Below are 57,671 nucleotides of genomic sequence, written 5' to 3'. Positions count from 1 at the left end.
ACGCAAAAAAGAAGTAAGAAGAGATTTCTAGGATATTAAAGGAAAGCGCCGATGATGCTACTTTTGAACATCATCGGCGCTTTCCTTTAACTATATTCGGGGCTGTATCAATACATTCTTGGTACGCACATCCACAGGGTTGTTGGCATTGACTATCGGAGTGCTATACTGTTAGAAACTTCTGTACTTTATCGTGTCAAGTTTGGATTTCATTTCTTTATCCTATTTATAGGAACTGCAATACTAGAATTAGCTGCTTATTAATAGCCGAATTTTCCTTTTTTAGATTACTTTTGCGCTATTGATACAAGTGCTTTCCGTGATGTGATGATTTCGTTATTAGAAGTAAAGATGATAATTTTTGGTATTCTGGGGTGAGATAAAAGGTTTAATTAAAATATATAAATAGGTATTGTGTGATGGAAAAACACAGAATTTACACTTTTCTCGAAGAGATTCGAGTAAATATTGCTAAAGATGTAAATCCTTTGGCCGTCAAAGAGGCTTACGAAATGGTTGATGCTGTTATTAAAGAGCAGGATTTTTACCATCACACGCCTTATTTTCTTTCTGAGTGGATCGTACTCAAAGGACAGGTCTTACGAAATGATTCCGAATCACTAGGTTATTTCGATCGCTTTTTGGATAATATTATGTATGATAGCGCCACCGGAGTTTACGAAGCTTTTGTTTTTCAAAAAGCAAAAGTTTAAAATATTATGATTTATAGGTGTAGGCAATCTAAAGGCGACTAATCCCCAGCACCTCTTAATTTGTGTTAAATTGAACTCATTTACTGAATTAAGAGGTTCACAAATAGGTTGATGAATACGTTGTTTATAAGGTCTACAAAAAATGCTCCTACCATAGGAACGATTAAGAAAGCTTTGTGCGATGGACCATATCTATCCGTAATAGCTTGCATGTTGGCTATTGCAGTAGGTGTAGCTCCCAATCCGAATCCACAGTGCCCCGCAGCGAGTACAATAGCATCATAATCTTTTCCCATCACCCGATATGTTACAAATATTGCAAAGAAAATCATCATCAATGTTTGCAAGAGTAATATAATTAGTACCTGTGTCGCTAAGCCTGAAAGTTGCCAGAGTTGCAGCGACATCAACGCTATGGTCAAAAACAAATATAAACCTGTATTACCTAAGACATCGACAGCATGATCGTTGACGATATATGTTGTTGTACGGGATAGAATATTGCGGATAATAACACCAATTAATAGGCTCCATACAAAGTTTGGAAGTTCAAAAGAAGTTCCCTTCATAATAGTATACAATATTTGACCTATTGTTACGCAGGTAGCAAGCATAGTCAACGTTTCAATTACGTTCCGTACATTCATGCGACGTTTCGATTCGGGGTATTCAAAGGCTTCTTTTGGTGGAGCAATATTTGACTTGATCTGAGCAGAAGGAAATATGTTACTCTTTCGAAGTAAAAACTTAGCAACTGGACCACCAATTATTCCTCCCATCACTAATCCGTAAGTTGCGCAAGCTAGAGCTAATTCCATTGCTCCTTCTGTTCCAAAGGTGCTGGTTAGGTTTTCTGCCCACGCAGCGCCTGTACCATGCCCACCTGTAAGTGTGATCGATCCGGCGATAAGGCCATAGCTAGGGTCTAATCCCACTAATTTGGCGACGGATATGCCAAAGGCATTTTGAAGAAAAATAAAGGTGCCCGTGATACCTATAAATACTAGTAAGGGTTTTCCACCTTTTTTTAGCTTCGCAAAGTCAGCGCTTAAACCAATAGACGAAAAGAAAATCAACATCATTGAGGTCTGTAATGATCCATCAAATTGAAAGCTTATTCCATAAAAGTGATACGCTAAATAAAGCAAGATAGCAACTAAAAAGCCACCGACGACAGGCTCAGGTATATTATAATTTTGAAAGAACTTTACTTTTTTTACGACATAAAAACCCAAAAGAAGTACTAAACAAGCAGAAGTGAGTGTCTCAAATAATCCGAAAACCATATAATTTTTTTTACTTGCGTTGAAAAATAAGTGGAATGTAAAAGTACTAATTAATTGTCACTTCATCCTTTTGTCTTAAATTTGAATTTTATTATACGTTGTTTTATAATTATATATGCCGAATATTAGTAAGGAAGGTCAGAGGATGTGGGAGACAAAGGGGGACCATTGGGCTATTTGTCCTGGATGTCAGGGACGTGGTAAGAAAAGTAGACGTCTCACAAAAAAGGCCAAGCTCCGCTATCAATCAGAATTGGCTCAATACGAAAAGATGAAAGGCGGGCGAGTAGAACCTTTGCGCCCCAAAGGGCATCTATATACATGTCCAGATTGTAGTGGTTCTGGATTGATACCTTCCATTCATCCAAGTTTAGCTTATGAAGAAAAATATCCGCATGTGGCAATTATAGGTGGTGGTATAGGCGGTGTTGCGCTTGCGGTAGCTTGTCTGCACAGGGGAATTCCCTTTACTTTATATGAACGTGACAATAATTTTGATGCACGTTCGCAGGGATATGGATTGACGTTGCAGCAAGCTAGCAAGGTGATTGATGGATTTGGGATCTCGTATTTGGATAAAGGAGTCGTATCAACAAGGCATGTTGTTCATACGACAACTGGAAAAGTGATTGGTGAATGGGGGGTCCGAAAGTGGAAGAGCTCAGCCTCAGGATATTCTCCGAAGCGCAGTAATGTGCACATTGCACGTCAATCTTTGCGGTTGGCGCTCCTAAAGCAATTAGGAGGACCTGAATCGGTAAAATGGGGGCATCAGTTAATTGATTTTAAACAAACAGAAAATAAGGAAATAGAATTACACTTTCTTGTGAATGGAAGTAAAAAGCAGGCAACTGCGGACATGTTAGTTGGCGCTGATGGCATCCGTAGTATAGTAAGGAGGTTGTTGATCGGAGATAAAATCAAACCACTGCGTTATCTTGGGTGTATTGTGATATTGGGGATATGTCCCTTGTCTGCTATCGAATCAGTAGAAAGTCCGCTTTTGGATTCAGCAACAGTATTCCAGACGGCCAATGGCAATGAACGTATTTATATGATGCCATATACATCCGATTCGGTTATGTGGCAACTTAGTTTTCCTATGTTAGAAAGCGATGCAAAGGAACTAAGTGGGCGGGGTCCAAAAGCTCTCAAAGAAGAAGCCTGTCGTAGGACACCATGGCACGATCCTGTTCCTCAGATTATAAATAATACTCCCGAAGAACAGATTTCAGGTTATCCTGTTTATGACCGGGAGTTATTAGATCTAGGCTCATTACAAAACTCGGGCATAGCGACGCTGATTGGGGATGCAGCTCATCCGATGAGTCCATTCAAAGGCCAGGGCGCCAATCAGGCTTTATTAGATGCGCTCGCATTGGCTAGGGCAATCTACAGCGGATGTCAATATCTATCTTGGAAAAATATAGATGTCAGGGCTCATATTTTAGCCGAATTCGAAGAAAAAATGCTTGAGCGCAGTGCTCCTAAGGTTAAAGATTCGGCAGATGCAGCCCAATTTCTTCATTCCGAGTTGGTATTGCAGGAAGGAGATCGGCCCAGAGGAACATGTTTTAAGAATGCCTGTCATACCCTGGAACAGCATGGCTAAAAAGTATAGATCCGATAGAAATAACATCGGTTAGATTTTCCCAATGTTCAGATTAAGGCATCATCTTTTTAGATTTCATTTTGTTGAATATATGGGAGCGTTAAGGGGATTTGTTGTGGTAAGCAATCTTTTTCGTTAATTTGCGCTTATGTCAGCGCAAACAAACCCTTATAGAATATTTTCCAAAGAGATTTTAGCTGTCTGGAAGCTTCAAGAGGTATCTTATGTCAAAGTTGAAGAGTTGTCATCCGTAGATGGGGTTACTTTTTATGAGTTGATTCCAGACTCCGAACTTTTAGATGCCGGAGCAAACGAGACGCTTTATCCGATAGATTCGGAAGATGTGGATGATATGTTACTATCTAGTGCCCCTATTAGATTTGTCGTACATCAAGTTTATTTGGAGGAGTAATAGATGTCCGATTTCTAGTCCACTTTATTTAAAAATAAGTACAGCTATTTGGTTTCGCAAATTTGAGGGAATTACTTGTTTAGGACAGGAGAAGAGGCTTCATTTATTGGGTTTTACGGTGATCTCGAGCCTCGGTATAGGAATTGTTGTGCAGGTCATCGAACGGTGCTGGTAAACCGGGGTAACCACGGAGGTCACAACAGATGAAAATAATATCATTCCAAGCATCCAATACTAATGCCGAATATTTTAGGTTAGGATTTAAAGTGTCGTTTTCCGAAAATTTCCATGCCATAGTTATTACCTATCGTGATGGCGAGCATGAACTTATTACCACTTTAGTTACATTAGATAAGAGTGGATATATTATTGATCAGCTAGATATTGCCAATAATGAAGTTGCTGAATCCGGTTCTTTGTTTGCTTTTTATTAACAGATCCATGAATGTCGATTACCACAAGAACGCTGCGATAGCATTTACGGCTACCGGTAATTATTTTGAATTAGCGATTGCAGTAGCAATAGCCGTTTTTGGGGTGCATTCTCCACAAGCATTTTTTTGGGTAATAGGACCGCTGATTGAAGTACCAGTCTTAATTCTTTTAGTAAGAACCAGCCTTTGGTTCCGACGTAGGTACCATGGCTAACAAGAGTTTTCTCAAAAGTATGGATTAGCCATACCACAGGTCGATAAATATCTGGTAAGTCAGCAATTCATTAATTTTTTTGGTGATATTTCGGATCAATCGATTTTAATCCTATTATTTTTCTAAAAAAAAATTATGTAGTTTGGTAACTTTAGTTACAAAAGAGAGGTTCTAGTATACTTATGTTTGTTTAAACATGTTATGAAGTTATGGAAGAATTACTAATAAAGACATATGGAGACATATTTGAGGAAAATCTTATAGAAGAGATTCTTCAGGTGTCTAAGGCAATGGAGTTCAAAGAAGGAGATGTGTTGATAGATTACAATCAGTATATTAAAACTATGCCCTTGCTGTTGTCTGGCGCGATAAAAGTAATGCGTGAAGACTATGATAGCGGCGAATTGTTACTTTATTACTTAGAACGTGGTGATACATGTGCGATGACAATGACTTGTTGTTTGGGAGGAAAGAAAAGTGAAATACGTGCAATAGGTGAAGTGCCAGGTGTTATTTTGATGATTCCTGTCCAAAAGATATCGGAATGGATCGGTAAATACAAAAGTTGGATGGCTTTTGTATTTGAAAGCTATAATAATCGCTTCAACGAACTACTTAATGCAATAGATACCATTGCTTTTATGGATATGAATGATCGACTTTTAAATTACCTATTCGAAAAGAGCAAAATAGAAAATAGTACGATAGTATATAAGACACATCAAGATATTGCCAAAGAATTGAATACTTCGCGGGTAGTTGTATCTAGGCTATTGAAAGTCCTGGAAAAAGAAGGCCGGATAAAGCTTAACCGGAATAGTATCGAGATTCTTCTCAAATAATTTTAAAGCCTTATAAATTTGTAAGGCTTTAATCATAAGTGTATAGTTATTTCATGATCCACAAGCTCTCGGATCCAAACTATATTATGCATATTTTTGATCTTAAATGGCGCACATGCTGCTTTGTGATCAATCGTGTTTATGCAGCCTGTGGAGCATGGATATTTCTTATGTAACAAAAGTAACTGATAGTATAAAAAAAGTTCAAGACCTTTGTCTAAAATTAATTGATGATGGAAATAATTTTGTCACCCTGGCCTTGGTATGTAAGTGGGCCCCTTATAGCGATCACGATGTTTATATTGCTGTATCTAGGAAAGAGCTTTGGTATGTCGTCAAACCTGCGTACTATTTGTACGATGTGTGGAGCGGATAAGACGGCGTCATTTTTTAAGTTTGATTGGCGAAGCCAAAAGTGGAATCTATTGGTTGTATTAGGGGCCGTTGTTGGTGGGTTTATCGCTTCAAATTATTTGGGAGCAGGTCAATCACCAGAGCTCAACCCTAAAACAATCACACAGCTGGAGGCCATGGGGATTCAAAGTGCTGGAAAAGATTATGTGCCTACCGAGATTTTTGGCGATGAAGCTTTTAGTGATCCAAAAATACTGGCATTACTGATTATCGGTGGCCTTTTAGTAGGTTTTGGTGCTCGTTATGCAGGAGGATGTACATCTGGTCATTCTATTTCAGGGATTAGTAATTTACAGTTACCCTCATTGATTGCAACAATCGGTTTCTTCGTTGGTGGTATCATTATGATTCACCTTATTTTTCCACTTTTATTCTAATTTTTAACATGAGAAATATATTATTTTTACTTGTTGGGGTATTCTTCGGGATATTAATGTTCAAATCTGAAGCCGCATCATGGTTTAGAATCTATGAAATGTTTAATTTTCAATCTTTTCATATGTTTGGACTGATGGGGACTGCCTTAGCAACAGGTATGGTATTGGTACAAATTATAAAGAGAAAGAAAGTAAAAGATATAGATAATAAAGTTATTGTAATAGCGGATAAAGAAAAGTCGATTACTCGCTATTGGGTAGGAGGTACGATTTTTGGGTTAGGTTGGGCATTAGCTGGTGCATGTCCAGGTCCAATATTTGTCTTAACAGGAGCTGGTTATTCACCTATATTAGTCGTATTGGCAAGCGCTTTATTAGGGACATGGATTTATGGATTATTAAAAGATAAATTGCCTCATTAAGACTTTATTCACGGCAGTTTTAATATAATCAGAAGGCGGACTAATCAATTTAGTTCGCCTTTTTGTTATAATATTAACGTCTTGGGATGTGAAAACAGGGTAGATTTGAATAATGTGTGGTTATATTTATATTATTTTAGTGCATCCGAAGTTCATCCAGTATATTTGAACTTAATCTAAACCACCGTGAAAAAAGCACATTTTATATTTGCCTTTCTATTCAGTTTTATGTATGCTTCCGCTCAAGACATTAGCTTGTCCGGAACAATTAAAGAGTCCGCTTCAAAGGCGCGTATCGCAGACGCCAGTATTTCATTATTTGATGAAAATAAAAAATTAATTGTTGGGGCGATGAGTAATGATGCGGGTGAATTTGATCTTAAAAAATTAAAATCCGGTTCCTATGTATTAAGCATTAAATTTATTGGGTATACTCAAAAGGACACAACAGTACAACTATTAAAAAACAGAAAGCACGATTTAGGCGATATATTTCTCATTTCTGGACATCAACAGATTAATGAAGTGAATGTCATAGCTTCAAATAGTGGTCAACAGCATCAAAGTGATAAACAGGTTTATCAAGCAAATCAGTACAAATCTGCGGTAGGAGGTACTGCTTTAGATATTATTAAAAACTTGCCATCCATAACCTTAGATGGTAACGGTGAATTATTGGTAAGAGGTAATAAAGGTTTAATAGTCCTTATTAATGGTACACCGACGCTGTTAGATGCACAGACTATCTTGAACCAGGTATCGGCAAATGATGTAAAGGAAGTCGAATTTATCAGCAGTCCCCGTGCTCAATACGACCCCGATGGAAAGGGAGGAATGATTAACATCAAAACAAATAAGCCATCAAGTGATGGTTTCGCCTGGTTGATGAATCTTCAATATGGCTTACCAAGTATAGACGATTACGACAATTTAGAAAGGCAGAAGCGATTTGGTTCGGATATATCGTTCCAGTACAAAAGGAATAAACTAGATATTCAGGGCTCGTTAAATTATTTGCGAAATGACAATGCCGGTTTTCGTGATGGGTATGTGTATACTATTATTGGAGACAAAAAGACAATGTTTCCTTCACAAGGAGAACGAAGTTTTGATAAATATAACTATGGCGCACGGCTAAATACGACTTATCAGTTTGCCGACAATCAAAAAATCCAACTTGGTTTTTTAGCGTCGAAGAAATTTCAAGATAGAGTAGCTGATATTTACTATAATAATCAATCTATATCTACAATCGATGGATCTACCATTCATCGGCTACGATACTTCAATCCAAACTTACAGAACAAACAGGGAAAATTTTATCTAGTGGATTTGAATTATCAATTGTCTCTAAATAAAAAGCACAGTCTTGATATTGGTTTGGTATATGAACACGCAGACATATATGGCTCCACCAATAATGGAAATATTGAGAATGGAAATGATACTATCCAATGGACTCGAAATACATACACCAATCCACTGAACGGTGTAAGAGCCTCAGCACAGCATCAGGTTAAATTAAGTGACAATTCCGAGCTGATCTCCGGCTACCAAATTCGTAGAGATGGTCAGCGAGGGGATTTCAGATATCTCGGCAGGGAATACGGACAGCGAGATTTTGAACTTATCCCGGAGTTTTCCGGTAAGATGAATGCAGAAAATATCGTTCATGCTTTATTCTCTCAGTTTAATCGTTCATACACTAATACCAATATTGCCTTGGGGCTTCGTTATGAATTCTACAAGCGTGACGTATTATTGGTAGATGCTAAAGAAGAATACCCTTATCAGACGCATCAACTTTATCCTAGTTTTGATATCAAACACAAGCTAGATAAAGGTTGGGAGTTGAAAATGTCTGCGTCAAGAAGGGTGCAGCGAAATAATAATTTCGAGTTAAATCCCATTCCGGAACGAGAGCATTCAGAGACATTGGAACGTGGCGATGCCGAGTTACTGCCTGAGTTTGTTACTAATTTTGAAACTGGAGTTATTAAAAAGTTTATGCAGGGTCTTCTATTCTCTAATGTGTACTATCAACATAGTAAAAACCCTATCCAACGTATTAATTCGGTGTATGCGGATACCATTCTTCATCGTGTATTTACCAATGCTGATTATGCAAGACGTTATGGGTTAGAAGTGGGTGGAGAGTGGAAACCTACTTCATCACTTAAACTACTATTGGGTGCAAATACCTATAATTATAAGATAGAAGGAGCGGTGTTGGACTATGTAAACGCCTACAAAAATTCGGATTGGGTTTACGCTATTAATGCTTCGGGTATGCTAAACTTACCTCGTCAATGGACTGCTGCAGTTGATGTCAATTATTTGAGTGATCGGCCTACTTTACAGGGCATAGACAGTCGATTTATAACCCCCAATTTTAGCTTGTCAAAATCTTTTTATCAAGGAGCCGTAACAGCGCAAGTCCAATGGAAGAATATAGAGTTGGGAAATTGGGGTGTTAATGAACAACGCATTACAACCTATGCAAATGATTTTTTCACCACTACAAACTATGTGTACGAAAAGAATATCATTTTGCTCAATCTGAATTTCAACATCAAGAAACTAAATAATATACTCCGATTGCCGAAAAGTGAATTCGGTGAAAAAGAGTTTTAATTGCTTTATCCAAAGATCCTATGTCACATCCCCTGTCGGATAGGTTTTTTTGTGTCAAACCGATCCGCCAACTGGCGGATCATGAAATTACTTTTCGACCGAAATAGTGATTTTTTGACTGCACAATATCTTGCTATGTAACAAATGTGACTGTAGTCCCGCTCACTCTTCCTGACCTTTGTATCAGCAAATTAAAATAGTCATGGAAATTGTTGGATATATAGCATCCATTTTGATCGGAGTTTTATTGGGATTGATCGGTGGTGGAGGTAGCATTCTTACCGTACCCGTTTTGGTCTATCTTTTTAGTATTTTACCCGTTACCGCTACTGCCTATTCCTTATTTATCGTGGGTACGACCAGTATTGTGGGCTCCGTTACCTACTTCAAGAAAGGTTTAGTGAATATAAAGACTGCAGTAGTTTTTGGAATACCTTCCATAGTTGCGGTCTTTTTGACGCGAAAATACATCTTAACCACGATTCCTGACAGTTTATTTACGCTCGCTGGATTCGAAGTCACCAAGGATATTTTCCTGATGGTTCTTTTTGCTGTATTAATGGTCGTGGCGGCCTATACGATGCTGAAAGAGAAGAAGTCCGAGGTCAAGAAGTCTATAGAGCCACAAAAATTTAATTACCCTATGATTCTGTTGGAAGGATCATTTGTAGGCGTATTGACCGGGCTTGTAGGTGCCGGAGGAGGATTTTTGATTATTCCAGCTTTGGTTTTATTTTCCAAGTTACCGATGAAAGAAGCTGTTGGAACGTCTCTAGTAATCATAGCCGCCAAATCACTAATAGGATTTACAGGAGAATTGGGGCACACGCAATTAAACTGGACATTTCTTTTACTACTGACATCATTGTCTATCGTTGGGATTTTTATCGGTTCGTACCTTACAAAATTCATCAATAGCGATAAGTTAAAGCCCGCTTTTGGTGTGTTCGTCTTGATTATGGGGATATATATTCTTGTTAAAGAAATCTGGTTTTAACACCTATTCCCTTGTGTAACAAAAGTAGCTGATAGGTCATCACCCAATTCCGAAATTTGTATCAATAAATAATAGAATAGTAAACCATTAAAATTTAAATAGTATGTTTTTTCAACACGTATACGACAAGACATTAGCACAAGCAAGTTATATTATCGGATGTCAGGCGAAAGGAGAGGCTATCGTAATCGATCCTAAACGCGATATAGATACTTACTTAGAAATTGCTGCTCAAAATGATTTAAAAATCACCAAAGTAACTGAAACGCATATTCATGCAGATTTCTTGAGTGGATCTCGCGAATTGGTAGCCTTGACAGGCGCTGAGTTATTGCTTTCTGATGAAGGTGGTGCTGATTGGCAATATGAGTTTGCGCACACCGGCCTAAAACATGGTGACGTGATTACCTTAGGAAATCTGACGTTAGAAGTCTTACATACACCAGGTCATACTCCTGAAAGTATCAGCTTCTTGCTGACGGATCATCCGGCAACTTCTGAGCCTATCATGTTGTTCACAGGAGACTTTGTTTTTGTGGGTGATGTAGGTAGACCTGATTTGCTAGAGAAAGCCGCAGGTATGATCGGAACACAAGAGAAAGGAGCAAAGCAATTGTTTGATTCGATCAAATACTTTATGAGTTTACCGGACCATGTACAAGTATGGCCAGGTCACGGTGCAGGTTCTGCTTGTGGTAAGGCATTGGGTGCTGTGCCTAGTTCCACTGTAGGTTATGAAAAAATAAGGAACTGGGCTTTGCAATACAGCGACAACGAAGCGTCATTTACAAAAGATCTGTTGGATGGTCAGCCAGAGGCACCTAAATACTTTGCGATGATGAAAAAGTTGAATAAAGTGGATAGACCCTTGTTGACCAGCGTACCTCAGCATAAGAAGTTGTCAAGAGAAGAGTTCTTGAAAGTTTATCAAGAAGGCATGTTGATTATTGACACACGGAATAAAGTAGCGTTTGCTAAAGGCTATTTACCGAATACATTGAATATCCAAGGAAACAATTCATTTGCCAACTGGATGGGGTGGATAGTAAGTTATGATGTTCCTTTTGTGCTTATTGCCGAAGCGTCAGCAATGGAAGATCTCACGCGCAAACTGATGCGCATTGGATTGGACAACATCTATGGCTTTATAGATGTCGGTGAAAATTTAGGAATCGATCTACAAACTGTGGATGTCATCGATATGGATCAATTTGAGTCGGCGATCCGAGAAGACAATGTACTGGTCGTGGATGTGCGTAATGAGAAAGAATTTGAGGCTGGACATATTGAGGGCGCTATGCATGCATTTGTCGGGAATTTAGTTTCTAACTTGGATAAAATAGATCAATCTAAGGATATAGTTGTCCACTGTCAGGCAGGAGACCGCTCTACAATAGCCTATTCATTGTTGAAAAAATATGGTTTCAAATCGGTAAGAAATTATGCAGGAGGTATGAAAGAGTGGACAACTAACGGAAAATCTATAGTAAAGCACTAGGTGCGAAATGATATATAGATTGAGATTTATCCAGGTGCTTTAGCGAGGCTAGAGCACCTACAGGTCATTAAATTTTAGATACAAATAGTAGTTTCATTTTAAGAGTAATAGTTATGTTATCCATATTCAAATCAATATTTTCAAATGATGATACAGTATTAAAAGAGGTTTTATTGCATGATCATCCACGATTAATAGATGTACGCACACCATCGGAGTTTGCAGGAGGAACAGTACAAGGAGCGAAGAACATTCCGCTTAATGAGTTAGAAAGTAAATTGGGGTCGTTGGACAGATCGAAAGCCATTGTGGTGTTCTGTCAAAGCGGAAATAGAAGCAGCCAGGCGATGCGCATACTTCAACGCAATGGTTTTGAAAAGGTACATAATGGTGGCGGCTGGCGTACATTGAAATCACTGGTCGAGTGTGTATAATTAGCATGATGTCTGTAGAAAGCCATCATTTTGCCCCAGACAATCGACATGTAGTACGCGTACACAATTGTATAGACCTAAAATCAAAAATTACAGAAAGGTATACTTTAGCACTTTCAGAAGAACTCTTAGTTAATCCAATCGGAAAAGTCGGCAAGAGCATCGTTGGTCATAATCGGGCGCAATTGATGAATGAAATAAAGATTTCGTCACATCTAAAATCTGAAATTGGTTATATCTGGATAGAGCGTTATCAAGCTAAGAAAGATTTGTTTAACACAGAGCATGTTGCTGTTGTCAATCTTTATTATCAGCTTAATTAGTGTAACTTTTGTTACTGACTCAGGCAGAACACTTTCTTATTTTAGCATATATAAGTAAATATAAAATGGAATTATTTATCAAACAGTATGGCATAACCATTATCGGTGTTTTATTAGGCGCTTTAGGTGGCTTCCTATATTACAAGTATGTAGGTTGTGTAAATGGGACATGTGCTATTACCGCAAACCCCTATATCAGTACTATTTATGGTGCTGTAGTAGGAGGGCTATTATTTTCAAACTTTAAATAAACATATTATGAGTAAATCGTTTAAAGATATTATCAATCAAGATAAACCCGTGTTAGTAGATTTCTTTGCTACTTGGTGTGGCCCATGTCAGATGCAAGGCCCCATTTTAGGAAAAGTTAAGGATATTGTTGGCGAATCAGCTGATATCATCAAAATTGATATTGATAAAAACAATGCTTTAGGTGTTCAATACGCTATTCGCTCGGTACCTACGCTTGTACTTTTTAAGAATGGTAAAGTCCTTTGGCGTAAATCGGGAGTTGGTCAACAAGAAGAGTTAACAGCTCTTATCAATCAACACATTTAATAATATATTAGGTATGCAAGGCAAATTAAATAATATCAAGCGTTATATTTGGTGTATTTTCGTTAATATTTCTTTTTGCATCAGGATTGGTTTCTCAGTATTCTTGAGAGATAATTCCAGAAATAACAGTTTTCAATAAAACAGCCCCTGTAACCTACAAAACCTGTATTTTGCTTATAGACTTCTGTACTCTTACCCATGAATTCTCAAAATGCCTTATGGATAATTCGACAATATTACTACACGTAGAACTCAATAGCTGTGTATTTTAAATATATAAAAGAAGAGATTTTTTAAAATGCTAGACTTCAGAGGCTCACGATAAAATAGGCTGAACCGATGTCATTGCGATAGATTTGTTACAGCTCTACTTGCAAAGCAGGTTTAACAGTAGCTTTTTTCATTTATGTTTTTAAAATTAATTCTTAACTTCTACTAAGTCGCTTGTTTATCTTGGCTATTTGTCTCCAATGATAAATAACTAAAAGCATTCCCAATAGTCCCGCTATTTGTCCAACAATATTTGGTATAAATGATAAAATTTGCGCAATACTCCATCCTATGCCCGAAACCATTCCGAAGTCTGAAATACCTTTTATTTTACTGTTTTCTTTCTTTTCCGCCTCAATAGAATTTGCCAGGTTGATTACTATAAAAAAGTCTTCCACAAAGTTAAATGGTATAGCGAACATATACCAAACTGATTTTGGTTTCGCTCTTCTGTTTTCAGGTTTTATTAGAGTCAGACAATGTTGCAATGTACGGCAATAAAAAGCAACCATAATAAAGAATCCACCGATTATTAGAATACTAGGTACTATACCAACTTTAAATATCTCGCCCAGTACACTTTCATTTGTCGAACCGTCAATGTAAGGTAGAACTGCCCAAGCAACTAAAAGTGTCGTCAATATAAGCCGGATGGCAAAATTTATTGTCTTTGTCATTTTTAATCTGTTATATATTTATTTTTTGGTGTGTTGGTTTTAACCTGCCCCCTACATTTCGGACTTTGCTATAGTGAGTTTTTTTCGCGAAACATCAATCGATGCATTTATCTCAAAGATAAGACAAAAATTTTAATTGATACGTTTTTTTCCTATGTAAATACCTTGTTATAAGTTATTTTAGTCCTTCTGGATTGATTTTTATCTCTTGTTGGGCATCATGTCCAAGAATTTTACCTATGCGTTTTTGTCGGATTTCATGTCGTTTAGCACGGACAAGAGCAGCCATTAATAATGAAAATGGCGATAACTATTGGCTCATGAAAAGTAGTCAATAGGTGAATGTTAAACAGACGTTTTAGGATACTAGTGGTTGAAATGTCTCCTCTCTAATTTATTCCCAACAATTTTTCAGAACCTTAGCGATTCCTTTGTTTATGTTATTTGGTGATCAAACTATTTGAATCAACGATGTTTGGAAAACTAAAACAAATGAATCAGATAAGGCAATTCATCAGATAGCACCGTAGTGTCCAGGGAATAAGAACGATTGTGCCTATTTATGTACATTATTTATGGTGTAAATGCTAAGTGAAAATAAAAAATAACAATAATAATATAATAACTTCATAAAGGCTTCATAATTAAGTTCTACCTTGACCAGAAAGATGATACATATGTCCTTTTGTCAACGTATGTCGAGCATATTGCTTATTGGTCTGGTTGTTGTGCTGACCATAACCAGCTGTAATAAAGACCATCTGGCCCCCAAATATCCAGCAGGTACCCATGAGAATATCAACACATGGATACTCGACAGTCTGAAGCGGTATTATTACTGGAGTGACCACCTGCCCTCCAGACCCGATATTTCTGTTGATCCTCAGACCTTCTTCATCACTCTTAAGAACAGCAATGACCGATTTTCCTATATGGTACTTCCCAATGATCCCAGCACTCATACTTCTAGCAGTAGAGGAAAGTACGGATTCGATTATGCCGTCATTTCCGAACAGGAAACCGGACTTGTGTTCGGGGTAGTGCGTTTTGTCCTCATCGATTCACCCGCTTCCCGAAACGGGCTGAAACGGGGCGATTACATCAGCAAGATCAATGGTCAAGAGATAACATCCGCCAATGCAGAGACATTGCAAGAGGAGTTAGTCAGGGCAAGCAGGTGCAGTGTCACCATTGCACAGAGACAAGGCAATATATTGACTGAGAAACGAACAATAGAAATAACTACAGGATTTGTCTTTCAACAGCCTGCCGTGGGCAAGATATTCCAAAAGGGATCTAAAAAGATCGGCTATGTCTATATCTATGATTTCAACGGAGGAACGGCCCGATCACTTCTTGACGATTTTGACTTGTTCAAAACACAGGGTATTACAGACCTTATTCTCGATCTGCGCTACAATCCTGGGGGGCAGGTTTCCGAAGCTGCCGGACTTTGTGGTCTCGTAAGCGGTCTGGCCTATGAGACTCCTTTCATTACCTATAAGGGCAATAAAAACGGCGGTACCAATATTGAGAGTATCGGTCGCACGACGACATTTGACGGTACGGTACAGTATAAAACAATATTACGGAACAGTTTGTACCTATCAAAAGTGTATGTGCTGTCCACTGCTTCCACAGCATCCGCATCTGAGGTTATCATCAACAATCTAAAGCCCTATATGGAAGTCGTGTTGATCGGGGAGAAGACGCGGGGAAAAGACGAGGCTTCCTTTGTCATCAATGACAGGCGCAGTCCTCGACAAGTCGAATGGGAAATGCACCCCATCATTTATAAGCTAGCGGATGCAAGGGGGAATGGGGGGTATAATGCTGGGATAGTCCCGGATTACATAGTCAACGAACTGTCCTTTCTCCCAATGCCGGAGATTGGCGACGAAAGCGACCCATTGATTGACCAGGCACTCCATATCATTTCGGGTAAAGCCACCAGTCCACAGCTTTTGGGAAGAACATCCCAAAACAGGAACATTCTTACACGAAAGGTAATTATCGATAGTCGGCGCAGGGATGCCGATAACAGCACCATCTTTACTAAGCCAAGATAATCACTCATTTAACTTAAATATTTTTTGCAATTAACTTTTCATTAACAATCGAGATATAACTTAGCCAAAGTTATCTTATACACAATATGTTATGGAGAGCCAGAATAATCAAACATTATTAGAATTACTACGTTCGGGAGACTGTAACGCTTTTGAAGAACTCTACCGTAGGGAACGTAATAAGGTAATGGGCTTTTCGTATAAGCTGTTGCGTTCACAGGAGGAAGCCAAGGAACTGACGCAGGAAGTGTTCGTTCAGCTTTGGGAGAAAAGAGAAAAGATCGATCCATCCAAGAATATTGATACCCTACTCTTTGTTATGGCTAAACATACTTTTTATGATATAAAGAAAAGAAATAAACATTTTCTTAAATTTAGAGAGCAGAAGGGAACAGAGGAACCACAGACTGATTCAACAGGGAATTATATAGACATGCAAAACTGTTTGGATATTTTGTACGGCGCAGTGGAAACCCTACCTCCAAAGACCAGACTGGTATATCGCCTGAGCCGTGAACAGGGCTATTCCCATAGAGAGATTTCTATAAACCTTGCTATTTCTCCCCATACGGTGAACAACCATATCACGATGTCGCTTAAACATATACGCCGTCATTTTAACTGGCTATCTCCCGATACGGTACTTTCGATCATAATGATATTGAACGTATTCTTTTTATAATCATTTCTTTTATTTGCGACCCTGCAGATAGCTATAAGCGGAATTATCTTTCCACTGACTATCAAATATTGTTTTTACACTTCAAAAAAACACCAGTATTATGTTCTCTTTCGATTTTTCTATATAGTAGACACGGTGATAGTAAGCGTGTAGTGCGGGAAAAATATCAGTAGATAAAATAGTTACGGTTATTTTAGAGAATAGCGCAGAGTATATCTGTGTTTTTTTTATTGTTGATAATCAGTTTTTTATAAATAAAAATAAACTTTGACTAGTTATATTGTCCGTTTCAATCTTTCTACATATAGAACACAGGAAATAACCCTGGTCATTAGATAAATATTAAGTGAAATATAAGAACGACGTAAGGAAAATTTTTGAACGTTACCTGGAAGGAAAGATAACAGTCGCCGAAGAACAACAACTGTTTCAATACATCCGTGATACAGATGCAGAAAACAGCGAATTGAACGAAATGATCGAGCAAGTCTGGAACTATCAGAAGTCGTCGCGCAATCAGACCGGTGAATCCGATACTGAGTTCGCGGCGATCATGGACAGGATTTCCGTCGACGTGAACAAGCCTAAAGCTCCTAAATCTGTAGGGATTCTAAAATATGCTGCATCTCTGGCTGTTATCTGTTCGGCGGTATGGATGCTGTTGCAATATAAGCACAAGTTGAACAATCAGCAGGAGATCGCGGTTGTTGAGATGGAAGGTAAGAGTACCGTTGAGGGCCAAAAAGTTAAGATTATACTGAAAGATAGTACGGTAGTGTATCTGGCCGGAGGAAGTAATCTACGGTGGCCTAAGACGTTTAGGAAAGGAAGTACGAGGGATGTATATCTGGAAGGTGAAGCATATTTTGAGGTAAAGAAAGATAGCCTGAGTCCGTTCGTGGTGCATAGCGGCAAATTACGCACACAAGTACTGGGCACATCTTTCAATATCTATGCTTATCCAAATGATAAGCAATCTACGGTATCTGTCCGCACTGGAAAGGTTCAGGTATCCGAAGTTGGCAATGAGCAGGCTTCAAGACAGCTATCTATGCTGACCGCAGGAATGAAAATTGTATATAGCACCGACGACGGAAAATATGCCATCATTCTGGACAATCCCACTGAAGATACTAATGCGTGGGTGGTCGACCGCTTTGTATTTGCAGATGCCAATCTAAGAGAGGTGATAGAAAAACTTGAGCGGTACTATAATGTGAAATTCAACTATAAATCCAATTGCCTGGATACAGAACATCTGTTCAATGCCACCTTTGAAAACATGAATATCAAAAAGGTATTGGAGCAGCTGAAGTTGATGAGCGGAGGAAATATTAATTATAAAATGGAAAATAACAAATCAATTACCTTATGGAGGAAGGACTGCAAATGATGTAATTCTACAACGACATGATACTAATGTATCTCCGGAACTATGAAAGAAATTATGTTTAAATAAGTATTAGGAAATAAAAAGCCAGCCTGTTGGAGCAGGATGGCCTGTTAAAAAAGAACTTTAATCCGTGAAAATTAAAAAACCTTTACAACCTATAAACATAGGAAATTATATCTATCTACAAGAATTTTTTTCAATATCTTGCAAAAGTAAGCTTTATGTGCTGTCCCTACTATTGGTACTTCTGTCCCAATCATTGTGTGCGAATGAAGCTATCTCTCAGATTTTGGATCGGCGTGTGTCTGTCCATATCCGTACATCCAATTTAACAGAGGGGCTGGCGGCATTGGGTAAACATGCCCAGTGCCAGATCAATTATGACCGTTCCATTTTTGCATCAAATGCTAAGATCAGTCTGGATGCCGACAACATCACTTTAGCAGATGCACTGCGGAGGATTCTTAATGGCAACCGCGTAGGTTTTAAAGAATCCGGTAATAATACGGTTATCTTATATCGTCTTCCAGCCCCAGAGAAACCAGGCCGTATTACAGGAAAGGTCGTAGACGATAAAGGAGAGCCTCTCGCTGGAGCTTCGATCCGAATCATTGGAACCGACCAAGCCATGCGGTCTGGTACGGACGGAGGGTACGGCTTATCGGTCAGACCAGGTACTTATGCTGTGGAGATTAGCTATATGTCTTTCCAGACCCAACGTATCACTGGGGTTGTAGTCAAAGAAAACGGTACTACACCGCTGACCATTGCCCTGAAGCCGGAAGCGAATACATTACAACAGGTAGTAGTGACTTCAAGCTATAAAAAAGCCAGTGTTTCTGGATTATTGGCCCAACAGAAAAATGCGGCTGGATTGACCAATGGTATTTCTGCTGAACAGATCGGTGCGACTCCAGACAAGAATATCGGCGAAAGCTTAAAGCGGATCTCCGGAGTATCTTCTATCGACAATAAGTTCGTATTGGTACGTGGTATCGGTGAACGATACAATGCTGCGACATTGGATGGAACCTTGTTGCCAAGCACAGAGGCACAGAACCGCTCTTTCTCGTTCGATATGATCCCGTCTAATCTGGTGGAAAGTGTGGTTGTCAACAAAACTGTCACCCCGGATATGAATGCTAGCTTTGGAGGCGGTCTGATTCAGATAAATACCAAGGACATCCCCAATGAAAATTTTACCAGCTTTACGGCAGGTATGTCTTATAACGACCAGAGTACAGGAAAAAATTTCATGAGCCATAAGCCGGGAAAATACGATTATCTTGGCTTTGATGATGGGCGTCGTGACTTTCCCAAAGATCTTTTCTCTGTATCAGGCATGGACATTACTGAACAAATTGATAAGGTTACTGAACAGAGTAAACGTTTTACCAATGACAATTTTACCGTTTACAAAAGGCCTGCGGATCCCTCACAGAACTATCAGTTTACAATTGGTCGCATCTTCACATTGGATACCACTTCTACGAGCGCTGACAAGTTCGGTTTTACAGGTTCTATAAGCTATCGCAACAATCAGATTATTAACTATATAGATGAGACCCGTAGAGGGAGCTGGGATGATTTTTCGAACAATACAGCTAGGGCATATGGTTTTAACACGACATGGGGCGGGCTATTGAACATGGGATTACAACTGGGCAAACATCGGTTTAGCTTTAGAAATACCTATACCCATATCTTTGATAATACACTCGTTCGAGGAATAGGCTACAACGATAACATGCCCAATATGCCTGCTCAAACTGGCATGCAAAAGCCTAATTTGATAGAAGAAGCAGACGATCCGACGTTTACCACCTTATTACAGAATAAACTGGCCGCACAGCACCAACTGGACAAAGTAAAACTGGAATGGGAATTCGCACGTACAGCGGTGGACAGAAAGGAGAAAGATATAGGCATAGCCCAACAAATATTACGGAAGCTCGGTTCAGAATACGAATATTTTTATAATTATGCAGGCATCAGCGAACCCCGTATCAAACCGACCTCCCGACAGGATTATGCTAACAGTGAAAAGCACTATTCCTGGAACATTGCCGGAACACTTCCATTCGATCTCGGCTCCGTTCGCAATACGGTCAAGCTTGGCTATTTCGGACTAAGAAAGAACGCCAAATTCGATTGGCGAATTGTATCGCTAGCAGCCGCTCCATTGGGGTCCATCAAGGATAGCCTTTTTTATTTACCTATCGGAGAAGCCATCAGACCAGAAAATATGGGTCCCGAAGGATTTCAGTTCCTGCCTTGGTATCTTGATTATTATGAAGGTAAAAGCCAGAATCATGCCGCTTATGTGATGTTGGATAACCGCTTGACCGAACAGTTGCGCCTAGTCTGGGGAATACGGGCAGAATACTATCACTATAAAGAGATAAACAATGCGACGAATGGTAAGAATGGCGAATTCGGGAGTCTGTTTGCTATTAAGCCGGATAAAACATGGCAATGGATGCCATCAGCAAGTTTGACCTATAGTCCCTTTTCATCGCTCAACCTTCGTGCGGCTTATTCCAGCAGTATGGTCCGTCCGGAGATGATGGACAATAGTCAATTCTTCCGCTACAGTGCCTATTATGGAGGGATGTATGGTAGCGATGGTCTTTACAGTACCCGTATTGACAGTTGGGATGTTAAAGCCGAATGGTTTCCGGCAATGGGGGAGATTATTTCCGTTGGAGGTTTTTACAAGAACTTTGATAAACCTGCTGAACTTAGCTATAGATTTTCCGTATCGGGCGATTATAATTATATCTTAAAAAGCTCAGACTGGGCCAAGGTATATGGTCTTGAATTCGAATTACGGAAATCGTTCGGGTTTATTTATGACACGGATATCATGAACAATCTCGTTGCCTACGGCAATCTGACCCTACAGAAATCAGAAGTCAAGGCTACATATTTGGTCGCCGATGAAAACAACCCCGAGGGAGGATTGGTTGAGGCTTCAATGAAACAAAACCGTTCCATGTATGGACAAATGCCAGTTATGACGAATGTAGGCATACAGTACACAGGACAACATTTTGGGATGAATGTAGTATATAATAAAACAGGGCTACGTACATTCATGGTCAGTGATTCACCTGATGCTATAGAATATGAACAACCCCGAGAGCAATTGGACGCACAGATAAGTTACCGTTTTTTTGGAAAACGATTAGAAGTAAAACTGAATGCCGGAAATATCTTAAATTCTGCGTCTACAATTTACCGCAATTTTGCGAGCTATGAGAGAAATCCAGACTATCAATTCAATGGTGATATCAGTGAGGCACAAAGACTGAAAGAAGGCTTTACGGATAAATATGAAGACGGAGATATGATTATGTTCAAACAACATTTTGGCAGGACCTTCAGCACCTCATTTACCTATACATTTTAAAAAATAGAAAACAAAGGGAAAAATAGTGCCATGATATACAAACAGGAATGTAAAACTATTAAATAGGAAGGAGGAGCTGCCGGGACATGCTTTCCGATTGCCAAGAAAAAAAAACGAAGGGCAGTTTTTCAAGTCAACCCCTCGTTTTATGTGATACCAGTTACGGCAGCCGGGCTAAACCCGAATAAGATAAAGTGATCTCAAAAAGAATTGCTCCACTTGTCGAGGATCAAGAGCAAAGTTAAGAAAAAAGGATTTATAATCCGTTGACCATTAAGTAGAAAATCATCAACACAGCATAAAACCTGTGAAAAATTAAATCTCAGCATAAAAGCTGCCAAATAACTATCAAAATGATAAAGAGAATATTTAATAATGTGATTTCATTCGGAAAGAAAGTAGCTAAGAACATACCCGTACTATTTATAGTTGGAGGAGTTGCAATGACATTTTCATTAGCTTCTTGTGATAAAAATGACGGTTCAGTCGATTCATTTGTCAATCGTAGTACAATCGCGGCCGATTATCCACAATCTTCGTTGCCTGTTGTAACGGTATCGGGAGATATTACGACAAATACAACATGGACTGCTGGCAATGTCTACGAGATTAGTGGTGTAGTGACCGTTCGTAACAATGCTACGTTAACTATTAGTCCAGGTACATTTATCAAAGCCTCTATAAATACTCCTGGTGCGCAAAACGGCGTTTTGGTTATTGCAAAAGACGGTAAAATCAATGCTGTAGGTGAAGAGTGTAACCCTATCGTATTTACAAGCCGTTATCTATTGGATGCGAATAATAATACCGTTGGCAAGTCGGGCGATTTTGGTGGCGTTATCATCTTAGGGAACGCTACAATCAATACGGCTTCAGGCACGGCTAATATCGAAGGTTTGCCATCTACTGATCCTCGTTATTCATTCGGTGGTTCAAACGATGCTGATGATAGAGGGGCATTCGAGTATGTACGTATTGAGTACGCAGGTTACCAGTTGGCTACCGATATTGAAGTAAACGGATTGACTATAGGAGGTGTAGGTAGTGAGACCGATATCAATAATGTTGAAGTTGCCTGGGGCTTGGATGACGGTTTTGAGTGGTTTGGTGGTACAGTAAGCTGTGCGAATCTATTATCTTATGCTAATGACGACGATCAGTTTGACTATGATTTGGGATACAGGGGTACATTATCAAATTCTGTAGCCATCGCTAATGACGCCTCTACCCATAGTGGTGGTGTAAACCCAGATTCCAATGGTGCAGAAATTGATAACAGTTCTATGAATCCGTGTGGAGCGACTCCACGAACTGAGGTTATATTTGACAATGTAAGGATCTGGGGTACTACATCAGGTAGTAATGCAAATCTGTATAAATATGGAGTTCGTATTCGCAGAGGAGCATCTTTGATAGCAACAGGATCGACAGTGACTGGATATAATACAGGTCTCTTTACAGATTCTCCCGCTCCGGTAGGATGTGATGAAGCGCTTGTTGATAACAGCAGAATTCATGGTTATGTATCCATTGGTAACTTTACGGATGATGGAGGTAATACAATGAGCACTTCGTCTCCAGCTCCTTGGTTTCCAGGTTCATTTGCCGCTTGTTGGGCAAAATTTGATTATTAATCACTTATTGTGCTGATTGTCAGATTTTATTAAAATTCCGGGGTACAGGTCGCAAGCTGTGTACCTCGGTTTTAAAGTTTTAACAAGATATTTAGATGAAAATATATACAAACTCTTTTTCTTTCTGCCTGCTGGCATTTTTCCTATTGGTATTCGGTTCCTGTAAAAAGGTAGAATTGCTTAACGTCGAAGAACCTCAGGTAATCAACCTTACAATTGAAGGAAGTACCACCAGTGATCTGGAATTTGTTTTCAAGGATAGCGTAGTGGCCAGTGTTAATGGAGATAATAATTCTAATTTTGAAAAGTATGTCTTACTCAATACAGCAGGCCTAGATAATCCAGCGATCTATATACGAGAGCCGGGTTCCAAAGACGTAATAGTTTCACGGCCTATCGGACTCCAAAATTTTAATCAGAGACTTTCAATTTATTATGACTCTGGAAAAATTTATAGTGGAAAAGTCAGTTATACGATAAAAGGGTATGTGATGTCTGGTGAACTCGAATTTGTTTTGGATGGACAATCTCTTTTTACAAGCAACTCTACTATCAACGAGACTATTTCTATTTTAGTTAATGAAAATGAACCCCGGAAATTAGAAGTTAGGAAGAAAGGGGAACAAACAGCCATTATCACGAATGAAATAGTTTCAGATATTGCTGAGCAGTCTTTAGGATTCTTTTTTGATGGGACAGAAATTGTAGACGGCATAGAAGTGGCACCGCCTACAAATGCTAAAAATATGGCAGTAACGGCACAATTTAAAACAAAGTACACAGACCCTAATTCAAACACCCTGTATTTTACGGGCGGGAATGTCGTAGATATTGTATTCTACACGAGAAAGAAAGGAACCGAAAACACGAATCGACTTACACCTGAAGATAAGGTTAATCCTGAAATACGGGTATCTATACCCACAGATGGTAGCTTTGTCAGCTTTGAATTGCCTAACTTGACTGATGAGAATCTGGAGTATTCCTTTGATTTTGTTGAAAAAGGAACGGATAACATGCCTTATGTTAGAGGAACAACGGCTTCTAATAGCTATCCGGAACTTCGGGCTAATCAGGGGAGGTATGGTAAAGGTATTGTACCTGAAGCCGGTAAATCCAAGTTGCTTTTAATTTCTGATGGTTTTAAGAGTGTTACATCCCCTACGCCGCGACATCGAATCCCTATACCGGCGATCACAGATCTGTCCGAATACTTCCAATAGGGAATACAAAAAGAAGCGATTTGAGAGGGAGCGTCTGGATTATATTGTTTTCGAATTCATTCGAATTCGTTCGACCGCTTCTGTTCGCTTCCAGAGCAGTAAAAAATCAAAAAAGGCACAAAGATATTTGTGCCTTTTTGTAAACCCACGATCCCCAATTCTTACTCCACTTCAAAAATAGCCTGAATTTCGACTACCGAGTTGACAGGCAATGAATATGCCCCGAATGTTCCTCTGGCATGTTTACCTTTTTCGCCAAACACTTCTACAGCAAGGTCAGAAGCAGCGTTCATCAACCTTGCGTGATTTACATAATTACGTTCTGTATTAAAAATTCCAGTAAGTTGTACGCAGCGTTTCACACGGTTTAAATCGCCCCCCACAGCTTCTTTCAAAACAGATAGGACGTTGAGCATCGCCTGTGCGGTTGCTTCTTCTGCCTGTTGATCGGTAATATCTGTTCCCACCTTACCGGCATGGAGGATTTTACCTTCTTTCAAGGCTACCTGATTAATGAAAACAAGATTACCTGAACGTACATAAGGCAAATAGTTTCCTACTGGAGCAGGTGCATCTGGCAGGATTATTTTTTTTTCTATAAGTGTTAAATTTACGTCTTGTTTTTTTTCGATCACCGCTATTTCATTTTTCGAGAATGTGCCTTTAAGAGCCAGCGCTACTTGTACAAAGTTCTTACCTTGTAATTCTGCAAGATAACGTTCGCTGTCGCTGGGTCTTTCTATGGTTTTGTGTGATGCAAGGCTTGTGGTTCCCAAAACAGTATTTCCCTGTGGAGCGGTTTTATCTATATTTTCATAGCCACGAATACCATTGGGTACCAAGATCATTCCGTGTACTGCCAAGCTATTGAGAAACGATTGCATCGCCAGTTCTTTTCCTGCTCCGCTCCCTGCCGACATAAATACCATTGCCGGCATTCCTTCTAATGCGTGGTTCGTCCATAAATCAACAGTCTTTGCCAAAAAGTCACTCATTCCTGTACTTATATTTCCAAAGTAAACAGGAGATCCCCAAGCTATACCGTCGTAGGTCGGCAATTCTTCTACCGTTGCAACGGGAATATCTTTCAGTTTGGGATTATCTGATTGTCTTACCTGCTTTATTATCGCCTGCGCACCAGCTCCGCTTTCTATTCCTTTTTTTACTTCTTTGGCCAATTCATAAGTACCACCATTGTCCGAATGTAGGAGTATCAATATTTTTGTTCTATTTAGCTGCGCCGTAGCTGTAAATGTTGCCACCGATAAAATGATAGCTGTTATAATTCCGCTTACCTGTTTCATGTATCTTATATAAATTTTCAGACAACAAAATTAACCGTATCGTTTTTATTAACTTTGCCAAAAACAACATGCAGAACGACATGCGAAAATGTGGTCTTATCGAGAAGGACATCGGACAGTATATTGATACCACCTCCGCTGAGGCGTATGTTTGGTATGAAGAGAACTGGAAACACGACGACTATGGTCATACGCACCAAAGGTTTCAATTAACGTATGTAGCAGAGGGCTATCAGTATTTCCACATCGAACAAAAAATATATCTTGTTCCGCAAAACCATGCTATATGGATACCGGCCGGCATCGAACACCGGACCAGTTCGGAAGCGAAGACGGTCAATCTGATGCTCGTGCTGTTTCAATCTGTCCCAAAACAGGAGTTTTATTGGCACGTGCATATTTTTCCCGTTCCTACGGTATTAAAGGAAATGCTTTTATACGCTTCGAAGTGGAACAAGGTGGTAACAGAAGAAGAAGAGCGATATGTCTTTTTAAACGCTATCCTCTATGGTCTGCCTAGTTTCTGCAGAGAAAATATCGGATTGCAGATACCCATTCCTGTGGATAGCCGTTTAATCCCAATATGCAACTACATAAATGAAAATTACCGATATAGTTTTGATATCGATATGCTTGCCTCCGATGCGGGAATGTCAGTGCGTACCCTGCAACGGCTATTTAAACGCGAAACAGGCATAACTGTACAGAAATATACGCAGCTAATACGTATATTGAAAAGTATCGAGCTCATTGACACCAAACGATACACCCTTAGCGAAATTTCCTTTAAAGTCGGTTATCAAAGCCTTTCAGCATTCAGTTCCTCCTATTTTTCGATAATGAAAGAAAGACCCAAAGTAAATAAATAATTTATTATCTTTCTGCCAATCCACTTTTCATCCTTTTTCGTCATTTTCTTTATGCGTGTTTCTCGAATCGAATGGAAACTCTCTACTATTGAACAATAGAGTTTCCATAGCCTCTCTTTCCAAAGATGGGCTAAAAATAATTATAGTTTGGGTGATGGATGATAACCTAGCTCGGCCATCTAGTAGGTGGTTGCATGTAGTCATATATTTATGTAAGTTTGTATCGTATTAGATAATTTCGAGCACTATATTTTCGCTTTCCTATGTTTTGGCTCCTTGGATAGGCTTTTACAACTTTATTTTTAAATAAGACAGATCTATAAAGTCGATAAATTAGAGCTGACTGTCCGCCAACGAGCAGGAGGTAGCGTATGCCGTAGATAACTTTATTTGGATGGAAAACACAACCCTACTTAACTTTACTGAACTACCTACAACTACCATTTACCAACAAACATTTGATTTTATTAAAAGTCTAGGACTTACCGAGTCCGTCACACATATCGTGGCTTCCGTTGCGCTGCTTGTCATAGCCTTTCTCCTATTGGGCATTGTAGACTATATTACCCGATATGCCTTCAATAATCTGGTGACCCGGTTGGTCAAAAAGACCAGTTCCCACTGGGACGACCTGCTTATGTACAATAGAGTACATGTTTTTCTGAGTCGGCTTATTCTCGTTATCCTTGCACAGCAGATTTTCCCTTTTATATTTGTCAGTTTTCCCGTATTTACTTCACTGCTTGTCAAGTTTCTAGGAGTACTTTTGGTCGCGTCCGTCTATATGCTCCTGAATAGTCTGTTAAAGACCTGTAGAGATATTCTGAGAGAAGTCACAGCTTTTAAGGACAAGCCGGTAGACAGTTACCTACAGGTCACACAGATATTTCTTCTTTTCGTAGCTGGCACGCTCATCGTGTCCTTGTTGACAGGCAGTTCGCCCTGGTCGTTTTTGGTATCGTTAGGAGCAGCTTCAGCCATATTGATGCTGGTCTTTAAAGACACCATTTTAGGGTTTGTCGCAAGTATACAAGTATCGGCCAATGACTCTGTCCGTGTAGGCGATTGGATTGAAATGTCTAAATATGGTGTAGATGGTGACGTGTTGCAGATCAATCTGAATAATGTACGGATACAGAATTGGGATAAGACCATTGTAACTATACCGACGCACACCCTACTCAGTGATTCGTTCAAAAATTATCGGGGCATGCAGGAAACTGGGGGCAGACGTATTAAAAGACCCATACCTATCAAGATTTCCTCGATCCGTTACCTTACAGAAGAAGAAATAACGCAATTGAAAAAGATCGCATTATTAAAGCCCTTTATCGAGAGCCGGGAGCAGGAGATTGCGGTCTTCAATGCTCAGGCCGATATCGATAGCTCCATGTTGGTCAATGGTAGGCGGATGACCAATATTGGATTGTTTCGCGCCTATGTGATAGCCTATGCTCGCAATAATCCCAATATACACCAAGATATGACTCTTTTAGTCAGGCAGCTGTCTCCAACCGAGCATGGTCTACCGCTAGAGCTTTACATGTTTACAAAAGGTACACAATGGGATTTTTTTGAGAATACCATGGCAGACATCTTCGATCATCTGTTTGCAGCCATCAAATACTTTGACTTGGAGGTTTTCGAACTACCCGCTTCAGACGACCTTCGGAAGGTTATTGATAGCGTTTCCATGGGCAGAGGTGTTTCTGTTGAAGAGATCGAAAAGCTTTAGATGAAACCTATGATATGTAAAAGATCTACTTAGCTGCTATTTCTTCTCCCCGAATTATAATTGCATTCCTGCTATCAATGTTCTTTTTAGATGTTGTCAATAGGGTTATTAACCCTATCTCGACATTATCTTTATTGGTGGTCAGTTTGTCAACGATTATGGTCAAAAGGTCATTTTCATCTATAAAATAACTTTCTTGATCCGAATTTATAATATCTGTGTTAAGCATGAATACTACAGGTGTCTCTTTAAAACTTGTGTATTTATATTTCAGTTCCGATAAGGAAATCAATTTAGGTGAATAACCCGCTTTCGTCTTTATATGAATTTGACCGTTGTATGTTTGATTTCCAATTAGGATATCTCCTTTGGTTATATCTATACTTTCTATGTGTTCTGACTTAATATGGCCGAGAAGCCTTACAAACTGACCATTTATAAAGTAAACAGGTTGCTGTCTTTGTTTCTCCTTGTCAACTATAATCACTTTTAAAGAAGTGTCTCTACTTGGCGTGATTTTAACAGAGGTACACCTGGCTTGACTCCTGTCTTTCACAGTCTGAGCAAACAAATTTGTAGAAGTAAACACGAGTACAATCAGAATGAGGTTTTTCATAATTATTATAATATTGATATACCTAATATAAGGATAATTATAAGTTTTTACAAGACTTAATTCGCTGTTTTCTTAAGGATTACCGTTTTTATTTCCGCACCGGCATAATATTAAGTTGTAGTTTTGCATCTTAAACCACCTCAACTTTAAAAAAGACGCATCGAAAATACAGTACCTACAAAACTTCCTTATAGGTACAGTCTATAATAATAGTTTTGGGTCCATCAGATGTCAATATTTTTAGAGAGGTAATGAACGATAATCCATTCTCAGGTTGGATAAGTATCAGATTTGGAAAATTTAAAGTAGTGTTGTGGTTTCCCAGCCTATTAGTAGCAAGGAAAACATCACCTTTTATCTTAACTATATAGGGGTTTTCTACTGGATAATATATAACCTTTGTACCTTTAGTATAGTTAGATGGTATACTCCCTATTCCTCCCTTGTCAAATTCTGGTTCTTGCCAAATAATATTCATTCGTTCTTTCTTCCCATCTAAAAATAGGACGCTATTTTTTAAGGAAGGGATCTCATCTATACTAAAAAAATTGAATTTGTTTTGCTTACGGTATTGTAAACTATTAAAATTAGGTCTCCAAAGTTTACAATCGTATCCCCCAATAAGTTGTAGATTAGTGTTGTTTGATTTTTATTATATTGACTGTAAGTTTTTCTATATCAGTCTTCCAAAATCTAGTCCTATTTGCAGAAGCTATCTACATTGATTGTCAGCTAGATCCCAAATTTCATCACAAATTTAGTTGTAACATTTTCTTTTACATCCTCGATATAATAACAAGATAACATACGATGGATGATTGGTTTTGTCTTCTGAAAGCGTCTGGTTTCAGCGTTTTCATCATGAAATATCCGCGTAGCATAACTGTGCAAACACCTATGACCGCGAAACAGCATGCCGGCCATTTGAAATAAAGAGTAAGTCTACAATAACCGAGCCTGAGAACTCATTTTTTTTTGTATCCTGTTGGATTATAGTTGTATAAATATTATATTTAACTATTCATATTTAATATTTCCGCACCCAGCGGTTCACAATTGGTTAGATATAGCCCTTGCAGTCTGCGAGGGCTATTATGTGTATCGCGTCTTTTCTTTCATTATTTATAACCGCTGCTATTTTCCCACTTTTTTAATTCCATTAAAGGCGAAGACAATTATTTTATCCCTTGTATTGATGTTGACTTTATCCACATTGATTCTTATTCCTAAATTAATTAACTGGGCGTAAGAGTAGGGCCGACTGAAACACGAACGAGATAGAAAAGATTCACGTGGGCTGTGTATGTTAGACCCATCTTTACTTACGGAGGCAATCCGTTCGTCGACCGAAGACCAATCAAACAACGAGAGGCTGAGGGCCTCTCCATACTGTAATAGCTGCAACTGTCTGTCTACTAATTAATATCGGATTCCCTTTTTTTATGTACTTGATAGTGGCTGTAGTTTCTAGTTAAAAATAGCGAATTTTATAGACAGTCAAATTATCACCTACACCAACTATTTTTTCCTATCTTCAATATTTGTATATTCCCTTTGAGAGGTCAGTATTGATGTTTACTAAAAAAGGAGTTATCGCAAAGGTATAAGGGGCACTCTTAGCCTTTATTTTATAACTTAGGATCATTAAAATAATAAAATGAAAATCAAAAAGACAGCCACTTTGGCACTATGTATTTTATTGAGCGGATGTATAGGAGGTCAAAAAGAAAGTCAAATAGATACACCGGTAAAAGAATCTTCTATTGAACCATCTTTTAAGATCGATACCAGAGGAGTAAAGCAAAAGTATTCCCCTGGAGAAGAGATAAATCTGCAGATTACAACAGGAATGGACCTCTCCATTGATTCCGTACGCTATTGGATCAATGATCTGGAAATTAAAAAGTCAATAGGTAATACCTTGGTGACGCATAAATTTACATCTGAACCATTTGGTTTGCAGTCTTTTAAAGCTTGTGTGTACAATGAGGATGGTGTCGCTGAAACCACTTTATCGGTAAATTTATTACCAAAGAATCCGCCAAAAAACCTGAAATATCAAATTGTAAGTACGTATCCGCACGATATTAGAGCCTACACCCAGGGATTAGAGTTTATTGGTGATCAGCTCATGGAAAGTACTGGAAACGGTCTTGGAGAAAGCGGTAAGAAAGGTCGGTCCAGTATTAGGATTGTAAACCCCAAGACCGGAATACCCACCAATATTGTCGAGTTGAATGATGAAATCTTTGGAGAAGGAGCTACCATCCTTAATGGTAACATTTACCAGTTGACCTATAAACACAATTTAGCTTATGTTTATGATGCAAAGACGTTGAAGCAAATTAAAACACTTCCTTACTTCCAACCGATGGAAGGCTGGGGCTTGACAAATGATGGAAAGTATCTTTATATGTCTGATGGTTCGGAAAAGATTTACTTACTCGAGCCCAGTACTTTTTCTAAAGTCAACTATATCAACGTAGCTAGTGATCAGGAACTGGTCTCAGGAACCAATGAAATGGAGTGGGTAAAAGGAAAGATATATGCAAATTTCTATATGGAAAATGTAGTGGGAGTTATTAATCCTCAAGATGGTACTCTAGAGTCCATACTCGATCTGTCAGATCTTAGAGGCCGAGTGTCTCCCCATATCGATTTAGATGTGCTAAATGGAATAGCCTTTGACAGTAGAAACGGTACTTTCTTTGTAACAGGCAAAAATTGGGACAAAATGTTTGAGATAAAAATCGTTGAAGATTAACTTCTCCAGTTAAAAAATTCCAACACTATTTTTGCATGTTGCCCTCTTCAAAATATGCGATCGTTTCTTGTATAGTTCTTTCCGTTTGGATTATATCCATAAGGATTAATTTAGCTGTGGCCTTTACATTTTTATCCGTTGTATTGAAATTTGAATACATGAAATTCATCAAAAAATCACTTTTGTTATTCAAAGTCTCTTTCAATTCTTCGATATTAGAAAGTAGCGTTATTTTTCTGTAATCGATCAGATCTATTTTTGTATTAGCGATAGACTTCCAGGCATTTATTCTAATCTGAGGAATATGTACCCCATCTGATTTTATTATAATATCCTGAAAGCTGATATTTTCATTGTCGGCATACCGATTCAGCGAGTCAATTAAGGCCTGCTGTTTAGGTATCTTGTTCGCAACTTCCTCCTTAGATTCCTTAAGCTCGCTATCTATCGTTGAAAACACTTGTTGAATATAAGCTTTATCCTTTCGTTGAGAATTCCAGTTGTCAATAAAAAGTGCTATAAGAATTCCCGCAATAACTGGGATGATCTCCTTGATGAATTGAATAGCATAACTTTTAATTTTTGGTTTCATTTTACTTCAATCTTTTATAATGTTGCGATTGGTTCGGGTAATATTACTTTGTATTATATACATTGCAAATATATGTATATTCCTCATTCGACAAGCAACAGCTTTTGACTTCTTAGATCTATTCAACATATTTCCATACCTTTAAAGCGTATTGTGAGCTAGTAAATACGAATCAACTGAATATGAAGACCTATCTTTTGTCTATTTTTTATGCGGTGTTAATTGCTATTGGTTTTGGTGAGCGAGTATATGCTCAAAAAGCTTGGGTTGGACGGACGACTGGCGATTTGCCCTATATTGAGTATAGCGATGGTATGGTAAGGTTGGGAGCCGATAAAATGACTTTTATAGATATAGGCGTACGTGTAGTGGTACTCGATTCGGTGGAGAATAGATATAAGATCAAGTTATCAAAAAACTGGGAGGCCTATATTCCTAAGCGTTTTGTAACTCGTGGACATCAATTGTCAGACAGCCTTATTTCTGCTGATGTCTTGAGCGGCTCTTGGCATTTGTCGGCAAAAGATAACTACGATATATTGACCATAAGTTTACCTGATCGACTACCGTACCGAAGTTTTCAGTTTGAAGAACCCAATAAGATTATCGTTGATGTATTTGGAGCGACTTCAAATACGACATGGATCACTCAGTTGAGAAAAGCCCGCATAGTAAAAAATGTATACCCCGAGCAACTGGAGAAAGATGTTTACCGTATACATATCGACCTCGAAGGAAAGCAAAATTGGGGCTATTCCATAAATTATGACAATAAGTCTTTGCGCATATCGGTAAAGCATGCTCCAGCAAAAAAAGGAATCAAAAACCTCTTTATAGCTATTGATCCAGGGCATGGTGGGAATGCAAAGGGGGCAGTCAGCCTAAATGGTACAGAAGAGAAGATCTACACGCTGAAATTTGCTAAGGAGCTACAAACACTCTTACGCAAAAAGGGTGTGAAAAATGTTTATTTGACGCGTACCGAAGATATTGATGTAGCGACTACAGATCGTGTACTGAAGCTTAGAGCAGTAAAACCAGATTTGCTAATTAGCCTGCATCTGAATGCCTCATCCCGAACAGCGGTAAAGGGCGTCAGTACTTACTACCATCATAACGGCAGTAGGCAGGTCTCGAAATATATATTGGATGAAATGCTGGATTTGGGATTGAATGAATATGGTCTGATCGGCAATTTCAACTTCCTATTAAACTCGCCTACGGAATATCCCAACAGTTTGGTAGAAATTGCTTTTTTAAGTAATCCGGAGGATGAGCAAAGGATACTGAACGAAAAGTTTCATAAACAAACGGCAGGTAAGATTTATAAAGGAATAGTAAGGTGGTTAAAAAAAGTGCAATAGTTTTACCTTACTTTCTTGATTAATGTTGCCATCAACATCGCGCAGAGCAGCTCTGCGGGAGATAATCAAAATACCCAAATAGTAAATAATAGTCTGATAGTAAATTGATGTAGAGGTGCAAATAGCTATGTTTAGACGTACTACTTAACTTTTTTTTAAAAAAGCTTACTTCGTATAGAGATGTCCATAAATTTGACAATTGCCAAAAGATAGTTGAATTTTACATAATTGCAGCTGGAAAAGCAGTGATGAAAATCATTGAAAAGTATGGGGGAAATCATCATATTTAAATTTTTATAGATTTAACTTTAATGTACCGGCTTGTAAATAAGTTTTTTAGCGGTAGCATAAGGCTTTTATTTTAAAGGCCGTTTTCACTTTAAATCGAAAACGAATAGTACACAATGGCCTCGATTAAAGCAATTTGAAAAGAAAAAATATCGATTGGAACAACGTACTTTGAAAACAAATCTAGTTCATAACCACCAATGATACATCTCGGAGTTTGATTGACATATCAAATAAATATCGATACCCCAGATGCATAGCAGCTTAATAAGAAAATGGAAACTATTTTTATAAAATCTCTGGGTGGCGCTGGTACAGTTACCGGCTCCAAGCATCTATTGAAAACCTCAGAATTAACTATATTAGTTGATTGTGGCTTATTTCAAGGGGTTAAAACCTTACGCGAGCAAAACTGGCAATCAATAGGTATCCTTATGGAAGAAAAAATCGATCTGGTGATTCTTACCCATGCTCACCTTGATCATTGTGGTTATATCCCTCTACTTGTGAAGAAAGGATTTAAAGGTAAGATTTATATGACAGGCCCTACAAAAGAATTGACAGAATTAATCTTACTTGATAGTGCGAAATTACAGGAAGAAGATGCCAGAAAGGCAAATCACCATCATTATACCAAACATAATCCTGCTAAGCCACTGTATACGATAAATGACGCCGAACGATCGTTTAAACAGTTTTTTACTGTTCGCGAAAATACTAATATAAAATTAAGCGATCATATTCAATGTCGGTTTAAATCTTGCGGTCATATCATTGGCGCTTGTTCAGTAGAAATTACGTGCTTTGACAAAACTATTGTCTTTTCAGGAGATATCGGACGGAATCACAGTGCAATTCTCCCACCTCCCGATTTTTTCACCAAAGCGGATATTCTGGTTATGGAGTCTACATATGGAGATAGGTTACATGACAACACCAACTTGTACGATAATTTGCAACATTGGATCAATCTTACCGTTAAAAAGCATGGAAATATAATTATTCCTAGCTTTGCTGTTGGAAGAGCTCAAGAACTGATATATATTCTCCACCAGCTAAAGGAGCAAGGCAAAATTCCGCAAGATATTCCAATAATCATAGATAGCCCAATGGCTGCTTCTGCGACAGATATTATGTTAAAATATGCCGATTATACTACTGTCGACAAAAGAAAATGGTTAGAGATTATCGAGAATATCGATATCAACAGAGATTATGTAAATACCCAACAAATTGTTCATGATAAAAAAAGTAAGATCATAATTGCAGGAAGTGGTATGTTAAGTGGCGGGCGTGTGCTTGAATATCTAAAACACGATATAGGGGATAACCGCAATACGGTGTTGATTGTCGGATTTCAAGCAGAAGGTACACGTGGAAGAGCTTTGTTAAATAAGTCTCATGAGTTAAAAATCCATGGGGCTTATTATCCTGTAAAAGCCAATGTTGTAGAATTGACTGGATTGTCTGCACACGCTGACCAGTCAGAGCTAATAGAATGGATAAGAAAATATAAAAATCCACCTCAGCAAGTAATGCTTGTACATGGAGAGCCATCTGCATTAGAAGCACTCCGCGTAAAGATCCAGACAGATCTGAAAATACCAGTTAAAATTCTAATAAAAGATGAGCAAGTTTCTTGCGGATAATTAGAACTTATGCATCACAATATCTTCACCATTACGTTAAATCCTGCTGTGGATAAGAGCAGCACAGTGAGTCAAATACAGCCTGAAAAGAAACTAAGATGTTCGTCTCCGAACTACGATCCCGGGGGTGGTGGTATCAATGTTGCTCGAGGGCTTGTACGTTTGGGACTGCAGTCGACAGCTTTTTTCCCCTCTGGAGGAAGGACGGGTGCACACCTCGAATCATTGCTGCTAAAAGAAGGGGTTGACATCATGCCTTTCAGCATCGTGAACGATACCCGGGAAAACTTTGTGGTGCTTGACACCTCCAACAACCAACAGTTTCGCTTTGGTATGCCAGGTGCGATATTGGCTTCTGACGAACTAACACAGATTTCAGACAGCATTAATTCACTATCTCCTTTCCCCAAACTGGTGGTAATTAGTGGTAGCCTACCGCCTGAAGTAAATCCCGGCTTTTTGCGACATCTTGTGAAAACCATAAAGTCGAAATCTGCACGGGTGATTGTTGACACTTCCGGAGCCGCTCTTAGGGAGGTGGTGTCAGAGGGGGTCTTTCTCTTGAAGCCCAACCTTGGTGAATTAAGTACACTTACAGGTGTTGAAGCTCTCGATAATAAATCCACTGAAGAAGCCGCTAAACAACTCATCATTGCTGGCAAAGCAGAAGTAATCGTGGTTTCGATGGGCCCTCAAGGCGCCATTTTGGTTACATGCGACAACAGTCTACATATCCACGCACCGACCGTAAAAAAGCTCAGTACTGTAGGAGCAGGAGATAGTATGGTGGCAGGCATGGTCTCTATACTCGCTAAAGGAGGGTCGTTGGAGAATATGGTTCGGATGGGAGTTGCCTGCGGTACAGCCGCCACTATGAAATCCGGTACCACGTTGTTTAATAAGCAAGACGCCGACCGGTTGTACGAGTGGTTGAGGGAAGCTGTTTCTTCCTGAAAACGTATACAAGAGAAAACCTGGGAATGGACGAAAATCTTCTAAGTTTATGATTTTTGTTATGAAGATGCAATGTTGAAGATTGTATCTTAACCAATAAAAAATAATATTATGAGTTTATCATTAAGAAAAAAGAACAATTTGCCATCATTGATGTCAGATTGGCTGAATCCGGTTCCATCAATTTTTGATCGTGATTTCTTTGACGTAGATTTCGGCTTTTTCAATAAGCGGATTGGCTTAAATGTTCCATCCGTGAATATTTCCGAAAACCAGAAAGATTACGTATTCGAAGTAGCCGCACCGGGGCTAAGTCGGGAAGATTTTAAACTACAAGTGGAGAATCACATCCTTTGCATCAGTGCAGAAAAGACGGAGGAAGCGTCTGAAGAAAAAAATGGTTACACCCGGCAGGAGTACTCTTTTAACACCTTCCAACGTACGTTTTCGTTGCCGGAGCATGTAAAAGAAAATGAAATTAACGCGAGATACGAAGATGGCATATTAAAAATTACGGTTCCAAAATCCGAAGAAACAACTGTAAAGCCTTCACATACGATCCCCGTTTTATGACATCCCAAAAATTTCGGTACGGGATCCGTTGACTCAGCAATGGATCCCGTACCGAAATTTTTGTGCCCATCAACACAAGGTCAAAATATGCTTTTCTTCCATGTAAGGGAATAGAGCGCCGGCGATAAAAGCTGCGTCGTAGGTACGACTATTGCCACTCACTATTGGCTATGCTTTTTGACCTTTTCCAAATTCAGTATTTTTATTCCATTTTCGGTCAATAGGATCAGCGATTCGTCTCTAAAATCGCCCAAGGTTCGGTTCAGCGACTCGACCGCTGTTCCTACCATTCCTGCGATATCCTTTCTGGCCACCGTGATCAGCGGCAGATGCATTTCGGCAACCCTTTGGTGTTCGTAAAGATAGACTAGGGCGGAAGCTACCCGTTGACGCACAGATTGGTAAGCAAGTTCGAGCAGCCTTTTTTCCGTATCAAATACATTATTTGAGAGGATCTTGATAAAACGAGCCGCCACTTCACGGTTCATATGGGTCAAACTCAGGAAGTCCTCCTTCCATATAGTACCTGTCACTGTGTCCTGTAAGGCCACAGCGCTTTCCGTGTATGCTGTACCTTTCAATAAGGGCACATAACCAAAAAACTGCCCTTCACGGTGTATTCCCGTAACCAACTCTTTGCCGTCGTAGTTTAAGCGGCTCGTTTTCACTTCACCTCGGATGATATAATAAAGTTCTGTTGGAAACTGTCCCTCCACGAAGATGTGGTCTTTTTTCTTATAAGATTTTCTCGGTCTGTTACTGGCCAGTGTCTGAAATTCATTAAGATCACTGGTTTTATCCAGGAAATCATCAATATCGTTCAATTTATTGGCGAAGGTCATTTTCAATTGTTCACTTTTTTTCAGCCTCAACTCTACAGTTGTCAGCAGTTCTATCCCGTCAAATGGTTTAGTTAGATAATCGTCAGCACCCATGTTCATTCCCTTCCTAACGTCCGATAGCTCAGCCTTGGCCGTGAGGAAGACAAACGGTGTACCAGTCGTATCGGGATGTTTGCTCAGAATATGGAGCACCCCATATCCATCCAATTCCGGCATGATGATGTCGCACAATATCAAGTTGGGCTTATGCTTACTAGCCAACTCCACGCCATCTTTTCCATTGTGGGCAGCAATTACTTCATAATTTCCTAGTCGAAGAATATTGACAATACTTTCACAGATTTCCTCATTGTCTTCAATCACTAAAATGAGTGCTCTCATAGCATTATGGTTTGATTCATTTTTATTGACCTGAAGGTCTGCTTATAAATCCGGGCGAAGTCTCTGCATCGTAAAAGTATCCACGTATTTCTTGACCATATTTAAGCCCCGGTTGATTGCGTTAATATGTTTATTTCCCCCCCACAATACGCCATATCGTTATATGATAATGATAGTTAGGCCCAATACATACTCGCTTTTATGGAAAACGCACGATTCTCCGATATATCAAATAATTATCTTTTTCATCTTATATCTCCTAACAAATGTAATGAAATATAGTTCTAAATATCTGTATATTAGTTTTTTTTAGTCTATCTTATCCGTATAGACACCTAAATGGCGCGGGGAGTATCTATAAAACTCGCCTCGCCGCAACATAAAAAAGGAAGAGCGCTAAAAATGTCGTAAAATAACACCAATATATATCATTTTTTTGAATGATTAAGATCATGATATTGCGTATTGATAATTTCTACCTTGTAAACATTAAAAAAACACATCATGATACGTACAGCACAGCAGTGGACCAAATTTTACGAAAACTTAGGTTTTCTCTTCTATAGTTTGACATGTTGTGACCGAAGGGTTACGCCAAGTGAAAAAGCAATTATTAAAGATTTGGTAAACAGGACCTGGATCAATCTAGAGCCCTCTCTAGATGAATATGGATATGATGCGGCCTATCAGATCGAGGCCGTTACGGACTGGCTTTTCGAAGAAAAACCGTCTGCTCGTATAGCATTCAAGCGATTTGTTGATTTTGTAGAGGGGCACCCGGGGTTTATAGATCATAGAATGGCGAATATCATATTTTCTTCTGCAAATTCCATTACCGCTGCATCTGCTAGAAAGAACAAGTCTGAACTTGGGTATCTGTACCTGTTGCACGGTATTCTCAAAAAAGCAACTAAATCCGATATAAGTGATCTACCTTCCTAATCGACCCCAGAATATTAGGGTTTAGCATTATCTGGTTATTATTGTATTACAACGTTTTAAAATAATATCTAGTTTTAAGCGTTATGTTCTATATCGGTATTTATTATTATAGGTAGTAAAAGGTATTCTATATCGACTTTTGCTATAAAAAACTACATTTTATCGTTCCTCCATATTATTTAGTGAGTTGTTTTACAGTTTATTGTGTTATGAAAATTATTATTCACAATATGGTCAGCAGTCGTTGCAAGATGCTCGTAAAATCCGAGCTTGATAAATTGGACATCTCTTATAAGTCGATAGAATTGGGGGAAGTAAAATTGTTCCGGACCATTACAGAAAGCCAAAGAAAAAAGTTAAGTGAATTGTTACATGAATCAGGTCTGGAACTATTAGAAGACAGCACTGCCAGATTGGTAGAAAAGATCTGTAATCTGGTAATAGAGACCGTACATTATTCAAAAGAAATACCTCATGTTAATTTTTCGACACTACTCAGCGAAAAATTAAAAAAAAACTATCATTACCTTGCCGAGATATTTTCTAAGGCTAAAGGGATTACTCTAGAACATTTTATTATCCAACATAAGGTAGAAAAAATCAAGGAATTGATTATGTACGGAGAATTAAACCTAACCCAAATATCTTATCGGTTAAACTATTCAAGTGTTTCTCATCTCTCCAAACAATTCAAAAAGGTTACAGGTATTACACCTACTTTTTTTAAGAATCTTCCCACAAGAATTCGGAAGAATTTAGAAGATATTTAGAGAGAGATCTGTATACCAACCAATTATATCACATTTTTTTCTAATTGTATAAATTATTCCTGTTTATAAACTTGACCTTTGTTTTGAAGCAATAATTTATTTATTTTTTTATTTCAAAAAGATGAAGACAAACGCAGAATTACAGAAAGACGTTCAAAATGCTATCAAATGGGAGCCATTGTTGAACGCAGCAGAGATCGGTGTTACGGCTAAGGAAGGTGTGGTCAGTTTAACCGGAATCGTAGATAGCTACGCAAAAAAAATGGAAGCTGAAAATGCAGCAAAGAAAGTAATTGGAGTAAAAGCTCTGGTGGAGAATATTGAAGTAAAGTTTCCAAGTTCATGGTCCAAAACCGATGGCGAAGTTGCAGACGAAGTCCTCACAGCATTGAAAAACAGTTGGTCCATTCCTAGGGATAAAGTAAATGTGAAGGTAGAAAACGGTTGGGTTACCCTAGAGGGTGAGTTAGCTTGGGATTACCAACGAGAAGCAGCGAAAAGTGTTGTACATTCTCTCAGCGGCGTCAAGGGAGTCACCAACATGATCAAGATTAAATCTGAATCAAATGAAGCTATTGAAAAGAGAGATATTGAAGATGCTCTCAGAAGAAGTACCATTGATGATAGCAATATTGATGTTTCAGTATCAGGTACGACAGTTACACTAAGTGGAACAGCACAATCTTGGTATGAGAAAGAAGAGGCCGGTCGTATCGCGTGGAAAACTCCGGGTATTTGGCATGTTAAAAATGATCTAGTTGTAGATTATGTTTTAGTTTTAGAGGATTAGTCAGTTTTAACGATTCATACAAATTATAAAGTTTTTTAAAATGAAAAGTGAAACCAAAAAAGCAAAAAAAGGATCTCGAGGTAGTTCAAAATCTGAACGCAAAGAGATAATTAAAAATCATAAAGAAGCAGCCTTTCATTTCAAAGCGGCAGCAAAAAGCCATCTCAAGGCCGCAAAGCATCAAAAAAATGGCAGTCTTGATAAAGCCCTAAAAAGTGCTTTGGAAGCGAAAGGTCATTCCAGTATTGGAAAAGAAGTGCAGAAAAATGCAGCACTTCACATGCATAGAGCTTAGATTTTTGATGTTCAATACTTAAAAGCGCTATAGTATAAGTGCTTTTAAGTATAGATTTTGAATATTGGTCCGGCGATAAAAATCGCACAAATTAAATCTAAATGAAAAAGTTAGCGAACAAAGTAGCTGTAATAACAGGAGGTTCTGGCAGCATAGGTAAAATTACCGCCCAGCTCTTTTTAAATGAAGGCGCAAAAGTAATGCTGATAGATCTCTCCGAATCCGCGTTAAAGGCAGTTGTCAATGACTTTGATAGTGAGAATGTCAAGTACTGTGTGGCAGATGTGTCGAATGCTGTGGACGTTAAAGTATATACCCAGGAGACGGTAAAGCAATTCGGTAAGATCGATGTGTTTTTTAACAATGCCGGCATTGAAGGCCTGGTAAAGCCGCTCATTGAATACCCCGAGGACGTTTTCGATAAAATAGTGGCTGTAAATATAAAAGGGGCATGGCTGGGCAATAAATATGTATTGCCCCAGATGAATGATGGAGGGAGTATTATCATGAGCTCCTCTGTAGCAGGACTATTAGGATTTCCTGGTCTTAGTGCATACGTAGCGAGTAAGCATGCTGTTGTTGGAATTATGCGTACCACCGCTCTTGAAGCTGCATCGCGAAAAATCAGGGTAAACTCCGTACATCCCTCCCCGGTCAACAACCGGATGATGCGTTCTATCGAAGAGGGGACATCGGCCGGACATGTCGAAGAGGTAAGGCATCAATTTGAAGCAGCCATTCCCCTGGGACGCTATGCCGAGCCCGTTGAAATAGCAAAATTGGTTTTATTTCTCGCCAGTGATGACAGTCAATTTATTACAGGAACAACTCAAGTCATCGATGGAGGTATGTGTACACAGTAATGAGTAAGCCACTAAAATAATAACTTACTTCAGATATTTGAGTTAAAATTTTTGCGGTCAGCTTGTTGGTAAAGGAAAGAAGTCTTCGTCGCAATTTAAGAAAAGGAGTAACAGCACCCCAAAGGATAATTATTATGAATACGATTTTAGTCCCCACTGATTTTTCAGAAAATTCCAAAGGAGGAATACGTTTTGCCATCAACATGGCATCTCTAGCGGCGATGAAGCTGTTGTTTATCCATGTTGCACCTATCGTGTATAGTCTAGATACTAGTATCGCACATCAATATATGGGATTCGATACTGATGAGCAGACTTTGCGAATGCGGGAATTTATTGACAGCTGTTATGCAGAGATCAATATTAAATCCAAACCGTACGACGTTGTTATTTTAGAAGGCATAAGAGCGGATATGATGATTTTAGAGTTCTGCCAAACGCGCCACGATATCGCTTATATTTCAATAAGCACCAGAGGAGCAAGTGGACTCGACAAGATTTTAGGTACCAATACGGGCAATCTTGTCACAAAATCCGCTATACCGGTTTTAGTCATTCCATATGATTATTTACCCAGTCCTATTCACTTATTGCTCTATGCTTCTGATTTTGAAGATGCTTTCGAAGAAATGGACCGCGTCAGCACATTTGCTAGACTTTTCCATGCCCGTGTTGAAATGCTCTACATTGACAATACAACAGAGGATCCCGAGCGATTAACTTTTAATGAAATTTTCAATTACCCTGTACATTTCCGCTCTGTTAAAAAAGATATATTTAAGCCTTTCATTGAGCAACTCTTGGAGGAGGTTAATATTGTGCGACCGGATATACTGATTTTATTCACAGATCATCATCGTTCCTTTCTTGAAAAGCTATTTAATCCTATTTTGGCCGAGGAGCTAGCTTTTAGGCCACTTGTGCCTACATTAATATTTGGAAAGGGCAGGAGGGACTGATATTTTATTCATATGTGCATCCCTTATTATAATCTTGTCATATCAACCTGTAAAATCATATCCGCCGATATTAAGAAGAGTTCTTTTACACGCTATATTGCCTCCAATGTTGGTGTTGCACAGGCTACGCTAAGCCGTTGTTGTCGCAAGTTTTGCGACAGTTTAATTTTCTTCCAATTCCCCTTCATTGAAAATAGTATTGATCTGTTTACCGATAGTCTTGACATCCCGGTCAAACAATCAAGCCATCTCATGACGATTTAAGCAGACTGTATCGCCTTGAAGTGTTAGCTTAATCTCCACTTTTACTTTACAGTCAAAGACGGGTCCCCGCCCTTCTTCTATAATATTGATTACAACTGTAATTATTGGCTCCATAATCGAAAATTTAATCGGTTAGAATTTCAAGTAATATCTGCTTTAACAGTACTAAGTTCTAGTTGTGTCTGTTCGAACGCTATCAGGGAGTCTCCCGCAACGGGCTCATCTGCCTTTCCGAATCCAGTAGTTTTGCCGACCGCGATTTCGGAGCTAATTATACGATCAAGGAATATACGCGTAAAAAGACCGTGACCGACGAGAGGCGGCAACATCAAGAGATCAACCTTCAGCCCAAGTCTAGCGATACGATTTACAGACCTATTGTATTGCGAGACGACGAAACGATAGACCTTCAGGTCATCGGAGTGTTCAAAGCATTGTGGTAGTCTCTTTTTACGAGAGAGCTATACATTAATTTCGAATCAACTAGTTTGTGTTATTTTGAGATTTCACACGAACAGAATCGCCAGCATACTTGGTTAATATGTGTTCGGTAGCCGCCTTCAGCGAGCGAGTTGGATGCTCGGGATGGAACCCGCTTGAGGTGAAAAATTCCACATCATGATCTATTTTTGAGTACCATACTCTGTTTACGTGTTTCACCGACAGTGTATCTGGGCGTGTTATTTTTTTAAAACTGTTCAGCTTTTCATAGTTCAAGGGAATCTTCTTTGGACCTAATGGATTTGTTTGTGCAGCACAGTCCACTACCACGTAGTGATCATCTTCCCAGCACATACACTGATTCGGTTTCATATATATCCACCCTATAAAAAGCAACACAATGCCTGCTGCTGTAACAGTCAAATAAAGACGTTTTTTTGAATGCCAGTTTCCTTTACCCGGTGGAGCTGGAGACATTATACCCACTGGTATAAGACCACTACTTTTGGTAGCCTCATCCGTAAATCCTCCCTTAATATTGTTAGCCTCCAGATCCTCCTCTCTTCCATCCCCGTATGCCGATGGTTTACCCTTCTCTGGCTTTTTTCCACTAATTAAATCATCATCTTCAACAACATCATCACTTTCAACAACAAGATCCTGCTTTTCCCTTTCTTCTTTAGGCCTCCATTCTTCCCAGACGAAAGGCCTTGGTTGATAATCAACCAATACTGCAAGGAGTTTTACAAGCAGTTCGTCCGGGTTTTTAGTTTTTTCAGTGATGAAGTTTTGCAGTGATTTTAGTTTTCCTGTATCAACCTTCCTGATTGCCTTTTCAAGCGTTTCATATTCCTTAGTGTCATTATAGAATTCCTCCATTATTTGTTTATCGTCGGCGGATAAATTACGTCCCAATACCACAAGACTATAATCCCTCAGATTAGCAGGAGAGGGTTCGCATAATTTACTAGACAATTCATTTCGCTTTCTCTTCTCGTGATAGAGCGAAAGAACCTCATTTCTAAATAGGTTGAAGTTTGACATAACACAAAATTACACAAATTATCCATCAGAAATTATGGAAAACCATAAGTAATCTCCACCGGAAAAACCGGGAATTCATAAGAAAAACCGGAATTATATCAGAACAGTTAGAAATATCGGAAACGTCTGATATTAAGCTTTTTGTCTGATATACTTTTGCTAAAGAAATCGAACCAGAGGTCAATAATTAAAACGACAAAAGACATCAGCCGATTTCAAAAAACGAGAAGAACTCGCGGTAGTCAATAGCCGGTTTGGGAAGCAGCTTTTGCCTCCCGCGATGGACACTCACACTTCCCAAAAAAATCAGAAGGCCTTCTGAAAATTTTTGTAGCAACCCTGTGCACGGTGTGCAGGGCCTACTCAGACTATGACTTTTAATTTTTTGAGAAATGTTTTATTTAGCATTAGCCCTATTGTGTGGCCAAACCGTATCTGACACTGCAAATGTAGATTTTATAGCACAAAAATATCCAATACAAGTAGTTGATCAAGGGCATGCCTCCACGATTAATACACATACCAATCGACCATCACATTTGCCTATTCCCCCTATTGTATATTGTTCCTTACTCGTTGATCAGGAGCAAGGCACAGGCGGCGATCGTGGCAATACGCCTCCACCGGTGAAGCCCCTTAAAAAGACTTTAGGTTTAACCCTCGTTGATCAGGAGCAAGGCACAGGCGGCGATCGTGGCAATACGCCTCCACCGGTGAAGCCCCTTAAAAAGACTTTAGGTTTAACCCTCGTTGATCAGGAGCAAGGCACAGGCGGCGATCGTGGCAATACGCCTCCACCGGTGAAGCCCCTTAAAAAGACTTTAGGTTTGTCACTCGTTGATCAGGAGCAAGGCACAGGCGGCGATCGTGGCAATACGCCTCCACCGGTGAAGCCCCTTAAAAAGACTTTAGGTTTAGCCCTCGTTGATCAGGAGCAAGGCACAGGCGGCGATCGCGGCAATACGCCTCCACCAGTGAAGCCACTTAAGAAGACTTTAGGTTTGGCCCTCGTTGATCAGGAGCAAGGGACAGGTGGCGATCGCGGCAATACGCCTCCACCGGTGAAGCGAAGACCTGCCCATCACTGGAGTTAAGTTCATTACAGCAATAGTAAAAAGGTAGCAAACGCTACCTTTTTACTATTTAGTGTTTTTTTTGTAATTTCAGGACATTAATCGACTGAATTGAAAAAACATTACCTCATTATACTGTTCATTGTATTCCTATCCTGCCGGAATGATCGCGTCCAACAGCCCGTTCAAAGTGCTGATATATATTATAAGAAAGGCATATCCTACGCAGAAAGCGGCAAAGCCGACAGTGCTTATCTCGCTTTTGAAAAGGCCAAAGAAGCATATATTCAAGTAGGTGATAGTCTAGGAGTAGCCTCATGTCTTATTCGAAGTTCCTTTCTTCTTAGTGAACAGGGCGACCACTTTGGAGCACAAGAGACTTCATTGCAAGCATTCCCTTATTTAGATGCCAATAATTCAGACCATTGGCCCCATTTAGCATTTAATTATAATACCTTGGCCAATGCAACCTCGCTACTGAAAGACTTCGAAAAAGCCATCCATTTTTCTGACCGAGCTCTACAATTTTCAACCGACAGTGTTACATTGTTACGTTGTCTAAATAATAAAGCCGCAACACTTTTCGACTCGCGTCAGTTCAAAGCAGCGCTAGATATATTTCAAAAGATTACCTCTCAGACCCAAGAAGGCACTGTGGACTATGCACGCGCACTTACCAATCTTGCAAAGACCAAGTGGCGTACCGATTCATCTTATGATGCAGCTACAGATCTTAAAAAGGCACTACAGATCCGGCAAGCACATGATGACCGTTGGGGGCAAAATTCGAGTTACGCACATCTTACAGAGTACTATGAGCCACGCGACAGCGCTAAAGCGCTGCTATATGCGCAGAAAAGATACGCTATGGCTTTACAATTGTATAGTGCGGACGACCAGATCAATGGACTGCGCAAATTAATTAAGCTCAGCCCGTCTAATCAAGTACAAGTCTACTTCGAGAGGTATCAGACTTTGCAGGATAGTGTCCAACAGGCGCGCGCAGCAGCCAAGAATCAGTTTGCTGTGATCCGCTATGAGGTCGATAAGAACAAGGCCGAGAATCTTATGCTTCAGAAGGACAATGCCGTCCAGGCAAAAAATCTCGTTCTACAGCGCTCCGCTATCGTAGCTGCGGTAGCTTTGATCATCGGCGGTGTTTTCTACTATAAGAAGTACAAGCAACGGCTTGAGTTCGAAGCCCAGGATAAGATCAAAGCGTCCAAACTCAAGACATCGCGCCAGGTGCACGATGTGGTAGCCAATGGTATTTATCTGGTTATGGCCGAGATTGAAAATAAGACTGAGGTCGATCGGGAGGGTATTTTGGACAGGCTAGAAGTCATGTATAACAAATCCCGTAATATATCCTACGAGGCAGAAGAAGATTATGAGGCCTTGACCAAACCTTATTATGAAGAACTATCCGAGTCCATCCGTTCCTATGCTACCGATACCCGTCGGGTCATCACTGTTGGAAATGATGCAGAGACATGGCAAGATGTGGGACCCAGGATCAAAGAAGAAATACGGCATGTTTTGCTGGAATGCATGGTCAATATGAAGAAGCACAGCAGGGCCGACAACGTCGTTGTCAGATTCAAGCGCTCGTCCCGACATCTTGTCATCACCTATCGAGATAATGGAGTTGGTATCAACGATGCAACTATATTAGGCAACGGTATGCAAAGTATGGTTTCCCGTATAAATAGTTTAGGTGGACACATTATCTTTGACTCCATAAAAGAAAAAGGATTAGAAATCAAGATCGATATTCCAATAGTGTAACTTAAAAAAACAAAAGCATGTTTAAAAAAGTACTTATCGCTGAGGACCAAGAGATGGCAAATGTTTCTATACAGAAAACACTTAAGGACTTGGCCATCAAAGATGTTCACTACGTCTATTATTGCGACGATGCACTGGCGCGGATCAATAAAGCGATCAAGGAAGACGATCCTTTTGATCTATTGATCACCGACCTAGTATTCGAAGACGATATGACACCCCAGAAGCTTTCCGGAGGAGAAGATTTGGTTGCCGCCGCCATAGCAGCTCAGCCCGACCTTAAGATCATCGTATTATCTTCCGAAGGCCGCTCACGTTTTATTGACAATTTATTTAAGAGCGAATCCATACACGCTTATGTGCGCAAAGCAAGACGAGATGCGCAATATATAAAAGAAGCCTTAGAAGCAGTATATCAGCACAAGACCTATCAATCGCCCGAAGTGAAAGAGATCATGCAAGAAAAAAACAGTCACGATTTCACTACTTTTGATATACATATCATCAACCTGCTTGCCGATGGAGTATCCCAAAAAGAAATCCCCGATTACCTTGCCGTAAGAGGCATAAGACCATCGAGTCTCAGCAGCGTCGAAAAGCGTCTTAACCATATACGTTCGGTACTCGGTTTTACAAAAAATGAACAGTTGCTTCTCTATTGCAACGAGCAGGGCATTATCTAAGTCGCTCGATATTTATGAGCGTGTGGCACGCTCAATAATCATAATTAACATCTAAGGGAGGTATTTATCTCCCTTATTTTATATGTCTATAATACAGATGTTTATTTTTCTTAAAATAAATTTCAAATTACGGCATGCCGTAAAAAATGATGCTAACGCTTCTTTACATTTGTGATGTCCGCTAAGGACAAATACCAAACAATCGACAGCATGGCATGGAGTTTTAGAAAACGTGTTAAGATCATCCCCGGTGTACACCTCAATATTGGAAAGCGGGGTATATCCACCTCGATGGGTATACCCGGAGCTAGAGTGGCCATAGGTACATCGGGCAGCTATTTCAGTACCGGCATTCCCGGTTTGGGGACATCCAGTAGGACGAATTTATCTAGTAGCCACAGTCCGTCTAGAGACGTTCTACCTCCCGATTCCCTTTCTTATCACAGTCCTGATATTATGTCTCCCGGTAGTATTTATAGTGCCGATCTACACGAGATCACCAGCCAGAATATGCAGGGTATCAAAGAGGCGATACTTCTCGCTCGAGCACAGCGCACCAGCCTTCATGATGACCTAAAGAAGATCGGTCAAGCTATCAAGTCTACCAAACTTAAGTTGCTGTTAAGCCATATATTTCTTTACGGCTATTTAAAGCCTTCTATTCCCGCGGGTTTGACGGTAGATTTACGGACTCAAGAAGTAGCTTTACAAGAAGCTCAAGAACAACTTCAAAAATCCTTTGTAGATTTAGATGCCGATTTCGAACCAGAGCATAAGGTCAAGTACGATGCTATGGTTGCAGCGTTCGAAGACCTAAGTCGTTGTCACCAGATATGGGACATTACGCGTGCACATTTCGAAGATAGGGTGATTACCAGATCCTCTGCGAGTGCGTTCGTCAGCAGGCGTAGCGTCCGTTTTGCGTTGCGTACTATACCCGAATTCCGCTCAGTGCTACAAGCCCTCTATTTTCAGAATGCCAATGGTGCCGATCTATACATCTACCCCAACTTTGTCGTACTGTATGCCAATAGCTCCGATTTTGCAGTTATCGGTCTCGATGACATAGACTTTCAGTACGGACATGTACGATTTACCGCAACCCATGTCGTACCGGCAGACTCAACAATCGTTGGGCAGACCTGGGCCAAAGTCAATAAGAATGGCACTCCCGATCGGCGCTTTAAAGGCAATTATCAGATTCCGGTGGTGCAGTACGGAGAGATCCGGCTAAAGACATCTACCGGATTACGAGAAGAATACCAATTCAGTAATTATGCGCATACTGCCACATTTGGGAGGGCATTTCAGGACTACCAAAGGTCACTCAACGAAAGCGACTTACAACTATGACTCGGCTTATCCTACTTTACCTATTTCTTTTGATAGGACGTTCTTGTGGGGTATCCACAGGACAGGATATCGTCAATAACGATCTTCGTCATATGGCATTTGTCGCCGAGGTAGACCGCATAATAGATGGTGATACGATGGTCGTCCTCTACCAAGGAAGATTGGTACGTATCCGTTTGACACATATCGATGCCCCCGAAAACCGGCGCTCCAATCCAATTTCTAAGATGTCGACACAAGCTTTAACAACGCTATGTGCGGACTCCAAAGTGACGGTCCAAAGCCAAGGTTATGACAGATACGAACGTCTATTGGCCGAGGTTATCAATCATAAAGGTGTTGTAGTCAATAAAGAAATGGTCAGATTAGGTATGGCAGTACATTACAAGCGGTATTCCGATAATAGCACTTATGCGGAGTTAGAGGAGCAGGCCAGAAAACAGAAAATTGGGCTTTGGATGGAAAATGATTCTATAACAACTGGAGATAGAGAGAAAGTAATAAAAAAATAAGTTAGATAATAATAGGTTTTAGTCGTTATGAAGGCCATTTTGGAATTACTGAAAAAAAATAACCATGGAACTTATGGTGCGTCATTATTAGATATTAGATGGAAGAAAGAGATGGAGAGTGAGTCACAGACCACAGCCCTGACTACAGAACCAGAGCCACTGATTGTCACTACTCAGGACGAGATCGACGGCTTTCTGATTATCAAATCTATTCTCCGCAAGGATATCGAAGTAGGACGGGTATTTATGCGGGATAGTCAGTCTTATTGTGGTATTTTGCTCGATGACAATAACCGCAAGCCTATATGTAGATTTTATTTCACACCAAACCGGCTCCGCATTGGACTGTTCGATAAGGATAAGAAAGAGCTCAAGCATGAGCTGGAGAGACTGGACGATATCTATAAATTTTCAGAACATATATTGGAGACGGTCTTCAACTACCCTTAATAAGCAATTAAATGTTTTTATGAATGGCAAGTGATCAGAAAAATAAATACATGAACAAGTCTACAGTGGATATTGCTCCTAAAGATATTCCGCCGACCGATAAAACTAACGCTGAGGATGTTGATCGGAAACTATCCCTACAAGAAGTTATCGCTGGTATAGAAAGCGGTCGGTTATCTTTATATATCTACAACGAAGGCTCCCAAAAGTTGAGGATAATCGTTTCAGAAAATGCCCATGGAAATAAATACCTAAAAATTGAAAATGACAGCGGGTCACGTTCTGATGGTTGCTGAATAAAGAGGGACAAGCAGATGGCTGGTCGCAAATAAACTTAATCTATATAAAAATGACGTATATTCCCTTATTTGTGTTGGCATAAAATGATGAAAGGTTAATATGTTTACTCTTGTGTTACTTATGTGACAAACTATCTCTTTTTATAAGCTGAATTTTGCGACAATAATAAATAATGACAATATAGATATATAGAATGGATTTTAGAACCCTGGCCTTGGTAAGTTAGCGGACCATTGATTACATTGCCGATGTTTATCTTGCTCTACGCGGGTGAAAATTTTGGGATGTCGTCCCATTTAAGAACACCATGCACAATGTGCGGTACCGACAAAACCTGTGATTTTTTCTGTTTTGATAGGAAAGCACAACGCTGGAATTTATTGGTAATGCCTGTAGCCATCATCGGTGGTTTTGTAGCCTCAAATTATCTGTCTGATAATCAGGTGCCGGATTTAAATCCGGCAACGGTTGGGCATTGGCAGGCGCATCTCCCGGACCGATGTTTGTATTGAACGGAGCAGGATACTTCCCGATTTTAGTTGTAATTTTAGGAGCAGTATTAGGTACTTGGTTCTATAGTCAGCTAAAAAACAAGTTACCTCATTAAATCAAAATGAAGGAAAAATAAAGCTTAATGGTAATAACATGGAATTGTTAAACTAACGCTATCGTAGAAACCAAAAGCGGACAAATAACATCATTCAAAAAAGGTCTGATACTTCGGTAAGAATTACCTATCCAACGTACATACTTGCCGATCAATCTACTTTTTAAGCCATAAGAAAATCAAACAAAGTAAAATTCATGTAGGCAATTATGAGTTGAAATATGAAGAAAAAGAATGATTAAAAGAAAGGAAAAGATACGCTTAGGATTGAAAGAAAACTGGCAACAGTTTTCTCTTCTAGTATTGGTCAATATGATGGTTGGTGGTATGGTCGGTTTGGAAAGAACGGTCGTCCCTCTGATTGGTACAGAAGAATTTCATATCCAATCGGATATTGTTGTGTTTTCATTCATCATTGCATTTGGTGTGGTCAAGGCTTTTACCAACCTGATTTCTGGTGTTTTGGCAGACAAATATACCCGTAAGAAAGTTTTAATTTGGGGGTGGTTAATTGGTCTACCAGTTCCATTTCTTTTAGCTTTTGCACCATCTTGGAATTGGATTTTATTTGCCAATGTATTGCTTGGAGTAAGTCAGGGATTAGCTTGGTCTATGACTGTCAATATGAAAATTGACTTAGTGGGTAAGAAAAGTAGAGGTTTAGCAATGGGACTGAACGAAGCCGCAGGTTATGGAGCGGTCGGGCTGACCGCATTGCTGACAGGTTATTTAGCATCGCATTACGGACTAAGACCACAGCCTTTTTATATCGGAATCGCTTATACCGTTGTTGGATTATTGCTTTCCATTTTTGTGGTTCGGGATACCCGAAAGTTTGCCCAATTAGAAGGCATACAAATAGCATCAGATAGACTGGCTCACAAGCCAAACTTATGGTGGGTGTTCAAAGAGACTTCATTCAAAAACAAAAACCTGTTTTCTATTTCGCAAGCAGGACTGATAAACAATCTGAATGACGGAATGTCTTGGGGTGTATTTCCGTTACTTTTTATGTCAATGGGAGTAGGTTTGGAAGGCGTCGGTTGGATTAAAGCTGTTTATCCCGTAGTTTGGGGCGTTGGACAAATTGTTACCGGGCCATTAGCCGACAAAATAGGCAGAAAGCCTTTGATTGTTTGGGGAATGTTCGTGCAGGTTTTGGGACACGTTGTTATCGGCTTTGAATGGTTTGAACCTTTAATTTCAGGTTTGATTGGTTCGGTACTTTTGGGTATTGGTACAGCTATGGTTTATCCTGCTTTGCTGGCCGCAGTAAGCGACACCGCCCACCCAACATGGCGGGCTTCTTCCTTAGGGGTTTATCGTTTTTGGCGAGATATGGGCTATGCTATCGGTGCATTGATGGCAGGAATAGTCGGGAGCTTCTTCGGATTGGAATGGGCTGTTCACATCGCTGGAATAATTACGTTTATTTCCGGTCTTATCGTCTGGATAAGGATGAAAGAAACAATAGCTCCATAAAATCAAAAAAAGGTTATCGTGTATTATCAAAGTATGTTTGCAAAATACATCACATTTCCACGAACTGCCTACATACCTCAGGGACTACTATTTTGTCTTAACTATTCAAAAGAAACTCAAAGGTGTACTTCGGAATATAGCCAAAAGCATTTCTAGCCTTATCACATCTATATACTCTGTCTATAGAATTTGGAAATGTCCAGCCTTTACTTTTATAAATTCCCCTAGCCTCAGGATAATATTTTAAAATTACCTCCAATGGATGAAATTTTAATTCATGAAGATCTTCTGCATTAAAGGGCGATCCGCTTGAAATATTAAATATCTCAAACTCCTTAAAGTTGTGGATTAAAGCTAATTGAATAGCATGTGCCCCGTCTCTTTCGTCAAGCCCACGGTATAATCTATGATTTATAGTGAGGTTTTCATCTTCAGGTAAAAAACGGGCTACTCTCAGTACAGCGGTCTCCAATTTTTCTTTGTAAAAAAAGTCTTTGCACAACTGCTCACAACACTGTTTAGTGATATCATAAATATCTCTCGGTTGTTCTCTTAACGTCTCGTCTACCCAGACAGCCTGTGTATCGTCGTTCATCGCCGAGCCATAGATCGAAGTTGTGCTGGTGTATATAAATTTCTTTACACCATTTTTCACGGCAGCATTCAATAGATTGAGGGTCCCTTTTATATTGACATCGATAAAAACGCTCCGAGGATAATTTAAATCATAATGTTTGCCATGAATTGCAGCAGTATGTACGATCGCATCTACACCTTTTGTAATATTTTCTACGGCCTCAATGTCTAAAATATCAATCAGTTCATCTGTTGCTGGATGAGCGATTATATCTATACCTATAACTTTATGCCCGAGACTTCTTAAATGATCTACTACAACCGAAGCTAAACGTCCGGACGAACCTGTGACTAAAATTTTCATGATTTTCCAAAGTTAAAACTTATTTGACGATCAATTTATAAGCTATACCAACTATTTTCCCCCGATGAAGTCAAATGTGGCATTTGGTTCTAACTTTAAATTATACAGGTCGATAAGAACATTTACGGCGGGTTGTCCGCTTTTCATGTAGTCAATTCTAATCCAATCTTACGATTAATGATTTAGATGTTTTTAATCCTTTTATCTTTCGCCTCTATACACTACACCCCGTTCGCGCAATATATTCACAAAACACTTCAATATATAATTGTAGAACACCAGGTCGATAAAAAAGTCTGATGTCTCATTGCATTATTGATATATTTAAGTCGCTGATTTACTGAGTGGCACACGCGAAACGCGTGCGCCATCTCAGAGGACGTTCACATTGTACAACGGAAGATGTTCTTATCCGTTTCGGTTAGAATTATCGATATTCCGTACTGTATCGGCTAGCGTATGATTCGTATGCTTTTGCAATATTGGGCATATAAGCCTCTAAAGAAGGATATCTGTGGCGGTTGTTCGAATAGTTGTGTAGATCTTGCACAAGACCTTCAATCCATAGAAATCCCTTATCGATCTGGGTGTTGATCTCGGCCTGTATTTTTTCTTTAGCAAAGTGATGGTCCTGCATATATTTTATTACCGCAGCTCGTACCATCGCTTCGTTCAACATTGCTTCCCAATTCGTATAAGCTTGCTTTTTCATCTTATCTCCGACAATACTATAAAGTGCTCCACCACTTTTTCGAAAAGGTTCAGGATTATTTTCGAGTAGGTAATTGACAAACGGATGGTTCAGCTCATGTACCAGTATCGGAAAGTAATCATTCATTTGGAAGGAGACCATCCCTGTATCATCCGTTTCCCAGGCCCCCATAATAGCATAAGTAGTTTTTCCTTCTGCCGTCTGGGCTGTCGCGGCATAGTTAGCACCCCCATTTCCTAGAGCGTTTACTACGACAAATTTCTCTTCTATAGCTTTACCATAAAACGTATTGAACCATTCAAAATCAAGCTTTTTCAAGATAGGTGAGAATCTGTCCCGGGCTGACGCGTAAAGCTGCTGTTGCTTGTCAAAGAAGCTTTCAAAATCAGAATCCATGTAGAATGACTTCAAGAGGCGAACAAACTCATTCGCATCTTTTTCTCCCCATCTATAGCTCGGGACGCTGTCTGAAAAATCTGTGATAGGATCCAGTGAATTATCCAGGTGTATTGCCATAGCCATTGTCGCATCATAACCGATCCCTTTTGTTTTTCTGATATCTTTCACAAAGCTGATGAGTTCATGATTTTTATAAGGGCCGAAGTGATTCTGAATTTCGTCGGTGTATTGTTTAAATCGTTCTAGACTATATTCTCTGCATTCTGCCAAGCGGAATACAATACTTACTAATTCTATCCGCCGGTCTACAAGAGATCCTTCGATTCCGGTATTATGTTGTGCTTGAGCTGACAGACTGAATATGGAAAGGATCAGAATACCGGTTGCTTTTAATTTAATGTTTATTTTAAATAGCATATATGTTGTTTTGGAGTAATATCGTAGAAGTATTTAATGTACCAAAGAGACTATCGGTGAGGAGCCACCTTTTGTCGGTAAAGCAGGTTCAGTTGAACCATCGTTGGTGGGCTGTGATCCGGAATATCTCATTATATGGCACTTCCCATTAGAAAGTTTATACCTCGCTGTGTTATGCGGTACTTTTGGTTTGGGTTATTAGCCTCTTCCAGTGTGTATTCTATGGGGCCGCTATCCCGCAGTGGTTTTACATAAACCTCTCTAAAGCGAGGTTTACTTTTATAGCCTAAAATATCAGTAACATCATCCACCGTACCTGGAGCAATAGCTAGTAGGAGAGTAGTTCTAAGAGTTTTTTTTGCCAACTCCACACCAAAGCTATCGCCAATTCGTCCCACCAATCATCACCATAAATTTTCCAGAATTATTTTCCAATCTATTAATATCAATGATTAAATCAAAGGCCTCTGGGTCACTTTTACTATCATCTGTTAGATTATCAGCAAAACATAGGTTCAGATTCATTTTTTTTACTGAAAATAGTAATGAGCGGGTTGATATGTTGCTGGTTTACAGTGATTAATCTGATTTTGACTAGAAAATAATTGCATTATGATGAAAGGGATATTTTTTTACTGATACTACCTAGCGTAGCATTCTCTCAAAAATCAGGACATATAGGGCACTTGACAGATTTCCTTAAGCGAATTTATCCCGTAGATAGTACAGACAGGAGTCTTTATATCCTTTTTGATGCCTTTTTCAATAAAAAGACAGTTTTTCTCATTGCCATCGCGCCCCTTATCAAATAGTACAAATGTAGGGCGGCAACCGTGCGATGCGAACCGTGCAGAGCTTCTTTGCAGTCCATTTGATGCCACATTCGGCCAGCTGATGTTTTATAAAAGAGTAATCAAAGTTCACATTCTGCGCCACAAAGATCCGACCTTCCATCATTTCAAACAAAGGATTCCATCACTTCCTTACCGTTGTGTATGCGGATCGCGATTACCGTCATACGGTTACCATGGGCATTCCCGTCCGTGGTTTCAATATCTACAATTGCGTATTCCAAATTCATCGTTGTTAAACACTCCTCGGATCAGCTTTCAGCGGCATCTTGCCACATCGGGTTACCTCGATGGCAGGGCATCCAAATTCGACCACCACCTTACCCTCGATCAGGTATAGGCCATTGCCCCGCAAGGGGTATTGGGCCAGCGAAGGGGGGAAGTGTACTGTATCAAAGAAATCCCCGTCCGCATCTAGGAAAGTGCCAAATTTCATCAGCTTCTCGCTTTTCGTACGTACATACTTTTCGACCACAAAATCCCCCACCATACGGATCATTTTTCCCTCGTACTTCATCAGGTCCGCAGCCCTGGCATCCCCTTTATAATCACTGCGTGCCAGATCGAACAGCGAACCCGACACCCCAAAGCCGATCAGCTCTATTTCATCATAATAGTCCTCCAGTACCGAGCTTTGCAGCTTCGGCAATACCGGTTTACGGCTCGCCAATTCAAAGAGTAGCGGTACCGTTTCAGCCCGCTTATCCTTAGACAGCAATAGATGCGCTTCCCATAGCAGTTCCTTCTTGCCCAATCCCATAAAGCGGAAAGCGCCCGTCCGGATAAGGATAATCAGCTGTTCCAGTTTAGCCCCCGTACGCCGTACAAAGTTTTCCAGACTCGTATATTCCCCATTGGCCATTCGTTCGGCTGGGATACGTAGCGCCAGTTTATCATTCAGATTCAGGAGCGTGTCAAAGCCCAGAAAAATATCATCTCCATATATCGTTGCCCCAAATACCGACCTGTTCACACAGGGCAGGTTCACGCTGGCACCCGCACGTTTAGCTTCATTGACATACACCTTGCGGTTATAAAAGCCCCCATAGTTGTTCAGCACCGCCACCATAAACTCTTTCGGGTAGTACGTCTTCAGAAACAGACTCTGATAGCTTTCGACCGCAAAGGAAGCCGAGTGTGCCTTGTTAAAAGAGTACCCTGCAAAGCTCTCCATCTGCCGCCATATCTCCCTGCTCGCACTTTCGGGGTAGCCCTGCTTGCGGCAATGTTCGAAAAATTTACTTTCGATTTCCAGCAGATGCTCCTTGCTGCGGT

At 39.6% G+C, this 57,671-nt stretch carries 57 protein-coding genes and 1 pseudogene (1 of these 58 running past the window's edge); 44 read left to right on the top strand and 14 right to left on the bottom strand.

The annotated features are described in order from the left end of the window. Both G7B20_RS08560 and G7B20_RS08555 read left to right on the top strand, forming a co-directional pair. Positions 1-17: the end of a YceI family protein gene (locus G7B20_RS08560; protein ID WP_164110266.1), read on the top strand. Its footprint begins 661 nt before the window's first position; the window shows 17 of its 678 coding nt (coding positions 662-678); its start codon lies beyond the left edge, outside the window; its stop codon occupies positions 15-17. A 402-nt stretch (positions 18-419) separates the two neighbouring features. Further along, positions 420-713, top strand: a complete 294-nt coding sequence (locus G7B20_RS08555) for a hypothetical protein (protein WP_164110264.1) — start codon at positions 420-422, stop codon at positions 711-713. An 80-nt stretch (positions 714-793) separates the two neighbouring features. Here the strand turns inward: G7B20_RS08555 and gltS are convergent, their stop codons facing one another. After that, positions 794-1,999, bottom strand: a complete 1,206-nt coding sequence (gltS, locus tag G7B20_RS08550) for a sodium/glutamate symporter (protein WP_164110261.1) — start codon at positions 1,997-1,999, stop codon at positions 794-796. A 115-nt stretch (positions 2,000-2,114) separates the two neighbouring features. On the opposite strand from gltS, the gene G7B20_RS08545 reads away from it, so the two are divergent. Then, positions 2,115-3,611, top strand: coding sequence for an FAD-dependent oxidoreductase (locus G7B20_RS08545; protein WP_240452736.1), 1,497 nt, complete (start codon positions 2,115-2,117; stop codon positions 3,609-3,611). A gap of 148 nt (positions 3,612-3,759) precedes the next feature. Next, positions 3,760-4,023, top strand: coding sequence for a hypothetical protein (locus G7B20_RS08540; protein ID WP_164110259.1), 264 nt, complete (start codon positions 3,760-3,762; stop codon positions 4,021-4,023). A 103-nt stretch (positions 4,024-4,126) separates the two neighbouring features. Here the strand turns inward: G7B20_RS08540 and G7B20_RS19675 are convergent, their stop codons facing one another. After that, positions 4,127-4,318, bottom strand: a complete 192-nt coding sequence (locus G7B20_RS19675) for a hypothetical protein (protein WP_164110257.1) — start codon at positions 4,316-4,318, stop codon at positions 4,127-4,129. Here G7B20_RS19675 and G7B20_RS08530 point away from each other — a divergent pair. The 12 genes and pseudogenes from G7B20_RS08530 to trxA all read left to right on the top strand — a co-directional run bounded on the left by G7B20_RS08530 (position 4,227) and on the right by trxA (position 13,170). After that, a complete protein-coding gene (locus tag G7B20_RS08530) occupies positions 4,227-4,457 on the top strand; it encodes a hypothetical protein (protein WP_164110162.1) in 231 nt (76 codons plus the stop codon). The genes G7B20_RS19675 and G7B20_RS08530 overlap by 92 nt on opposite strands. Next, positions 4,450-4,671: pseudogene (locus G7B20_RS08525) on the top strand (arsenic resistance protein); the annotation flags it as partial. The gene G7B20_RS08530 and the pseudogene G7B20_RS08525, both read left to right, overlap by 8 nt. Positions 4,672-4,880: 209 nt before the next feature. After that, on the top strand, positions 4,881-5,513 hold the full coding sequence (locus tag G7B20_RS08520) for a Crp/Fnr family transcriptional regulator (protein WP_164110255.1): 633 nt from the start codon (positions 4,881-4,883) through the stop codon (positions 5,511-5,513). Positions 5,514-5,743: 230 nt separating this feature from the next. Then, on the top strand, positions 5,744-6,304 hold the full coding sequence (locus tag G7B20_RS08515; RefSeq protein ID WP_240452735.1) for a YeeE/YedE family protein: 561 nt from the start codon (positions 5,744-5,746) through the stop codon (positions 6,302-6,304). Positions 6,305-6,312: 8 nt separating this feature from the next. After that, complete coding sequence (locus G7B20_RS08510) at positions 6,313-6,726, top strand: YeeE/YedE family protein (protein WP_164110252.1); 414 nt, start codon at positions 6,313-6,315, stop codon at positions 6,724-6,726. A gap of 186 nt (positions 6,727-6,912) precedes the next feature. After that, positions 6,913-9,360 (top strand): TonB-dependent receptor, encoded by a 2,448-nt coding sequence (locus G7B20_RS08505; RefSeq protein WP_240452734.1) that lies wholly within the window; start codon positions 6,913-6,915, stop codon positions 9,358-9,360. A 202-nt stretch (positions 9,361-9,562) separates the two neighbouring features. Beyond that, a complete protein-coding gene (locus tag G7B20_RS08500; protein ID WP_164110250.1) occupies positions 9,563-10,357 on the top strand; it encodes a sulfite exporter TauE/SafE family protein in 795 nt (264 codons plus the stop codon). Between the two features lie 103 nt (positions 10,358-10,460). Continuing rightward, positions 10,461-11,855 carry an MBL fold metallo-hydrolase gene (locus G7B20_RS08495; RefSeq protein ID WP_164110248.1) on the top strand — a complete coding sequence of 465 codons (1,395 nt, stop codon included), beginning with the start codon at positions 10,461-10,463 and terminating at the stop codon, positions 11,853-11,855. 113 nt (positions 11,856-11,968) lie between these two features. After that, positions 11,969-12,289 carry a rhodanese-like domain-containing protein gene (locus G7B20_RS08490; RefSeq protein ID WP_164110247.1) on the top strand — a complete coding sequence of 107 codons (321 nt, stop codon included), beginning with the start codon at positions 11,969-11,971 and terminating at the stop codon, positions 12,287-12,289. A 5-nt stretch (positions 12,290-12,294) separates the two neighbouring features. Beyond that, entirely contained in the window at positions 12,295-12,612 is a 318-nt protein-coding gene (locus tag G7B20_RS08485; RefSeq protein ID WP_164110245.1) for a hypothetical protein, read from the top strand. Positions 12,613-12,677: 65 nt separating this feature from the next. After that, entirely contained in the window at positions 12,678-12,863 is a 186-nt protein-coding gene (locus G7B20_RS08480; RefSeq protein ID WP_164110243.1) for a hypothetical protein, read from the top strand. Positions 12,864-12,870: 7 nt separating this feature from the next. Beyond that, a complete protein-coding gene (gene trxA / locus G7B20_RS08475) occupies positions 12,871-13,170 on the top strand; it encodes a thioredoxin (protein ID WP_164110241.1) in 300 nt (99 codons plus the stop codon). A 425-nt stretch (positions 13,171-13,595) separates the two neighbouring features. On the opposite strand, the gene G7B20_RS08470 is transcribed toward trxA, so the two are convergent. Beyond that, positions 13,596-14,117: a hypothetical protein gene (locus G7B20_RS08470; RefSeq protein ID WP_164110239.1), complete on the bottom strand. Its 522-nt coding sequence runs from the start codon at positions 14,115-14,117 to the stop codon at positions 13,596-13,598. Positions 14,118-14,812: 695 nt separating this feature from the next. Between G7B20_RS08470 and G7B20_RS08465 the strand changes: the two genes are divergently transcribed. The 6 genes from G7B20_RS08465 to G7B20_RS08440 all read left to right on the top strand — a co-directional run bounded on the left by G7B20_RS08465 (position 14,813) and on the right by G7B20_RS08440 (position 24,530). Continuing rightward, positions 14,813-16,186, top strand: coding sequence for a S41 family peptidase (locus tag G7B20_RS08465; protein ID WP_164110237.1), 1,374 nt, complete (start codon positions 14,813-14,815; stop codon positions 16,184-16,186). A gap of 91 nt (positions 16,187-16,277) precedes the next feature. Continuing rightward, positions 16,278-16,868, top strand: a complete 591-nt coding sequence (locus G7B20_RS08460) for an RNA polymerase sigma factor (RefSeq protein ID WP_164110235.1) — start codon at positions 16,278-16,280, stop codon at positions 16,866-16,868. 346 nt (positions 16,869-17,214) lie between these two features. Continuing rightward, a complete protein-coding gene (locus G7B20_RS08455; RefSeq protein ID WP_164110233.1) occupies positions 17,215-18,261 on the top strand; it encodes a FecR family protein in 1,047 nt (348 codons plus the stop codon). A gap of 130 nt (positions 18,262-18,391) precedes the next feature. Next, on the top strand, positions 18,392-21,673 hold the full coding sequence (locus G7B20_RS08450) for a TonB-dependent receptor (RefSeq protein ID WP_164110231.1): 3,282 nt from the start codon (positions 18,392-18,394) through the stop codon (positions 21,671-21,673). 353 nt (positions 21,674-22,026) lie between these two features. After that, positions 22,027-23,307 (top strand): hypothetical protein, encoded by a 1,281-nt coding sequence (locus G7B20_RS08445; RefSeq protein WP_164110229.1) that lies wholly within the window; start codon positions 22,027-22,029, stop codon positions 23,305-23,307. Positions 23,308-23,402: 95 nt separating this feature from the next. Further along, positions 23,403-24,530 carry a hypothetical protein gene (locus G7B20_RS08440; RefSeq protein WP_164110227.1) on the top strand — a complete coding sequence of 376 codons (1,128 nt, stop codon included), beginning with the start codon at positions 23,403-23,405 and terminating at the stop codon, positions 24,528-24,530. A gap of 161 nt (positions 24,531-24,691) precedes the next feature. Here G7B20_RS08440 and G7B20_RS08435 read toward each other — a convergent pair whose 3' ends face one another. Next, the gene (locus tag G7B20_RS08435; protein WP_164110225.1) at positions 24,692-25,834 is read right to left on the bottom strand and encodes an Atu1372/SO_1960 family protein; all 1,143 of its coding nucleotides are present in this window, start codon (positions 25,832-25,834) and stop codon (positions 24,692-24,694) included. A gap of 68 nt (positions 25,835-25,902) precedes the next feature. Here G7B20_RS08435 and G7B20_RS08430 point away from each other — a divergent pair, with 68 nt between their 5' ends. Further along, positions 25,903-26,703 carry a helix-turn-helix domain-containing protein gene (locus G7B20_RS08430; RefSeq protein WP_164110223.1) on the top strand — a complete coding sequence of 267 codons (801 nt, stop codon included), beginning with the start codon at positions 25,903-25,905 and terminating at the stop codon, positions 26,701-26,703. Between the two features lie 394 nt (positions 26,704-27,097). Beyond that, the gene (locus G7B20_RS08425) at positions 27,098-28,438 is read left to right on the top strand and encodes a mechanosensitive ion channel family protein (protein WP_164110221.1); all 1,341 of its coding nucleotides are present in this window, start codon (positions 27,098-27,100) and stop codon (positions 28,436-28,438) included. A 25-nt stretch (positions 28,439-28,463) separates the two neighbouring features. Here the strand turns inward: G7B20_RS08425 and G7B20_RS08420 are convergent, their stop codons facing one another. The 3 genes from G7B20_RS08420 to G7B20_RS08410 form a co-directional block, all read right to left on the bottom strand. Next, a complete protein-coding gene (locus G7B20_RS08420) occupies positions 28,464-29,054 on the bottom strand; it encodes a hypothetical protein (protein WP_164110219.1) in 591 nt (196 codons plus the stop codon). Between the two features lie 175 nt (positions 29,055-29,229). Next, positions 29,230-29,532 (bottom strand): hypothetical protein, encoded by a 303-nt coding sequence (locus G7B20_RS08415; protein WP_164110217.1) that lies wholly within the window; start codon positions 29,530-29,532, stop codon positions 29,230-29,232. Between the two features lie 656 nt (positions 29,533-30,188). Then, positions 30,189-30,458 (bottom strand): hypothetical protein, encoded by a 270-nt coding sequence (locus G7B20_RS08410; RefSeq protein WP_164110215.1) that lies wholly within the window; start codon positions 30,456-30,458, stop codon positions 30,189-30,191. A 253-nt stretch (positions 30,459-30,711) separates the two neighbouring features. Here G7B20_RS08410 and G7B20_RS08405 point away from each other — a divergent pair, with 253 nt between their 5' ends. Next, positions 30,712-31,818 carry a glutaminyl-peptide cyclotransferase gene (locus G7B20_RS08405; RefSeq protein WP_205600197.1) on the top strand — a complete coding sequence of 369 codons (1,107 nt, stop codon included), beginning with the start codon at positions 30,712-30,714 and terminating at the stop codon, positions 31,816-31,818. Between the two features lie 25 nt (positions 31,819-31,843). Here the strand turns inward: G7B20_RS08405 and G7B20_RS08400 are convergent, their stop codons facing one another. Then, complete coding sequence (locus tag G7B20_RS08400; RefSeq protein WP_164110213.1) at positions 31,844-32,410, bottom strand: hypothetical protein; 567 nt, start codon at positions 32,408-32,410, stop codon at positions 31,844-31,846. A 182-nt stretch (positions 32,411-32,592) separates the two neighbouring features. Here G7B20_RS08400 and G7B20_RS08395 point away from each other — a divergent pair, with 182 nt between their 5' ends. From G7B20_RS08395 to G7B20_RS08380, 4 genes are all read left to right on the top strand, one after another. After that, positions 32,593-33,774: an N-acetylmuramoyl-L-alanine amidase gene (locus G7B20_RS08395; protein WP_164110211.1), complete on the top strand. Its 1,182-nt coding sequence runs from the start codon at positions 32,593-32,595 to the stop codon at positions 33,772-33,774. Positions 33,775-34,337: 563 nt separating this feature from the next. Next, on the top strand, positions 34,338-35,711 hold the full coding sequence (locus G7B20_RS08390) for an MBL fold metallo-hydrolase RNA specificity domain-containing protein (RefSeq protein WP_164110209.1): 1,374 nt from the start codon (positions 34,338-34,340) through the stop codon (positions 35,709-35,711). A gap of 9 nt (positions 35,712-35,720) precedes the next feature. Next, positions 35,721-36,665, top strand: a complete 945-nt coding sequence (locus G7B20_RS08385) for a 1-phosphofructokinase family hexose kinase (RefSeq protein WP_164110207.1) — start codon at positions 35,721-35,723, stop codon at positions 36,663-36,665. 111 nt (positions 36,666-36,776) lie between these two features. Further along, the gene (locus G7B20_RS08380) at positions 36,777-37,238 is read left to right on the top strand and encodes an Hsp20/alpha crystallin family protein (protein ID WP_164110205.1); all 462 of its coding nucleotides are present in this window, start codon (positions 36,777-36,779) and stop codon (positions 37,236-37,238) included. Between the two features lie 161 nt (positions 37,239-37,399). Here the strand turns inward: G7B20_RS08380 and G7B20_RS08375 are convergent, their stop codons facing one another. Continuing rightward, on the bottom strand, positions 37,400-38,461 hold the full coding sequence (locus G7B20_RS08375) for a response regulator (protein WP_164110203.1): 1,062 nt from the start codon (positions 38,459-38,461) through the stop codon (positions 37,400-37,402). A gap of 504 nt (positions 38,462-38,965) precedes the next feature. On the opposite strand from G7B20_RS08375, the gene G7B20_RS08370 reads away from it, so the two are divergent. The 7 genes from G7B20_RS08370 (at position 38,966) to G7B20_RS08340 (ending at position 43,787) form a co-directional block, all read left to right on the top strand. Next, on the top strand, positions 38,966-39,403 hold the full coding sequence (locus G7B20_RS08370) for a hypothetical protein (protein ID WP_164110201.1): 438 nt from the start codon (positions 38,966-38,968) through the stop codon (positions 39,401-39,403). Between the two features lie 209 nt (positions 39,404-39,612). Next, positions 39,613-40,173, top strand: coding sequence for a helix-turn-helix domain-containing protein (locus tag G7B20_RS08365; RefSeq protein WP_164110199.1), 561 nt, complete (start codon positions 39,613-39,615; stop codon positions 40,171-40,173). Positions 40,174-40,294: 121 nt separating this feature from the next. Continuing rightward, on the top strand, positions 40,295-40,963 hold the full coding sequence (locus G7B20_RS08360) for a BON domain-containing protein (protein WP_164110197.1): 669 nt from the start codon (positions 40,295-40,297) through the stop codon (positions 40,961-40,963). Between the two features lie 40 nt (positions 40,964-41,003). Continuing rightward, positions 41,004-41,258 carry a hypothetical protein gene (locus G7B20_RS08355; protein WP_164110195.1) on the top strand — a complete coding sequence of 85 codons (255 nt, stop codon included), beginning with the start codon at positions 41,004-41,006 and terminating at the stop codon, positions 41,256-41,258. 101 nt (positions 41,259-41,359) lie between these two features. After that, on the top strand, positions 41,360-42,121 hold the full coding sequence (locus G7B20_RS08350; protein WP_164110193.1) for an SDR family NAD(P)-dependent oxidoreductase: 762 nt from the start codon (positions 41,360-41,362) through the stop codon (positions 42,119-42,121). A gap of 134 nt (positions 42,122-42,255) precedes the next feature. Next, positions 42,256-43,080 (top strand): universal stress protein, encoded by an 825-nt coding sequence (locus G7B20_RS08345; protein ID WP_164110191.1) that lies wholly within the window; start codon positions 42,256-42,258, stop codon positions 43,078-43,080. A gap of 440 nt (positions 43,081-43,520) precedes the next feature. Beyond that, positions 43,521-43,787, top strand: a complete 267-nt coding sequence (locus G7B20_RS08340) for a hypothetical protein (RefSeq protein ID WP_164110190.1) — start codon at positions 43,521-43,523, stop codon at positions 43,785-43,787. A 40-nt stretch (positions 43,788-43,827) separates the two neighbouring features. Here G7B20_RS08340 and G7B20_RS08335 read toward each other — a convergent pair whose 3' ends face one another. Next, positions 43,828-44,829 carry a hypothetical protein gene (locus G7B20_RS08335; RefSeq protein ID WP_164110189.1) on the bottom strand — a complete coding sequence of 334 codons (1,002 nt, stop codon included), beginning with the start codon at positions 44,827-44,829 and terminating at the stop codon, positions 43,828-43,830. Between the two features lie 392 nt (positions 44,830-45,221). Between G7B20_RS08335 and G7B20_RS08330 the strand changes: the two genes are divergently transcribed. From G7B20_RS08330 to G7B20_RS08295, 8 genes are all read left to right on the top strand, one after another. After that, the gene (locus G7B20_RS08330) at positions 45,222-45,923 is read left to right on the top strand and encodes a hypothetical protein (RefSeq protein ID WP_164110187.1); all 702 of its coding nucleotides are present in this window, start codon (positions 45,222-45,224) and stop codon (positions 45,921-45,923) included. 90 nt (positions 45,924-46,013) lie between these two features. After that, complete coding sequence (locus G7B20_RS08325; protein ID WP_164110184.1) at positions 46,014-47,690, top strand: tetratricopeptide repeat-containing sensor histidine kinase; 1,677 nt, start codon at positions 46,014-46,016, stop codon at positions 47,688-47,690. A gap of 53 nt (positions 47,691-47,743) precedes the next feature. Continuing rightward, positions 47,744-48,373: a helix-turn-helix transcriptional regulator gene (locus G7B20_RS08320; RefSeq protein ID WP_240465995.1), complete on the top strand. Its 630-nt coding sequence runs from the start codon at positions 47,744-47,746 to the stop codon at positions 48,371-48,373. Positions 48,374-48,583: 210 nt separating this feature from the next. After that, positions 48,584-49,726: a DUF4236 domain-containing protein gene (locus G7B20_RS08315; RefSeq protein WP_164110180.1), complete on the top strand. Its 1,143-nt coding sequence runs from the start codon at positions 48,584-48,586 to the stop codon at positions 49,724-49,726. Then, complete coding sequence (locus G7B20_RS08310) at positions 49,723-50,238, top strand: thermonuclease family protein (protein WP_164110177.1); 516 nt, start codon at positions 49,723-49,725, stop codon at positions 50,236-50,238. Before G7B20_RS08315 ends, G7B20_RS08310 begins: the two co-directional genes overlap by 4 nt. Before the next feature lie 27 nt (positions 50,239-50,265). After that, positions 50,266-50,688: a hypothetical protein gene (locus G7B20_RS08305; protein ID WP_164110175.1), complete on the top strand. Its 423-nt coding sequence runs from the start codon at positions 50,266-50,268 to the stop codon at positions 50,686-50,688. Between the two features lie 50 nt (positions 50,689-50,738). Beyond that, a complete protein-coding gene (locus G7B20_RS08300) occupies positions 50,739-50,984 on the top strand; it encodes a hypothetical protein (RefSeq protein ID WP_164110173.1) in 246 nt (81 codons plus the stop codon). 845 nt (positions 50,985-51,829) lie between these two features. Further along, positions 51,830-53,077, top strand: a complete 1,248-nt coding sequence (locus tag G7B20_RS08295) for an MFS transporter (RefSeq protein WP_164110172.1) — start codon at positions 51,830-51,832, stop codon at positions 53,075-53,077. Between the two features lie 97 nt (positions 53,078-53,174). Here the strand turns inward: G7B20_RS08295 and G7B20_RS08290 are convergent, their stop codons facing one another. From G7B20_RS08290 to G7B20_RS08265, 4 genes are all read right to left on the bottom strand, one after another. After that, entirely contained in the window at positions 53,175-54,017 is an 843-nt protein-coding gene (locus tag G7B20_RS08290; RefSeq protein WP_164110170.1) for an NAD-dependent epimerase/dehydratase family protein, read from the bottom strand. Positions 54,018-54,444: 427 nt separating this feature from the next. Continuing rightward, a complete protein-coding gene (locus G7B20_RS08280) occupies positions 54,445-55,545 on the bottom strand; it encodes a DUF4932 domain-containing protein (protein ID WP_164110168.1) in 1,101 nt (366 codons plus the stop codon). 131 nt (positions 55,546-55,676) lie between these two features. Further along, on the bottom strand, positions 55,677-55,943 hold the full coding sequence (locus G7B20_RS08275; RefSeq protein WP_164110166.1) for a Fic family protein: 267 nt from the start codon (positions 55,941-55,943) through the stop codon (positions 55,677-55,679). A 688-nt stretch (positions 55,944-56,631) separates the two neighbouring features. Next, positions 56,632-57,465, bottom strand: coding sequence for a hypothetical protein (locus G7B20_RS08265; RefSeq protein WP_262886559.1), 834 nt, complete (start codon positions 57,463-57,465; stop codon positions 56,632-56,634). Between the last annotated feature and the right edge of the window lie 206 nt (positions 57,466-57,671).

This window comes from Sphingobacterium sp. xlx-96, assembly GCF_011007365.1.
Lineage (GTDB): Bacteria > Bacteroidota > Bacteroidia > Sphingobacteriales > Sphingobacteriaceae > Sphingobacterium > Sphingobacterium luzhongxinii.
Note: the sequence above shows the minus strand (reverse complement) of the source record. Positions and strands in the feature narration are given on the sequence as shown.

Bases quoted from the DNA above. Each gene is read 5' to 3' on its own strand.
- G7B20_RS08555 (WP_164110264.1), top strand. From the start codon at position 420: ATGGAAAAACACAGAATTTACACTTTTCTCGAAGAGATTCGAGTAAAT.
- gltS (WP_164110261.1), bottom strand. From the start codon at position 1,999: ATGGTTTTCGGATTATTTGAGACACTCACTTCTGCTTGTTTAGTACTT.
- G7B20_RS08545 (WP_240452736.1), top strand. From the start codon at position 2,115: ATGCCGAATATTAGTAAGGAAGGTCAGAGGATGTGGGAGACAAAGGGG.
- G7B20_RS08540 (WP_164110259.1), top strand. From the start codon at position 3,760: ATGTCAGCGCAAACAAACCCTTATAGAATATTTTCCAAAGAGATTTTA.
- G7B20_RS08530 (WP_164110162.1), top strand. From the start codon at position 4,227: ATGAAAATAATATCATTCCAAGCATCCAATACTAATGCCGAATATTTT.
- G7B20_RS19675 (WP_164110257.1), bottom strand. From the start codon at position 4,318: ATGGCATGGAAATTTTCGGAAAACGACACTTTAAATCCTAACCTAAAA.
- G7B20_RS08520 (WP_164110255.1), top strand. From the start codon at position 4,881: ATGGAAGAATTACTAATAAAGACATATGGAGACATATTTGAGGAAAAT.
- G7B20_RS08515 (WP_240452735.1), top strand. From the start codon at position 5,744: ATGATGGAAATAATTTTGTCACCCTGGCCTTGGTATGTAAGTGGGCCC.
- G7B20_RS08510 (WP_164110252.1), top strand. From the start codon at position 6,313: ATGAGAAATATATTATTTTTACTTGTTGGGGTATTCTTCGGGATATTA.
- G7B20_RS08500 (WP_164110250.1), top strand. From the start codon at position 9,563: ATGGAAATTGTTGGATATATAGCATCCATTTTGATCGGAGTTTTATTG.
- G7B20_RS08495 (WP_164110248.1), top strand. From the start codon at position 10,461: ATGTTTTTTCAACACGTATACGACAAGACATTAGCACAAGCAAGTTAT.
- G7B20_RS08490 (WP_164110247.1), top strand. From the start codon at position 11,969: ATGTTATCCATATTCAAATCAATATTTTCAAATGATGATACAGTATTA.
- G7B20_RS08485 (WP_164110245.1), top strand. From the start codon at position 12,295: ATGATGTCTGTAGAAAGCCATCATTTTGCCCCAGACAATCGACATGTA.
- G7B20_RS08480 (WP_164110243.1), top strand. From the start codon at position 12,678: ATGGAATTATTTATCAAACAGTATGGCATAACCATTATCGGTGTTTTA.
- trxA (WP_164110241.1), top strand. From the start codon at position 12,871: ATGAGTAAATCGTTTAAAGATATTATCAATCAAGATAAACCCGTGTTA.
- G7B20_RS08470 (WP_164110239.1), bottom strand. From the start codon at position 14,117: ATGACAAAGACAATAAATTTTGCCATCCGGCTTATATTGACGACACTT.
- G7B20_RS08465 (WP_164110237.1), top strand. From the start codon at position 14,813: ATGTCGAGCATATTGCTTATTGGTCTGGTTGTTGTGCTGACCATAACC.
- G7B20_RS08460 (WP_164110235.1), top strand. From the start codon at position 16,278: ATGGAGAGCCAGAATAATCAAACATTATTAGAATTACTACGTTCGGGA.
- G7B20_RS08445 (WP_164110229.1), top strand. From the start codon at position 22,027: ATGATAAAGAGAATATTTAATAATGTGATTTCATTCGGAAAGAAAGTA.
- G7B20_RS08440 (WP_164110227.1), top strand. From the start codon at position 23,403: ATGAAAATATATACAAACTCTTTTTCTTTCTGCCTGCTGGCATTTTTC.
- G7B20_RS08435 (WP_164110225.1), bottom strand. From the start codon at position 25,834: ATGAAACAGGTAAGCGGAATTATAACAGCTATCATTTTATCGGTGGCA.
- G7B20_RS08430 (WP_164110223.1), top strand. From the start codon at position 25,903: ATGCAGAACGACATGCGAAAATGTGGTCTTATCGAGAAGGACATCGGA.
- G7B20_RS08425 (WP_164110221.1), top strand. From the start codon at position 27,098: ATGGAAAACACAACCCTACTTAACTTTACTGAACTACCTACAACTACC.
- G7B20_RS08420 (WP_164110219.1), bottom strand. From the start codon at position 29,054: ATGAAAAACCTCATTCTGATTGTACTCGTGTTTACTTCTACAAATTTG.
- G7B20_RS08415 (WP_164110217.1), bottom strand. From the start codon at position 29,532: ATGAATATTATTTGGCAAGAACCAGAATTTGACAAGGGAGGAATAGGG.
- G7B20_RS08405 (WP_205600197.1), top strand. From the start codon at position 30,712: ATGAAAATCAAAAAGACAGCCACTTTGGCACTATGTATTTTATTGAGC.
- G7B20_RS08400 (WP_164110213.1), bottom strand. From the start codon at position 32,410: ATGAAACCAAAAATTAAAAGTTATGCTATTCAATTCATCAAGGAGATC.
- G7B20_RS08395 (WP_164110211.1), top strand. From the start codon at position 32,593: ATGAAGACCTATCTTTTGTCTATTTTTTATGCGGTGTTAATTGCTATT.
- G7B20_RS08390 (WP_164110209.1), top strand. From the start codon at position 34,338: ATGGAAACTATTTTTATAAAATCTCTGGGTGGCGCTGGTACAGTTACC.
- G7B20_RS08385 (WP_164110207.1), top strand. From the start codon at position 35,721: ATGCATCACAATATCTTCACCATTACGTTAAATCCTGCTGTGGATAAG.
- G7B20_RS08380 (WP_164110205.1), top strand. From the start codon at position 36,777: ATGAGTTTATCATTAAGAAAAAAGAACAATTTGCCATCATTGATGTCA.
- G7B20_RS08375 (WP_164110203.1), bottom strand. From the start codon at position 38,461: ATGAGAGCACTCATTTTAGTGATTGAAGACAATGAGGAAATCTGTGAA.
- G7B20_RS08370 (WP_164110201.1), top strand. From the start codon at position 38,966: ATGATACGTACAGCACAGCAGTGGACCAAATTTTACGAAAACTTAGGT.
- G7B20_RS08365 (WP_164110199.1), top strand. From the start codon at position 39,613: ATGAAAATTATTATTCACAATATGGTCAGCAGTCGTTGCAAGATGCTC.
- G7B20_RS08360 (WP_164110197.1), top strand. From the start codon at position 40,295: ATGAAGACAAACGCAGAATTACAGAAAGACGTTCAAAATGCTATCAAA.
- G7B20_RS08355 (WP_164110195.1), top strand. From the start codon at position 41,004: ATGAAAAGTGAAACCAAAAAAGCAAAAAAAGGATCTCGAGGTAGTTCA.
- G7B20_RS08350 (WP_164110193.1), top strand. From the start codon at position 41,360: ATGAAAAAGTTAGCGAACAAAGTAGCTGTAATAACAGGAGGTTCTGGC.
- G7B20_RS08345 (WP_164110191.1), top strand. From the start codon at position 42,256: ATGAATACGATTTTAGTCCCCACTGATTTTTCAGAAAATTCCAAAGGA.
- G7B20_RS08335 (WP_164110189.1), bottom strand. From the start codon at position 44,829: ATGTCAAACTTCAACCTATTTAGAAATGAGGTTCTTTCGCTCTATCAC.
- G7B20_RS08330 (WP_164110187.1), top strand. From the start codon at position 45,222: ATGTTTTATTTAGCATTAGCCCTATTGTGTGGCCAAACCGTATCTGAC.
- G7B20_RS08320 (WP_240465995.1), top strand. From the start codon at position 47,744: ATGGCAAATGTTTCTATACAGAAAACACTTAAGGACTTGGCCATCAAA.
- G7B20_RS08315 (WP_164110180.1), top strand. From the start codon at position 48,584: ATGGCATGGAGTTTTAGAAAACGTGTTAAGATCATCCCCGGTGTACAC.
- G7B20_RS08310 (WP_164110177.1), top strand. From the start codon at position 49,723: ATGACTCGGCTTATCCTACTTTACCTATTTCTTTTGATAGGACGTTCT.
- G7B20_RS08305 (WP_164110175.1), top strand. From the start codon at position 50,266: ATGAAGGCCATTTTGGAATTACTGAAAAAAAATAACCATGGAACTTAT.
- G7B20_RS08300 (WP_164110173.1), top strand. From the start codon at position 50,739: ATGAACAAGTCTACAGTGGATATTGCTCCTAAAGATATTCCGCCGACC.
- G7B20_RS08295 (WP_164110172.1), top strand. From the start codon at position 51,830: ATGATTAAAAGAAAGGAAAAGATACGCTTAGGATTGAAAGAAAACTGG.
- G7B20_RS08290 (WP_164110170.1), bottom strand. From the start codon at position 54,017: ATGAAAATTTTAGTCACAGGTTCGTCCGGACGTTTAGCTTCGGTTGTA.
- G7B20_RS08280 (WP_164110168.1), bottom strand. From the start codon at position 55,545: ATGCTATTTAAAATAAACATTAAATTAAAAGCAACCGGTATTCTGATC.
- G7B20_RS08265 (WP_262886559.1), bottom strand. From the start codon at position 57,465: ATGGTGGCGGTGCTGAACAACTATGGGGGCTTTTATAACCGCAAGGTG.